Annotated in this window: 44 protein-coding genes, 1 tRNA gene, 2 pseudogenes and 2 riboswitches; of the genes and pseudogenes, 41 read left to right on the top strand and 6 right to left on the bottom strand. The window is 76.4% G+C overall.

From position 1 onward, the window contains the following. Positions 1–77: 77 nt before the first annotated feature. On the bottom strand, positions 78–1,325 hold the full coding sequence (locus tag MN205_RS20005) for a DUF1015 family protein (protein WP_242130227.1): 1,248 nt from the start codon (positions 1,323–1,325) through the stop codon (positions 78–80). A gap of 38 nt (positions 1,326–1,363) precedes the next feature. On the opposite strand from MN205_RS20005, the gene MN205_RS20000 reads away from it, so the two are divergent. From MN205_RS20000 to MN205_RS19810, 39 genes are all read left to right on the top strand, one after another. Beyond that, positions 1,364–1,813: a tetratricopeptide repeat protein gene (locus MN205_RS20000; protein WP_242130226.1), complete on the top strand. Its 450-nt coding sequence runs from the start codon at positions 1,364–1,366 to the stop codon at positions 1,811–1,813. After that, on the top strand, positions 1,810–2,964 hold the full coding sequence (locus tag MN205_RS19995) for an HAD-IIA family hydrolase (protein WP_242130225.1): 1,155 nt from the start codon (positions 1,810–1,812) through the stop codon (positions 2,962–2,964). Before MN205_RS20000 ends, MN205_RS19995 begins: the two co-directional genes overlap by 4 nt. A gap of 10 nt (positions 2,965–2,974) precedes the next feature. Then, complete coding sequence (locus MN205_RS19990; RefSeq protein WP_242130224.1) at positions 2,975–3,190, top strand: hypothetical protein; 216 nt, start codon at positions 2,975–2,977, stop codon at positions 3,188–3,190. A 1-nt stretch (position 3,191) separates the two neighbouring features. Beyond that, the gene (locus MN205_RS19985; RefSeq protein WP_242130223.1) at positions 3,192–4,001 is read left to right on the top strand and encodes a TlyA family RNA methyltransferase; all 810 of its coding nucleotides are present in this window, start codon (positions 3,192–3,194) and stop codon (positions 3,999–4,001) included. Continuing rightward, entirely contained in the window at positions 3,998–4,939 is a 942-nt protein-coding gene (locus MN205_RS19980; RefSeq protein WP_242130222.1) for an NAD kinase, read from the top strand. The genes MN205_RS19985 and MN205_RS19980 overlap by 4 nt, the downstream gene beginning before the upstream one ends. Before the next feature lie 17 nt (positions 4,940–4,956). Continuing rightward, the gene (recN, locus tag MN205_RS19975) at positions 4,957–6,765 is read left to right on the top strand and encodes a DNA repair protein RecN (RefSeq protein WP_255820908.1); all 1,809 of its coding nucleotides are present in this window, start codon (positions 4,957–4,959) and stop codon (positions 6,763–6,765) included. A gap of 67 nt (positions 6,766–6,832) precedes the next feature. Beyond that, positions 6,833–8,056, top strand: a complete 1,224-nt coding sequence (gene steA / locus MN205_RS19970; protein ID WP_242130220.1) for a putative cytokinetic ring protein SteA — start codon at positions 6,833–6,835, stop codon at positions 8,054–8,056. A gap of 52 nt (positions 8,057–8,108) precedes the next feature. Further along, a complete protein-coding gene (locus MN205_RS19965; RefSeq protein ID WP_242130219.1) occupies positions 8,109–9,098 on the top strand; it encodes a copper transporter in 990 nt (329 codons plus the stop codon). Continuing rightward, on the top strand, positions 9,095–9,961 hold the full coding sequence (locus MN205_RS19960) for a hypothetical protein (protein ID WP_242130216.1): 867 nt from the start codon (positions 9,095–9,097) through the stop codon (positions 9,959–9,961). Before MN205_RS19965 ends, MN205_RS19960 begins: the two co-directional genes overlap by 4 nt. Beyond that, positions 9,958–11,589 carry a murein biosynthesis integral membrane protein MurJ gene (gene murJ / locus MN205_RS19955; RefSeq protein ID WP_242130214.1) on the top strand — a complete coding sequence of 544 codons (1,632 nt, stop codon included), beginning with the start codon at positions 9,958–9,960 and terminating at the stop codon, positions 11,587–11,589. Before MN205_RS19960 ends, murJ begins: the two co-directional genes overlap by 4 nt. Positions 11,590–11,609: 20 nt before the next feature. After that, on the top strand, positions 11,610–12,749 hold the full coding sequence (locus MN205_RS19950) for a glycosyltransferase family 4 protein (RefSeq protein WP_242130212.1): 1,140 nt from the start codon (positions 11,610–11,612) through the stop codon (positions 12,747–12,749). Between the two features lie 11 nt (positions 12,750–12,760). Continuing rightward, positions 12,761–14,497, top strand: a complete 1,737-nt coding sequence (locus MN205_RS19945) for a CTP synthase (protein WP_242130210.1) — start codon at positions 12,761–12,763, stop codon at positions 14,495–14,497. Further along, on the top strand, positions 14,494–15,177 hold the full coding sequence (locus tag MN205_RS19940) for an NUDIX hydrolase (protein ID WP_242130209.1): 684 nt from the start codon (positions 14,494–14,496) through the stop codon (positions 15,175–15,177). The genes MN205_RS19945 and MN205_RS19940 overlap by 4 nt, the downstream gene beginning before the upstream one ends. Before the next feature lie 107 nt (positions 15,178–15,284). Further along, positions 15,285–16,286: a site-specific tyrosine recombinase XerD gene (xerD, locus tag MN205_RS19935; RefSeq protein WP_308220320.1), complete on the top strand. Its 1,002-nt coding sequence runs from the start codon at positions 15,285–15,287 to the stop codon at positions 16,284–16,286. A 242-nt stretch (positions 16,287–16,528) separates the two neighbouring features. Continuing rightward, positions 16,529–17,395: a ParA family protein gene (locus tag MN205_RS19930; RefSeq protein ID WP_242130236.1), complete on the top strand. Its 867-nt coding sequence runs from the start codon at positions 16,529–16,531 to the stop codon at positions 17,393–17,395. Positions 17,396–17,590: 195 nt separating this feature from the next. Continuing rightward, the gene (locus MN205_RS19925; protein WP_242130208.1) at positions 17,591–20,161 is read left to right on the top strand and encodes an AMP-binding protein; all 2,571 of its coding nucleotides are present in this window, start codon (positions 17,591–17,593) and stop codon (positions 20,159–20,161) included. Between the two features lie 180 nt (positions 20,162–20,341). Beyond that, positions 20,342–21,055, top strand: a complete 714-nt coding sequence (locus MN205_RS19920; protein ID WP_242130207.1) for an SAF domain-containing protein — start codon at positions 20,342–20,344, stop codon at positions 21,053–21,055. A gap of 3 nt (positions 21,056–21,058) precedes the next feature. Next, positions 21,059–21,856 (top strand): hypothetical protein, encoded by a 798-nt coding sequence (locus MN205_RS19915; RefSeq protein WP_242130206.1) that lies wholly within the window; start codon positions 21,059–21,061, stop codon positions 21,854–21,856. Positions 21,857–21,858: 2 nt separating this feature from the next. Further along, the gene (locus MN205_RS19910) at positions 21,859–23,220 is read left to right on the top strand and encodes a CpaF family protein (RefSeq protein ID WP_374115997.1); all 1,362 of its coding nucleotides are present in this window, start codon (positions 21,859–21,861) and stop codon (positions 23,218–23,220) included. After that, positions 23,217–24,212, top strand: a complete 996-nt coding sequence (locus MN205_RS21320; RefSeq protein WP_308220319.1) for a type II secretion system F family protein — start codon at positions 23,217–23,219, stop codon at positions 24,210–24,212. Before MN205_RS19910 ends, MN205_RS21320 begins: the two co-directional genes overlap by 4 nt. Next, entirely contained in the window at positions 24,209–25,162 is a 954-nt protein-coding gene (locus MN205_RS19900; protein ID WP_242130204.1) for a type II secretion system F family protein, read from the top strand. Before MN205_RS21320 ends, MN205_RS19900 begins: the two co-directional genes overlap by 4 nt. 75 nt (positions 25,163–25,237) lie before the next feature. Continuing rightward, positions 25,238–25,474: a hypothetical protein gene (locus tag MN205_RS19895; RefSeq protein WP_242130203.1), complete on the top strand. Its 237-nt coding sequence runs from the start codon at positions 25,238–25,240 to the stop codon at positions 25,472–25,474. Continuing rightward, positions 25,456–25,887 carry a TadE family protein gene (locus tag MN205_RS19890; RefSeq protein ID WP_242130202.1) on the top strand — a complete coding sequence of 144 codons (432 nt, stop codon included), beginning with the start codon at positions 25,456–25,458 and terminating at the stop codon, positions 25,885–25,887. Before MN205_RS19895 ends, MN205_RS19890 begins: the two co-directional genes overlap by 19 nt. Continuing rightward, positions 25,884–26,297 (top strand): TadE/TadG family type IV pilus assembly protein, encoded by a 414-nt coding sequence (locus tag MN205_RS19885; RefSeq protein ID WP_242130201.1) that lies wholly within the window; start codon positions 25,884–25,886, stop codon positions 26,295–26,297. Before MN205_RS19890 ends, MN205_RS19885 begins: the two co-directional genes overlap by 4 nt. Continuing rightward, a complete protein-coding gene (locus MN205_RS19880; RefSeq protein ID WP_242130200.1) occupies positions 26,294–26,773 on the top strand; it encodes a pilus assembly protein TadG-related protein in 480 nt (159 codons plus the stop codon). Before MN205_RS19885 ends, MN205_RS19880 begins: the two co-directional genes overlap by 4 nt. Further along, positions 26,770–27,357, top strand: a complete 588-nt coding sequence (locus MN205_RS19875) for a hypothetical protein (protein ID WP_242130198.1) — start codon at positions 26,770–26,772, stop codon at positions 27,355–27,357. The genes MN205_RS19880 and MN205_RS19875 overlap by 4 nt, the downstream gene beginning before the upstream one ends. A gap of 44 nt (positions 27,358–27,401) precedes the next feature. Next, complete coding sequence (locus tag MN205_RS19870) at positions 27,402–28,646, top strand: hypothetical protein (protein ID WP_242130196.1); 1,245 nt, start codon at positions 27,402–27,404, stop codon at positions 28,644–28,646. Between the two features lie 32 nt (positions 28,647–28,678). Next, on the top strand, positions 28,679–30,610 hold the full coding sequence (locus MN205_RS19865; protein ID WP_242130194.1) for a LysM domain-containing protein: 1,932 nt from the start codon (positions 28,679–28,681) through the stop codon (positions 30,608–30,610). Between the two features lie 94 nt (positions 30,611–30,704). Further along, complete coding sequence (locus MN205_RS19860) at positions 30,705–31,610, top strand: ScpA family protein (protein ID WP_242130192.1); 906 nt, start codon at positions 30,705–30,707, stop codon at positions 31,608–31,610. Then, on the top strand, positions 31,607–32,524 hold the full coding sequence (gene scpB / locus MN205_RS19855) for an SMC-Scp complex subunit ScpB (protein WP_242130190.1): 918 nt from the start codon (positions 31,607–31,609) through the stop codon (positions 32,522–32,524). The genes MN205_RS19860 and scpB overlap by 4 nt, the downstream gene beginning before the upstream one ends. Further along, positions 32,521–33,504 carry a pseudouridine synthase gene (locus MN205_RS19850; RefSeq protein ID WP_242130188.1) on the top strand — a complete coding sequence of 328 codons (984 nt, stop codon included), beginning with the start codon at positions 32,521–32,523 and terminating at the stop codon, positions 33,502–33,504. The genes scpB and MN205_RS19850 overlap by 4 nt, the downstream gene beginning before the upstream one ends. Before the next feature lie 68 nt (positions 33,505–33,572). Continuing rightward, positions 33,573–33,944 carry a chorismate mutase gene (gene aroH / locus MN205_RS19845; RefSeq protein ID WP_242130187.1) on the top strand — a complete coding sequence of 124 codons (372 nt, stop codon included), beginning with the start codon at positions 33,573–33,575 and terminating at the stop codon, positions 33,942–33,944. Between the two features lie 6 nt (positions 33,945–33,950). Continuing rightward, positions 33,951–35,066, top strand: coding sequence for a prephenate dehydrogenase (locus MN205_RS19840; protein ID WP_242130186.1), 1,116 nt, complete (start codon positions 33,951–33,953; stop codon positions 35,064–35,066). 67 nt (positions 35,067–35,133) lie between these two features. Next, positions 35,134–35,925, top strand: a complete 792-nt coding sequence (gene cmk, locus MN205_RS19835; protein WP_242130185.1) for a (d)CMP kinase — start codon at positions 35,134–35,136, stop codon at positions 35,923–35,925. After that, positions 35,922–36,665 carry a 1-acyl-sn-glycerol-3-phosphate acyltransferase gene (locus MN205_RS22225; RefSeq protein WP_242130184.1) on the top strand — a complete coding sequence of 248 codons (744 nt, stop codon included), beginning with the start codon at positions 35,922–35,924 and terminating at the stop codon, positions 36,663–36,665. Before cmk ends, MN205_RS22225 begins: the two co-directional genes overlap by 4 nt. Next, positions 36,662–38,164: a ribosome biogenesis GTPase Der gene (gene der, locus MN205_RS19825; RefSeq protein ID WP_242130183.1), complete on the top strand. Its 1,503-nt coding sequence runs from the start codon at positions 36,662–36,664 to the stop codon at positions 38,162–38,164. The genes MN205_RS22225 and der overlap by 4 nt, the downstream gene beginning before the upstream one ends. 48 nt (positions 38,165–38,212) lie before the next feature. Continuing rightward, positions 38,213–38,286: transfer RNA gene (locus MN205_RS19820), tRNA-Pro, on the top strand. Between the two features lie 127 nt (positions 38,287–38,413). Beyond that, positions 38,414–39,091 carry an FxLYD domain-containing protein gene (locus MN205_RS19815; RefSeq protein ID WP_242130182.1) on the top strand — a complete coding sequence of 226 codons (678 nt, stop codon included), beginning with the start codon at positions 38,414–38,416 and terminating at the stop codon, positions 39,089–39,091. A 103-nt stretch (positions 39,092–39,194) separates the two neighbouring features. Next, a riboswitch (SAM riboswitch) is annotated at positions 39,195–39,288 on the top strand. 244 nt (positions 39,289–39,532) lie between these two features. Next, entirely contained in the window at positions 39,533–40,441 is a 909-nt protein-coding gene (locus MN205_RS19810) for a sulfurtransferase (RefSeq protein ID WP_242130181.1), read from the top strand. 118 nt (positions 40,442–40,559) lie between these two features. Here MN205_RS19810 and cobA read toward each other — a convergent pair whose 3' ends face one another. From cobA to MN205_RS19785, 5 genes and pseudogenes are all read right to left on the bottom strand, one after another. Beyond that, a complete protein-coding gene (gene cobA, locus MN205_RS19805; protein WP_242130180.1) occupies positions 40,560–41,759 on the bottom strand; it encodes a uroporphyrinogen-III C-methyltransferase in 1,200 nt (399 codons plus the stop codon). Positions 41,760–41,884: 125 nt separating this feature from the next. Then, positions 41,885–43,447, bottom strand: a pseudogene (locus MN205_RS19800) (GTP-binding protein); the annotation flags it as partial. After that, complete coding sequence (cysD, locus tag MN205_RS19795; protein WP_242738781.1) at positions 43,447–44,382, bottom strand: sulfate adenylyltransferase subunit CysD; 936 nt, start codon at positions 44,380–44,382, stop codon at positions 43,447–43,449. The gene cysD and the pseudogene MN205_RS19800, both read right to left, overlap by 1 nt. Positions 44,383–44,402: 20 nt before the next feature. Continuing rightward, positions 44,403–45,134, bottom strand: a complete 732-nt coding sequence (locus tag MN205_RS19790; RefSeq protein ID WP_242130173.1) for a phosphoadenylyl-sulfate reductase — start codon at positions 45,132–45,134, stop codon at positions 44,403–44,405. Further along, a complete protein-coding gene (locus tag MN205_RS19785) occupies positions 45,131–46,864 on the bottom strand; it encodes a nitrite/sulfite reductase (RefSeq protein ID WP_242130171.1) in 1,734 nt (577 codons plus the stop codon). Before MN205_RS19785 ends, MN205_RS19790 begins: the two co-directional genes overlap by 4 nt. A 290-nt stretch (positions 46,865–47,154) precedes the next feature. Then, positions 47,155–47,270, top strand: a riboswitch (SAM riboswitch). Between the two features lie 31 nt (positions 47,271–47,301). Between MN205_RS19785 and MN205_RS19780 the strand changes: the two genes are divergently transcribed. Beyond that, positions 47,302–48,210, top strand: coding sequence for a sulfite exporter TauE/SafE family protein (locus MN205_RS19780; RefSeq protein WP_242130170.1), 909 nt, complete (start codon positions 47,302–47,304; stop codon positions 48,208–48,210). Continuing rightward, a pseudogene (locus MN205_RS22220) lies at positions 48,207–48,275 on the top strand (ferredoxin); the annotation flags it as partial. The gene MN205_RS19780 and the pseudogene MN205_RS22220, both read left to right, overlap by 4 nt.

Below are 48,275 nucleotides of genomic sequence, written 5' to 3'. Positions count from 1 at the left end.
TGCTGTGGTGGGGGGTGCAGGGCCTTTCACGCGTTGGGGCGCACTTGCTGCACGCCCGGTGCATTCAGCTGGCCTCCTCAGCGCAGGCGGAGCACGGTTCCGGCCAAGGGTTTGGGTTGGAAGGACGTCGACTTGCGTCCCATCGAACCACCGGTGGCCACCGCCGTGACGATGTCGCGCACCTGGGGAGTCGGCAGGAGGATCACGGTGGAACCTCGACGTCGTCGTTCGATGGCGGCTCCGGCGCTGGCTACGTACGACACCAGGTGACCGGGAACGCCCGCGGTCGCCAGGGCCTCGTCCACCCAGGCCGCAGCGCCCCACGCCGAGGACGAGCGTCCTGGCGTGTGCAGCACTGCTGCGGTGCCTCCCTCGATCAAGAGGCAGTCGGGTTCGCGCAGGGAAGCCAGTCGCCGTAGCAGCGTCTCCGCATCCGTCGAGAGGAGGGGGCGCACCTGCTCCGCCCCGGCGAGCGACTTGCCGGAACCCGCCGGGGCCACGCGGTGCAAGGCCGCCACCTCCAGGGGGTGCTCGCCGGGGACGGCGAACGCGGCCAGGACGGCCCTGGAGCCCCGGGGGGCGACGTTCAGCTGCCGAGCAGCGGCCCACCGGTGGTGCCCGTCGCCGATCAGCCACCGCCTCGAACCGACCGCCCACCGGAGTTCGTCCACCGTCGCGCTCGGGTCCAGACGCCACACGTCCACCTGGCCGACGTTGTCGCCCCTCGTGGCGGCGACGTGGTGTCCCTCGAGGACAGCCCTGTGCACCAGTGAGCTCAGTCCTGAGGTGGATCCGGAGGCGTCGCCCGGGCCGGCTTCGGCATCCACCAGGAGCAGGGGCTCGGAATCCACGCGCACCGCCAGCAGTCGCTCCGCCCTGGCGCGAACCGCGTGCTCCATCGTGGCTTCGTGCGGGAGCACCCGATCGTCGTCCTCGGCCCCGACCTCGCCCACCACGAAGCGGTGCGTCCGCCCCCCGCGGCGCTGCTGGAGGACGTACAGGGACGGGGGGTCCTGGGTCAGGGCGCCCCGCTTCAGCCAGTCCACGACTGCAGGTGCCTCACCCGGGCCGCCACCGGAGCGCCCGGGCCGTTCCAGGTGGGTGACCAAGTACGGGTGGGACTCCAGTGCCGCTTCGCGCGTGGACCTGGCGATCTCGGTGTGCGGGGGTGCCAGCACCCCGTGCAGGGACCCCACCACGTCCTCCCGGTACCGCAGTCCGGGAAAGGGACGCAGGAGATCGGTGCGCGCAAGTGACGCACCGGCCGACCCGGGAGCCGGGGCGTCAGCGCGCGCCCCCGTGCGTTCCGGCTCCACCCGGCGCATCCTACGGTCGAGCCCTGCATGCCGAAGGAGGTCCCGCCGTGCCCGATCGACCGGACGCCGCAGCCCCTCGAGGAGACGGCCCGCGGGAACCGGGGCGTCCCCGCGGCAGCACCTACGAGTGGCTGCAGCGGGGTCTCGCTCTGCTCGCCGACGGGGAAGCCGCCGCCGCCGCGACGTTGCTGACCCGCGCGCACGCCCAGGAACCGGCCTCCACGGGGATCCTCGAAGCGCTGGCGCGTGCCCAGTACGACGCGGGGGACATAGCGGCCGCCGCCGAGTCGTTCCGGCGCCTCGCACACGCCCGCCCGGCCGACGACTACGCTCACTTCGGCCTGGGGTTGAGCCTGAGCCGTCTCGGGCGCTTCGGGCTGGCCGCGGAGCACTTGGCGATGGCCCACGTCATGCGCCCGGACCGGCCCGAGTACGCCGACCGTCTGCGACAGGTCCGCGCCACGCTGGCGGCGCGGCAGAACCCGGGGAGTCCTTGAGCACCACCGAGAACGCCATCGACCACGATGTGCCCGCCACGCCCACCGCGGTGCTCCGCGGCAGCAGTCGGCCACTGCGGGCCGAGCACGACGTCCTCCTGCTCGACCTCGACGGTGTCGTCTACGTCGGTCCGCACGCGGTCCCGCACGCCGCGGAGGCCCTGACCCGGGCCGAGGACGCGGGAGCGCGCCTGGCGTACATCACCAACAACGCGTCTCGACCACCGTCCACGGTCTCCGAGCACCTGCGTGCCCTCGGTGCCCCGGCACGGGACGAGGACGTGGTCACGTCGGCGCAGGCCGCCGCCCGTCACCTCGCCGAGCGGCTGCCCAGTGGCTCCCGGGTGCTCCTCGTGGGCGGGGAGGGGCTGCGCGAGGCGCTGGAGGCCAGCGGACTCGAGCCGGTGGAGTCCCTCGCGGACGACCCGGCTGCCGTCGTCCAGGGCTTCTCCCCCGACACCTCGTGGGCTCGGCTGGCCGAGGCCACCCACGCCGTGCGGGCCGGCCTGTGGTGGGTCGCCACCAACCTCGACGCCACCGTGCCCACCCCTGGCGGCCCCGCTCCCGGCAACGGCCTGCTGGTGCAGCTGGTGGCGCGAGCTGCCGGCCGGGAACCGGACGTCGTGTGCGGCAAGCCCGAGCGGGCGCTGTTCGACGAGGCCGTCGCGCGCTCGGGCGCGCGGAACGCCCTCGTGGTCGGCGACCGGCTCGACACCGACCTGCAGGGGGCCCGGGCCGCGGGGCTGCCGGGTCTGCTGGTGCTGACCGGCGTCACCGGTGCCCGCGAGCTGCTGGCAGCGGCCCCGCACGAGCGCCCGCACCTGATCGGCCGCGACCTGCGCTCCCTCGACGACGAGCACCCGGTGCCGGTTCTCGAGCACGGCGGTGACGCGATCGTCGCCCGCTGCCGCGGTGCGGAGGTCGGTGTCGGTTCCGAGGGGGCGTTCGTTCGCTCCGCGGCCGCCGGGCCGGACGGGCTCGACGTGCTGCGGGCGGCCGCCGAAGCGGCCTGGGCGGTGCGGGACGCGCAGACGTACGAGAGCTGGGACGTGGATCTCGGTGAGCTGGCCGAGCTCGTCGCCCACAGCCTGACCACCGACATCGACGTCCCTGGGGACGACGTCCCCGGGGCCGTCGGGAGCGGCTTGTAACCTCACCCGGGTGACGGACCACCCCGCCCCGACGCCGCGGCCGGCGCCGCCCGCCCACACCGCGGCCGGCGTGCCCGGCCCCGAGGACATCGCCGCGGACCGCTCGCTGGAGGCCGCGCTCGCCCGCCTGGACGTCTTGGACGGCCTGGGCGTGCACGAGCACGTCGACGTGTACGACGACGTCGACCGCGCCCTGCGCGAGCGCCTGGCCGGCGCGGAGGGCTGACGTGGCCCGCCGCCTGCGCCTGGACGCCGAGCTCGTGCGCCGAGGGCTGGCGCGCTCCCGCGAGCACGCGAGCGAGCTCGTGGTGACCGGCCGCGTGAAGGTGGCCGGGGCCAGGGCGGGCAAGCCCGCCACCCAGGTGGACCCGGCCGCCGCGATCGTCGTCGAGTCCGGCGAGGAGGAGACCGCGTACGTCAGCCGCGGGGCGCACAAGCTCGTGGGAGCGCTGGACGCCTTCGCCGTCGACGTCACGGATCGCCGCTGCCTCGACGCGGGAGCCAGCACCGGCGGGTTCACCGACGTGCTGCTCCGTCGCGGCGCGGCTCACGTCGTCGCGGTCGACGTCGGGTACGGCCAGCTCGCCTGGCCGCTGCGGCAGGACCCGCGGGTGACGGTGCTGGAGCGCACCAACGTCCGCGCCCTGGAACCGGAGCAGGTGGCGCCCGCCCCCTCGCTCGCCGTGGCCGACCTGTCGTTCATCTCCCTGGCACTCGTCCTGCCCGCGCTGGTGCGGTGCGTCACTCCGGAGGCTGAGCTCGTGCTCATGGTCAAACCGCAGTTCGAGGTGGGCCGGGAGGCCCTGGGATCCGGTGGGGTCGTGCGCAGCGCCGAGCTGCGGGCGGACGCGGTCCGCTCGGTCGCGCGGGCCGCCGCCGGGTGCGGTCTCGGCGTGCGCGGCGTGGCGGCCAGCCCGCTCCCGGGGCCCAGCGGCAACGTCGAGTACTTCCTCCACCTGGCCGCGGGTGCCCCCGGGCTGGAGGAGGAGGCGCTCCGGCGCGCCGTCGCCGAGGGGCCCCAGGCGGGGCTGTCGTGAGCGCCCAGGCCGGCGGCCCCGCGACGGAGGTGCGCACGGTCCTGGTCCTCGCCCACACCGGGCGCGCCGAGGCCGTGGCCGCGCTCACGGACGTCGTCCGCACGCTGCACGCAGCCGGCGTGCGCACCCTCATGACCCCCGACGAGGCCGAGGCCCTCAGCGTCGCCGACCGGCGCCTGGTCCACGAGTGCCAGCTGGACGGTGCCGTCGAGGGCGCCGAGGTGGTCGTCGTCCTCGGCGGTGACGGCACCATCCTGCGCGCCGCCGAGCTGGTCCGCGGCAGCAGCACCGTGCTGCTCGGCGTCAACCTCGGGCACGTCGGCTTCCTCGCGGAGGCCGAGCGCGAAGAGGTCGTCGAGTCGGTCTCCCGGGTCGTGGCCGGCGACTACCGCGTCGAGGAGCGGATGACGCTGGACGTGGAGGTGGTGCTCGACGGCCGGGTGGTGACGCGCTCGTGGGCGGTCAACGAGGTCTCGGTGGAGAAGGGCAACCGGGAACGGATGATCGAGATGGTCGTCGACGTCGACGGCCGTCCCCTGAGCACCTTCGGCGGGGACGGCCTCATCGCGGCCACCCCCACCGGTTCCACCGCCTACGCCTTCTCGGCCGGCGGTCCCGTGGTGTGGCCGGAGGTGGAGGCGCTGCTCGTGGTGCCCATCAGCGCGCACGCGCTCTTCGCGCGTCCGCTGGTCATCGCCCCCACCTCGTGCGTCGGGGTGGAGGTCCTGCCCAGCCTCGACGACGGCGGCGTCGTCTGGTGCGACGGGCGGCGGACCTTCGCCGCTCCCGTGGGGGCGCGCGTCGAGGTGCGGCGCTCGCAGCAGCGGGTGCGGCTGGCCCGGCTGAGCACCGGCGTCTTCACCGACCGGCTCGTCGCGAAGTTCGGCCTGCCCGTGCACGGCTGGCGCGGGCCGCGAGCGGCCGCGGACGGGGGGTGAGCGGTGTGATCGAGGAGATGCGCATCAGGGAGCTCGGGGTCATCCGGGACGCCCGACTGCCGCTGGGGCCGGGCCTCACGGTCATCACCGGTGAGACCGGTGCCGGCAAGACGATGGTCGTCACCGGCCTCGGGCTGCTCATGGGGGAGCGCGCCGACGCGGCCGCCGTGCGCACCGGGGCGGAGTCCGCCTCGGTGGAGGGGCGGCTGTCCGTGGACCCCACCGGCCCCGCAGCCCTGCGGGCACTGGACGCCGGGGGTGAGCTGGAGGGGGGCGAACTGCTCATCGCCCGCACCTTGTCCGCCACCGGGCGCAGTCGCGCCCACGTCGGTGGGCGCAGCGCTCCCGTGGGGGTGCTCGCCGAGCTCGCCGAGCACCTGCTGGCCGTGCACGGGCAGACCGACCAGCTGCGGCTGCGCTCGGCGGTCCAGCAGCTGCGCGTCCTGGACGCCTTCGCCGGGGCGGAGCTCGACGCGGACCGGGTCGCCTACGCGGAACGCTGGGTGCGCTGGCGCCGCCTGGCGGCCGAGCACGACGACCTCGCCGCGCACGCCGCCGACCGCGCCCGCGAGGCGGAGCTGCTGCGGCTCGGGCTGGAGGACGTCGAGCGCGCCGACCCGGGCCCCGGTGAGGACGTCGCGCTGAAGGAGGAGGCCGGCAGGCTCGCCCACGTGGAGGTGCTGCGCACGGCCGCCGCCACCGCTCACCAGGCGCTGACCGGGGAGAGCGCCGGTGCGGAGGAGGGGCCCGCCACCGACGCCGGCGCGGACAGCCTCCTGCAGACCGCCCGGCGCGCCCTGGTGCAGGCCGGGGAGCACGACCCGGCGCTCGCCCAGCTCGCCGGGCGGGCGGGGGAGCTGTCCTACCTCCTGGCCGACCTGTCCGCCGAGATCGCCGAGTACGCGGCCGGGTTGGAGGTCGACCCCGCCCGGCTGGCGGCGGTGGAGGAGCGGCGCGCCCAGCTGACCGCCCTCGTGCGTCGCTACGCACCCGCTCCGGACGGCGACGGGCTCGAGGGCGTCGACGCGGTCCTGGCGTGGGCGCAGCGCTCCGCCGCCCGGTTGCTGGAACTGGACGACGACGGCCGGCTGGAGCGGCTGGCCGGCGAGCGCGACGCCGTGGAGCGGGAGCTGCACGAGATCGCCGGGCGCCTCACCACCGCCCGCACCCGCGCCGCGCGCGAGCTCGAGGAGCGGGTCGCCGCGGAACTGAACGCCCTGGCCATGCCCAGTGCCCGCGTCCGCGTCGACGTCCGCTCCGGCGAGGGGCTCGGGCCGCACGGGTGCGACACCGTGGAGCTGCAGCTCGCCGCGCACTCCGGCGCCGGCTTCCGGCCGCTGGCCAAGGGCGCCTCGGGCGGTGAGCTCTCGCGCGTCATGCTCGCCCTGGAGGTGGTGCTGGCGGGCGCCGACCCCGTACCCACGATGGTCTTCGACGAGGTCGACGCGGGGGTCGGTGGCCGGGCCGCCGTCGAGATCGGTCGGCGGCTGTCCGCGCTCGCGCGCAGCACCCAGGTCGTCGTCGTGACCCACCTGGCGCAGGTGGCCGCGTTCGCCGACGCGCACCTGACCGTGGTCAAGACCGACGACGGCAGCGTCACCGAGTCCGGCGTCGTGCGCCTGGACGACTCCGGCCGGGTGGAGGAGCTGGCCCGCATGCTCTCCGGCCGCGGCTCCGGAACCGCCCGGGCCCACGCCGAGGAGCTGCTGCGCTCCTCCCGCGCCGAAGCGGAGGTCGCCGCCGCGCCGCCACGGGCCCCGTCGAGACGAGCGCGCCAGCCGCGCGTGCGACGATCGACGGCGACCGCCGAGCGCCCCGGCGGCTGAGGCGGGGCGGTGGGTGGCGCAGGAGGTGGATCGAGGGCGGGTGGATCGTCGGGTGAGGGGTGAGCACGTGAGCAGGCGCCGGTGGGGACGCGGGCCCACCCGGGCGGAGGCGCCCGGCGGCGCGTCCCAGGCGCAGGCCAGCACCGTGCAGGGCACCGCACGCGTCGACCGGCGGACCAAGACCCTGACCAAGCGGCTGCGGTCCGGTGAGATCGCCGTCATCGACCACCTCGACCTCGACCGCGTCTCCGCCGAGGCGCTCGTGGCGTGCGGGCCGGCGGCCGTGGTGAACGCCTCCGCGAGCACGTCCGGGCGTTACCCGAACCTGGGCCCGGAGATCCTCGTCGAGGCGGGTGTCCCCGTGCTCGACGCGGTGGGGACCGAGGTCATGACGGCCGTCGCCGAGGGGGCTCGCCTGCAGCTCGTCGGTGACGAGCTGCGCAGCGGTGAGGAGGTCGTGGCTCGCGGCCGGCGCCTGACGCCGGAGCTCGTGGCCGCCGACATGGAGGCGGCCCGCGCCGGGCTGTCCCTGCAGCTGGAGGCCTTCGCGGCCAACACCATGGAGTACCTGCGGCGCGAGCGTGAACTGCTGCTCGACGGCGTCGGGGTCCCCGACGTGCGCACGCGGCTGGAGGGGCGGCACGTCCTCATCGTGGTGCGCGGCTACCACTACAAGGAGGACCTCGTCACGCTGCGCTCCTACGTGCGCGAGTACAAGCCGGTCCTCATCGGCGTCGACGGCGGCGCCGACGCCATCCTCGAGGCCGGCTGGAAGCCCGACATGATCGTCGGTGACATGGACTCCGTCTCCGACGCGGCCCTGCGCAGCGGTGCCGAGGTGGTGGTGCACGCCTACCGCGACGGGCGCGCCCCCGGCCTGGAGCGCGTGCGAGGGCTCGGCATCGACGCCGTCGTGTTCCCCGCCACCGGTACCAGCGAGGACGTCGCGATGCTGCTGGCCGACGACAAGGGCGCCACGCTCATCGCGGCGGTGGGCACCCACGTCACCCTCGTGGAGTTCCTGGACAAGGGGCGTGCGGGGATGGCGAGCACGTTCCTGACGCGGCTGCGCGTGGGCGGCAAGCTCGTCGACGCCAAGGGCGTGTCCCGGCTGTACCAGTCGAGGGTCTCCGACCGGCAGGTCCTCCTGCTCGTGCTGGCGGGTGTGCTGGCCTTCGTGGCCGCGCTCGCGGTGACCCCCACGGGCCAGGCGATCCTGGCGGTGACCGGTGCCCGTCTCGGGGACGCCTGGGCCTTCGCCACCGGTCTCCTCACCGGGGACGGGCCGTGAGGCGCGGGACACCGCCCGGCGCACGGCCCCACCCACGACGACAGGACGAGCAGTGATCGACTTCCGGTACCACGTGATCTCCCTGGTGTCGGTGTTCCTGGCGCTGGCCGTCGGCATCGTCCTCGGTGCCGGTCCGCTCAACGAGGGCATCTCCACCGGGATCACCGACCAGGTGCGCCAGCTGACGGAGGAGAGGGAGCAGTTGCGCGCCGAGCGCGACGAGGCCCTGGCCGTCGGCGAGGCGCAGGACGCGTGGGCCGAGGCCGTCGCCCCGGCCGTGGTGGAGCGCCAGCTGGGTGGGCGCGCCGTGGCCGTCGTGCAGCTGCCGGGTGCCGACGCCAGTACCACGGACGCGGCGGTGGAGGTGCTGCGCGAGGCGGGTGCCACCGTGCCCGCGCTCGTGACCGTGCAGGACGACTGGACCGACGAGGCCCAGGAGACCGCGCGGCAGGAGTTCGCGGCCGACTTCGCGCAGCGGCTCGCCGACGGGGGGACCGCGGCCAGCGGCGAGGTCCCCGAGGTGCTCGCCGCGGCCCTGGCGCGCGCACTGGTGACCGGGGACCTCGCGCAGACCGTCGTCGACGACCCCGCCCGCACCGAGTTGCTCACTGCCCTCGCGGACGCCGGGCTGGTGGAGGTCGACGGGGAGGTGACCCAGCGCTCGACCCTGGCGCTCCTCGTCGCCGGTCCTCCCGACGCCGACGCGAGCGACGCGCAGGCCGAGGCGGACACCGCCGCCTGGGCCGCCCTGGCCGAGCAGCTGGACGAGCGGTCCGCCGGTGCGGTCTTGGCCGGCCCCACGGAATCGGTGGAGACCGACGGCGCCGTGGCCGCAGTGCGTGCGGCCGATGAGATCGCCGAGCAGGTCAGCACCGTCGGCGACCTCGACACGGCCATCGGCCGCGTCAACGTGGTGCTGGCCCTGCGCGAGCAGCTGGCCGACCGCTCCGGCCACTACGGCACGGGTCTCGGCGCCACGTCGGTGAGCCCGCCGCTGCCTTCGGCCCTGGTGAACCCCTCGCCCGCGCCGGTGGAGCAGTGAGCGCGGGGACGGTGGCGCGCACCGCCGCGGCTGCCGCGGTCGCCGCCCGTGCCGGGCACGCGCTGACCCGGTGGCTGCCCCGCCACGTCCCGGGCGGGGCGGGGCGGTGGGACCGCCGCAACCACCGCGGGGATGTCGTCACCCTCCTGGAGGGACCCGCGGTCGCGCTCGCCGCCGGGGCGGGGGCCGCCACCGCCGCGGCACCGTGGGGCCGGGCGGGGGCGACAGCGGTTCTGGCGGCGGCGGTGTTCGGGGCGGTGGACGACCTCGGCGAGCGCCGCGGGGAGCGGGAGTCCGGCGCCCGCGGGCTGGCCGGCCACCTCACCGCACTGCGCCGCGGGCGATTGACCACCGGGGCCCTGAAGGTCCTGGGGCTGGGCGCCACGGGGGTCGCCTGCGCGGCGCTGGTGGCGCCCCGCCCGCCCCGGCGGGCGGGTGAGCTCGCCGACGCCGCGGTGGGGGCCGCACTGGTCGCCGGCAGCGCCAACCTGCTGAACCTGCTGGACCTGCGCCCGGGCCGGGCGGCCAAGGTCGCCGTCGTCGTGGCCGCCTCCCTGGGCACCGGGTCCCCGGGCAGCGCCGGGGCGCTGCGGGCCCGCCCGTTGGCCGCGGCCGGCGCGGGTGCCGCGGTCGCCGTCCTGCCCGGCGACCTCGCGGGGCGCAGCATGCTGGGCGACACCGGTGCCAACGCCCTGGGCGCCCTGCTGGGCGTGGCGTGCCTGGCGCGCTGGGACCGCGCCGGGCGCATCGCCGCGCTGGGGGTCGTCACCGGGCTGACCCTCGCCTCGGAACGGGTCAGCTTCAGCCGCGTCATCGAGGCGTCCCCGCTGCTGCGGGAGCTGGACCGGCTCGGGCGTCCGTGAGGGCGGCGCGGTCGGTCGCCGCCGCCGCCGCCTCGGTCGCCGCGCTGACGATCGCCGCGCGCCTGGCGGGTTTCGGGCGCCTGCTGGCGTTCTCGCAGACGGTGGGCGACAGCTGCCTCGGCACGGTGTACGCGACCGCCAACCAGGTGCCCAACGTCCTGTTCGAGGTCGTGGCCGGCGGCGCGCTGGCGGGGGTGCTGGTCCCCCTGCTCTCGGCGCGGCTGGCCTCGCCGGACCCGGCGGACCGGGCGGCGGCGTCGCGGACCGCGTCGGCCGCCCTGACCTGGAGCGTGCTGGTCCTCACCGCGGTCGCGGTGCTCACGGCCGTGCTGGCGCGGCCGCTGGTGGACCTGCTGCTGCAGGGCACGTCCGCGCAGGAGTGCGGTGGGGACCCGGTCGGCACCGGTGCGCTGATGCTCCTGGTGTTCCTGCCGCAGGTCCCGCTGTACGCGGTGGCGGTCGTCCTGGCCGGTGCGCTGCAGGCCCAGCAGCGCTTCACCGCGCCCGCCGCCGCGCCGCTCGTCTCCAGCCTGGTCGTCGGGGCCACCTACCTGCTGGTGGGGGTCCTGGTGCCCGCTCCCGTGGTGCGCGCCGGCCTGGGGGAGGTGCCCTTCGCCGCGGTGGCGGTGCTCGCCGGCGGGACGACCCTGGGGGTCGTGGCGCTGGTAGCCGCCCACGTCCCCGCGCTGCGCTCGGCGGTGCGGTGGCGCCCCGCCCTGCGCCCCGCGCCGGGCGACTGGCCGCGGCTGCGCTCCCTGGCCCTGTCGGGGCTGGTGGTGCTGCTGGCGCAGCAGGCCGTGGCCGTGGCCGTGATCGTGCTCAGCAACGACGCCGTCCCGGGTGCGGTCAACCGCTGGAGCTACGCCTGGGCGCTGTTCCTGCTGCCGTACGCGGTGCTCGCCGTTCCGGTGGCCACCGCGGTCTTCCCCCGACTGGCCACCGCCGCCGAGGAGGGTGCGCTCGAGGCGTTCGGCCGCCTCCTGGCGCGGGCGGTGCGCACGGTCCTTCTCGTCAGCTCGCTGGGTGCGGCCCTGCTGGCGGCCACCGCCGGGCCCGTCGCCACGGTGTTCGTGGTCGGCCGGGTCGGCTCTGGACGCACCGACGAGCTGTCCGCCGCCCTGGTGATCTTCGCCCCCGGCCTGCTCGGCTACGGGTTGGCGGCGCTGCTGACGCGAGCCCTGTACGCGCTGGGAGCCGGGCGGGCCGCGGCGAGCGCGGCCGTCGCCGGGTGGGCGCTCGTCCTGGTGGGCATGGTCGCCGGCGCGGCGCTGGTGCCGCCGGAACAGGTCGTCACCGCTCTCGCCGCGGCGCACGCCGTGGGGCTGAGCGTCGCCGGCGCGCTGCTGGCGCGCGCGGTGGGCCGGGTGGGTGGTGTCGGTGCGCTGGCCGGCGCGGGCCGGGCCCTCGTGGCGTCCGCGGCGGCCGCCCTGGTGGCCGCCGCGGCCGGGGCGGCTTCGGGTGCCGCGCTGCCCGCCCTGCTGGGGGAGCGTGGGCTGCCGGGGGTGCTGGCCGCCGGGCTCCTGGCCGCGGTGGTCGCGGCGGCGGTGTGGGCAGGCGTCGCGAGGCTGCTGGCGCCGGCCGACGCACGGGTGCTGACCGGGTTCGCCCGACGGGTGCTGAGCCGCTGAGGGCGGCAGGAGGAGGGGACGTGGCCGGGAGCGGTGACGGGGCGGTGGGTGCGGGGGGCGAGCCGGTGGTCCTGGTGCTGGGCACCAGCGCAGGGGGGGTGGGCCGGCACGTCGCGCAGTTGTGCGAGGGGCTGCGGGAGCGCGGTGCGGCGGTGCACGTGGCCGCTCCCGCGGCCACCCTGCAGCGGTTCCGCTTCGCCGCCGCCACCGCGCCCGTGGACATCGGTGCCTCGCTGGACCCGGTCCGCGACCTGCGCGCTGCGGCGCGGCTGCGGCGGGCGCTGCGGGCGCCCTCGGTGCGTGGCGCGGTGGTGCACGCGCACGGCGTGCGGGCGGCCCTGGTGGCCGCGCTCGCGGTGCGGTCGCTGCGGCCGCGACCGGCTCTGGTCGTGACGCTGCACAACGCCGTCCTCGGCACCGGGCCCCGGGCCCGGCTGGGGCGTGCGGTGCAGGACGCCGTGGCCCGTGCCGCCGACGTCGTCCTGGCCGTCTCCGGCGACCTCGTGGGTCAGGCGCGCTCGGCGGGGGCCCGGCGGGTGCGCCGCGCACTGGTGCCGGCCCCGCCGCTGCCCGCGGGTGCACCGGTGCTGCCGCCGGGGGACCCGGTGGTGCTCGTGGTGGCCCGGCTGGCCCCGCAGAAGGGGTTGGACGTGCTCCTGGACGCCGCCGGACTGCTGCGGCACCCGGCGCGGGTGCTGGTGGCCGGCGACGGGCCGTTGCGCGAGGCGCTGGCGGCTCGCGTCGCCGCCGAGCGCCTGCCCGTGCGGCTGCTGGGGGAGCGCGGCGACGTGCCGGGACTGCTGGCCTCGGCGGACGTGGCCGTCAGCGCCAGCGCCTGGGAGGGGCAGCCGGTGTTCGTGCAGGAGGCGCTGCGTGCTGGTGTGCCCGTGGTCGCCACGGACGCCGGCGGCACCGCCGAGGTCACCGGTGACGCCGCCGACCTGGTGCCGGTGGGGGACGCGGTGGCGCTGGCGGCGGCCGTGGACGCCCTGCTGGCGGATCCGGCGCTGCGCGAGGAGCGGTCCGCTCGCGCCAGGCGCCGGGCCGCCGGGCTGCCGGGCGCCGAGGACGCCCTGGCGCAGGTGCTGGGCGAGCACGCCGCGGCGCGGTGCGCGGCCGGCGGCAGGCGCCGGGACGGCGGCACCTCCGACGTCGGGTAACCTCGAAGTCCGTGGCGAACCGCAGCAACCCCGAGTCCCCCACCCAGCACGTCTTCGTCACCGGGGGGGTGGCCTCCTCCCTGGGGAAGGGTCTGACGGCCTCCAGCCTCGGTCGCCTGCTCCGTGCGCGCGGCCTGCGCGTGGCGATGCAGAAGCTCGACCCGTACCTCAACGTGGATCCGGGCACCATGAACCCGTTCCAGCACGGTGAGGTCTTCGTCACCGACGACGGTGCCGAGACCGACCTGGACATCGGCCACTACGAGCGCTTCCTCGACGTGCGCTTCGACGCGTCGGCGAACGTGACCACCGGCCAGGTGTACTCCTCGGTGATCGCCAAGGAACGGCGCGGCGAGTACCTGGGCGACACCGTCCAGGTCATCCCGCACATCACCAACGAGATCGTCGACCGGATGCGCGCGCAGGCGCGCGACGACATCGACGTCATCATCACCGAGGTCGGCGGCACGGTCGGCGACATCGAGTCCCTGCCGTTCCTGGAGGCCGCCCGGCAGGTCCGTCAGCGCCTGGGCCGGGACAACGTGTTCTTCGTGCACGTCTCCCTGGTGCCGTACATCGGCCCCAGCGGCGAGCTGAAGACGAAGCCGACGCAGCACTCGGTGGCGGCGCTGCGCAGCATCGGCATCCAGCCCGACGCGGTCGTGTGCCGCTCCGACCGCGAGATCCCCGAGGGCGTCAAGCGGAAGATCGCGTCCATGTGCGACGTGGACGACGAGGCCGTGGTGGCCTGCGTGGACGCCCCGTCGATCTACGACATCCCCAAGGTCCTGCACCGCGAGGGTCTGGACGCGTACCTCGTGCGCAAGCTGAACCTGTCGTTCCGCGACGTGGACTGGACGACGTGGGACGAGCTGCTGCGGCGCGTGCACTCCCCGCGCCGGCGCGTCGAGGTGGCCCTGGTCGGCAAGTACATCGACCTGCCCGACGCGTACCTGTCGGTCACGGAGGCGCTGCGTGCCGGCGGGTTCGCCGAGGACGCCAAGGTCGACATCCGCTGGGTCGCCGCGGACGACTGCGACACGCCCGAGGGGGCCCGCAGGCAGTTGCGCGACGTCGACGCGATCTGCGTGCCGGGCGGTTTCGGCGTGCGCGGCATCGAGGGCAAGCTGGGGGCGCTGCGCTGGGCGCGCGAGAACGGCGTGCCGACGCTGGGCCTGTGCCTGGGCCTGCAGTGCATGGTGATCGAGTACGCCCGCAACGTCGCCGGGATGGCGGGCGCGAGCTCCACCGAGTTCGACCCGGACGCGGAGCAGCCGGTCATCGCCACCATGGCCGAGCAGAAGCACATCGTCGCCGGCGCCGGCGACATGGGCGGCACGATGCGGCTGGGCTCGTACGAGGCGGTGCTGCAGAGCGGGTCCGTGGTGGCCGCCACCTACGGCAGCGAGCGCATCTCCGAGCGGCACCGGCACCGCTACGAGGTGAACAACGCCTACCGCGAGCAGCTCACGGCCGCGGGCCTGGTGTTCTCGGGGCTTTCCCCGGACCGCGAGCTGGTGGAGTTCGTGGAGCTGCCCGAGGACGTGCACCCGTACTACGTGGCGACCCAGGCGCACCCGGAGTTCAAGTCGCGACCGACCCGTTCGCACCCGCTGTTCTCCGGTCTCGTGGCGGCCGCCCTGCGCCGGCAGCGCGAGGAGCAGCTGATCGACGTGGACCCGGAGCCCGCCGAGGAGCACGCCGCGCCGGTGCAGGAGCCGGTGGAGCTGTCGGACGTGACCGCGTGAGCGCCTTCCCCGAGGAACTGGGTGTGCCGCTGGTCGCCGCGGCGGAGGTCGCCGACGCCCCCGTCCAGCGGCCGCTGCGCTCCAGCGAGGTCGTCTTCACCGGTCACGTCTGGGACGTGGTGCGCGAGGTGGTGGAGCTGCCGGGTGACGACGGCGCCGGCAGCACCGTGACCCGCGACGTGCAGCGCCACCCCGGTGCCGTCACCGTGCTGGCCCTGGACGGCGACGACAACGTGCTGCTGATCAAGCAGTACCGCCACCCGGTGCGCCGGGAGCTGTGGGAGCTGCCGGCGGGTCTGCTGGACGTGGCCGGCGAGCCGCCGCTGCGGGCGGCGCAGCGCGAGCTGGCGGAGGAGGCGGACCTCGTGGCGGCCGACTGGGCCGTCGTCGTGGACTGGTTCAACTCCCCGGGTGGTTCCAGCGAGGCGAACCGCATCTACCTCGCGCGCGGGTTGTCCGCGGTGCCGCTCGAGCAGCGGCACACCCGTGAGGACGAGGAGCGCGACCTCGTGCCGGTGCGGGTGCCGCTGGCCGAGGCGGTGCGCGCGGTCCTGGAGGGCCGGCTGCGCAACCCGGGCACGGTGATCGGGGTGCTGGCGGTGCACGCCGCGCAGGCGGCCGGTTTCGCGACGCTGCACCCGGCGGACGAGCCGTGGCCGGAGGGCCTGCTGCGCCGCTAGGACCGGCCGGCCCGACCGGCCGGTGACGCGGCCGGGCGCACTGCGCCCGGCCGCGTCGCTGCTCCTCGGGCGCCGGGCGCTGCCCTAGTGTCACCAGGGTGCTGCCCGTGACCTCCGCGACGCCCGCCGATGCGCGGGAGCAAGCGCGGGAGCCAGGGGAGCGGCTCGTCGGTGCCCTGCGCGACTACCTGGGGCACCTGCGGGTGGAGCGCGGCCTGTCGGAGAACACCCTGGGCGCCTACCGCCGCGACCTGCGGCGCTACCTGCGCTTCCTGGCCGCCCGGGGTGTGGACGATCCCGCCGCCGTCGACGAGGCCGCGGTCAGCGCGTTCGTCGTGGCCCTGCGCAGCGGTGCCGACGGTGGTGCTGCGCTGACGGCCAGTTCGGCGGCGCGCACGGCTTCCGCCGTGCGCGGCTGGCACCGCTTCCTGCACGCGGAGGGCCGCAGCGGCACCGACCCCGCGTCGCTGGTGCGGCCGCCGACACCGCCGCGGCGCCTGCCCACCGCGTTGACGGTGGAGGAGGTCGCACGGCTGCTGGACGTGGCGGGGTCCGGTGGTGACCCCCTCGCGCTGCGCGACCGGGCGCTGCTGGAGCTGCTGTACGGCAGCGGCGCGCGCATCAGCGAGGCGGTCGGGCTGGACGTCGACGACGCCTCCCCGGAGGTGCTCGGGGAGAGCGGTGTGGTGCGCCTGCGGGGGAAGGGCGCCAAGGAGCGCGTCGTCCCGCTGGGGTCGTACGCGCTGAGAGCCCTGGAGCAGTACCTCGTGCGGGCGCGCCCGCACCTGGCGTCGCAGGGCCGCGGCACGGCGGCGCTGTTCCTGAACACCCGTGGCGCGCGCCTGTCGCGGCAGAGCGCGTGGGCGGTGCTGCAGTCGGCGGCGGGGCGTGCGGGCATCGTGCGCGCGGTCTCGCCGCACACCCTGCGCCACTCCTTCGCCACGCACCTGCTGCGCGGCGGCGCGGACGTGCGGGTGGTGCAGGAGCTGCTGGGCCACGCCTCCGTGGCCACGACGCAGGTGTACACGCTGGTCACGGCGGACTCGCTGCGGGAGGTGCACGCGGAGACGCACCCCCGCGCGCACCGGTCACCGGGGGTCGCGGACTAAGGTCGTCGCGCCAGCGCGCCTGCGCGACCGCTTCGCGGGGCGCGGAGCACCGCCCGAGACGAGGAAGTGCCACGCCAGTGACCAGCGAGTTCCCGACGCCCGCCCCCTCGATCCCGCCGGTGCCCGGTGCGGCGGGCGCGCCGTCGGGGACGCCTCGACCCGCCGTGCAGCCGGACACCGCCGATCCGGTGACCGCTGCGCCCGGCGACGGCCGGGTCGTGCCGCCGGGTGACGCCCGCGACGTGCAGGGCGAGATCGAGCTCGGTCCGCAGGAGGGGCCGACGGGTCGGCCGCTGCCCGCCTTCCCCGTGCCCCGGCCGCTGCAGCAGCACGGCCCGGCCCGGGTGATCTCCATGTGCAACCAGAAGGGCGGGGTGGGCAAGACCACCACGACCATCAACCTGGGTGCGGCACTGGCCGAGTACGGCCGCCGGGTGCTGCTGGTGGACTTCGACCCGCAGGGTGCCCTGTCCGCGGGCCTGGGGGTGAACTCCCACGAGCTGGACCGCACCGTCTACCAGTTGCTCATGGAACCGGGCACGGACGTGCGGGAGGTGGTCCGGGAGACGGCCGTGGAGGGGCTGGACCTGCTGCCGGCGAACATCGACCTGTCGGCGGCCGAGGTGCAGCTGGTGGGGGAGGTGGCGCGCGAGAGCGTGCTGGCGCGGGCGCTGCGCCCGGTGCTGGGCGACTACGACGTGGTGCTCATCGACTGCCAGCCCTCCCTGGGGCTGCTGACGGTCAACGCCCTGACGGCCTCCCACGGCGTGCTCATCCCGCTGGAGTGCGAGTTCTTCGCGCTGCGCGGGGTGGCGCTGCTGGTGGAGACGATCGAGAAGGTGCAGGAGCGGCTGAACCCGGTCCTCGAGGTCGACGGGATCCTCGCCACGATGTTCGACGGGCGCACGCTGCACAGCCGTGAGGTCGTCTCCCGCGTGGTCGAGGCGTTCGGGGACGACGTGTTCCACACGGTGATCGGCCGCACGGTGAAGTTCCCGGACGCGACGGTGGCTGCGGAGCCGATCACCGTGTACGCGAGCGGCCACCCGGGTGCGGAGGCCTACCGGCAGCTGGCGCGTGAGCTGGTCGCCCGCGGCGATGCGGCGTGAGGCGCTCCCCGTCCGTGCCCTGCCGTGCCGTGGCGCGGAGCCACTGCGCCGCACGGGGAGTGAGTTCCCTGCGCCCGGGTGGGGGAGCGGAGCGCCGGGCGGTCTGAACGGGGTCCTGCGGCTGCGGTGAGCCGTTAAGGTGCGCCTCGCGGACGCTGGGGGAGCGCCCGCGAGGACGTCACGGGGGGTACTCACATGGTCGCGCCGCTCTCGGAGGACCACGCCACGGGGACGCTCGTCCCCCGGATCGTCGAGGTGGCCCTCGACGCCGCGCGACGGGTGCTCGTCGCCGACGGCGAGGACGGCCTGACGGGCGCCGACCTGCTGGTGCGCGCCGCCCGGGTCCGGGCCGCCGTGCTGGCCGCCGGCGCCGCCGGGGAGCCCGTCGCGGTCCTTCGCGGTCACGACGCGGGTGCCGTCGCCGCCGTCGTGGGGGTCATCGCCAGCGGCAGCCCCCTGGTCGTGCTGGACCACACCACCCCCGCGGCCAGGCTGCGTCACTACGTGCGTTCCGCCGGGGCGTCGATCTGCGTCAGCGACGCCGCGCGCGCCGCCACCGCGGCCGAGGTGGTCACCACGGTGCTCGACCCCGGCGACGCGGCGTGCACCGGGGCGGACCACCTGGCGGCGGCCGCGGAGCTCCTCGCCGCCCCCGCCGCGCCGGGGGACACCGCGGTGCTCGTGTACACCTCCGGATCCACCGGTGCGCCGAAGGGCGTGGCCTGCGACCACCGTTCGATCCTGCACGACGCGTGGGTGAACTCGGTGGGCACCGGCTGCTACGGGGCGTCCGCGGTCGTGGCGCACCTGCTGCCCCTGGGGTTCAGCGCCGGCATCGGTGCGACCCTCGCGTGCCTGCTCGTCGGCGCCCGCCAGGAGCTGTTCGACCCGCGCAGCCGGTCGGTGTCGGAACTGCCCGGGTGGATGCGGCGCCAGGGGGTCGACGTGCTGCACGCCTCCCCGGCGATCCTGCGCGGGGCGCTGACCGCCCTGGCTCCCGGGGAGCGTCTCGACGGCCTCGTCAGCGTCACGATGGCCGGGGAGACCGTCCACGGCGCGGAGCTGAGCCGCGTCCGGGCCGCCGTGGGCCCGCGGTGCGTGCTGCGCAACCGCTACGGCTCCACCGAGACGTGGCTGATGGCCGAGTTCCGGATCGAGCCCGGCGACGCCTCCCCGCAGGGCGCCACCCCGGTCGGGTGGGCGGTGCCGGGGGCGCGCTTCGAGGTGCGGGGCGAGGACGGGGTGCGCCGCCCGCACGGCACCGGCCGGGTGGTGGTCACGTCCCCCTGGTTGACGCAGGGGTACCGGGACGCGCCCGAGCGCACCGCCGAGGTGTTCACCGCGAACCCCGACGGCACCCGTTCCTTCCTCACCAGCGACGTCGGCGTCCTCGGCGAGGACGGCTGCCTGCGGCTGCTGGGACGTTCCGACCACAGCGTGAAGGTCCGCGGCCTGCTGGTGGAACCCGGGGAGGTCGAGGCCCTGCTGTTCGCCCAGCCCGGCGTGCGGGAGGCCGTGGTGGCCGGCCGGCCGGACCCGCGCACCGGCCACGTGGTGCTGGTGGCGTACGTCGTCCCCGAGGGGCCGCGGCCGCAGGCTTCGGCCGTGCGGGCGGTGGTGCGGGAGAACCTGCCCTCGCACATGGTCCCGCGGTACGTCGTCCTCCTGGACGCGCTGCCGCGCACGGAGCGCGGCAAGCTGGACCGTTCCGCGCTGCCGGAACCGGAACCCTCCACCGTTCCGCACGAGGCGCCGCGCACCAGCTGGGAGCAGGTCGTCCGGGAGCAGTTCGCCGCGGTCCTGGAGCTGGAGGACCTCGGTGTCCACGACGACTTCTTCGAGCTCGGCGGCGACTCGCTGGCCGCCGAGGCGCTGGTGGCGCGGATGGCCGAGGTCGTGCAGGACCCGCCCCGGCCGCTGACCACCGCGCTGCTGGCGGCCGAGCCCACCGTTGCCCGCTTCGCGGCCGCGGCGCGCCGCACCGCCCGCGAGGAGAACCCCACGCTGGTCCCGCTGCGCGCCGCGGGCGAGGGGCCGCCGCTGTTCCTCGTCGCCGGCGCCGGCAGCGCGGCCGTCGCCCTGCGCACCCTGGCCCAGCGGGTGGAGCACCCCGGGCCCGTGCTCGGCCTGCAGGCCAACGGCCTGGAGAACCGGGCGCTGCCCGACTGGTCGATCGAGCGGATGGCGCGTCGGCACGTCGGCACGGTGCGCCGGGTGCAGCCGCACGGCCCCTACCGCATCGCCGGTCACTCGATGGGCGGTCTCGTCGCCCACGAGGTGGCGCGCCGGCTGCGCGCGGCCGGTGAGGAGGTCGAGCTCCTGGCGGTCCTGGACTCCTTCCCGCCGAACCCCTCCCTGATGCCGCGCTCGACGTACCCGACGCTGCGCGAGAAGGCCAAGGAGGCGCTGTCCCTGGCGCTGACCGGTGTGGTGCCCCACCCGGGCCTGGGGCACTACGTGCGCTTCTTCCGGCAGGGCATGGTCGTCCAGCGCTGGTACCGCCCGACGGGGACCTACGGCGGCCGCACCCTCGTCCTGGTCGCCGCGGACGACCCGGAGGCCGCCGAGCGGCGGCAGTGGGCGCCGCACCTGTCGGGGGAGTGGACGCTGGTGGAGGTGCCCGGGGAGCACATGTCGATCCTGCGCGAGCCCCACGTGGCGCCCGTGGCGGAGCACCTGTCGGCAGCCCTGGCCGCTGCTGCCGCGCCGCGGCCCCGGCACGGGGACGAGGAGGCCCGGACGGGCGGGCAGGCCGCTCCCGCCTGACGGACGGCGTCTGACGGGCGGCGCACCGGCCCGGGGCCCGGGGGCGGCGCGGTCCCTCACCCGATCCGCTCACTCCCCGTGGCGGCGCGGTGGTCGGGACGGGTGACGTGCCTGGTCCGCTCGGGGCATCCGGCTGCTCACCGTGACCGTCGCCCGGTCCCGCCGTGCGAACTTCGGTGCATGCCCCCCACCGCTGCCCCACCCCGCACCGGCGCGCCCGGACGGGTCCTGGACCCCGGAACCCGGCGGGTGCCCGCTCCCACCCGCGAACGCCGCCCGGCCCTGCTGGCCCTCGGGCTGGTGCTCGTGGTGGGCGGTGCGCTGGGCAGCGCGCTCGTCGTGCACCGCAGCGGCGACCGGGTCGACGTGCTCGTCGCGCGCCACGACATCGCCCCCGGTGAACGCGTCGACGCGGAGGACCTGGGCGTGGCCCGGGTCGCGGCGGACGGTGCCGCGGTCGTGCCCTCCGCCGCGCTGGGCAACTTCGTGGGGACGTACGCCACCGGCCGCATCCCCGCCGACACGCTGCTGAACCGCACGATGTTCCTGGCCGGGGACGCGGTGCCCGTGGACGCGGCCGTCGTGGGTCTCGTGCTCGGCCCCGAGCAGCGGCCCACCGAGCCCCTGCGCTCGGGAGACGTCGTGCGCGCCTTCCTGGTCTCGGCCGACGGTTCCGGCACGGTGACCGGGGAACCCGCCGGGACGGTCCTGCTGACGTCGGCGCGCGTGGTCGCCGCCGGGGCCGACTCGGCCCGCTCCGCCGGCGACACCGTCTCGCTGCTCGTGCCCACGGCTCAGGCCGCGGGCGTGGTGGCCGCCGCGTCCGCCGGGCAGGTGGCGGTGGCGCGGGTCGCCGACGGCACCACCCCGCCCGTCGACCTCGAGGGTCGGTGAACCGTGGCCCTCGTGTCCTTCGTGTCCGCCAAGGGGTCTCCCGGTGCGACGACGACCGCGATGCTCAGCGCGGCGCTGTGGCCGGCGCCCGTGCTGCTGCTGGACGCCGACCCCGCCGGTGGTGACGTGGCCGCCCGCTGGCCCACGGCCGGTGGCGGTGTCCTGGACGCCGAGCGGGGCCTGCTGCCGCTGCTGACGTCGGCGCGGCGCGGCCTGAGCGCCGAGCAGGTGCTCGCGCAGGCGCAGCCCGCATCGGGCGGTACCCCGGTGGTGTGCGGTCTGGGCGCGCCCGAGCAGGCGCGGGCCGCGGAGCGGTCGTGGCCGTCCCTGGCCGCCGCCGTCCTGGACGTGACGCGGGGCGCGGGCGGTACCGGCCCCACCGACGTGCTCGTGGACGGCGGACGCCTGGGAGCGCACCCGGTGCACCTGCCCCTGCTGCGCGAGTCCACCGCCGTCGTCCTGGTGGTGCGCGACGACGTCGCCGGTGTCCTGCACGCCCGGGAGCGGCTGCGCGTCCTCGCCGGGGCCCTGCGCCGCGGTGACGGGCTGCTGCCGCGCGTGGGGGTGGTCGTGGTGGGTGACCTGCAGCGCGGGGACGCCGACGGCAGCGCCCGGGTGCTGCTCGAGGTGGGGGAGTGGGTCGAGGACTTCGGCCGGCTGCCGCTGGACGCCGCGGGCGCCCGGGTCTTCGACGGCGCGCGCACCGCGCGCCCGGAACGGACCGCGCTGGTGCGGGCGGGACGGGCGGTCGTGCGGGCGGTGGCCGCTGCGGCCGCCGGCCGGCCGAGGGACGCCGCGTGAGCGTGTTCCCGGCGGCGCCCTCGGGCCCCGTCCCGGGCACGCGCCGCGTCGGTGCGGTCGACCACGACCTGGTGCGCCGCCTGCGCGTGCAGGTGGCGGACCGGCTGGCGGGCCAGCGCCGGCGCGACGACCTCGCGGGCCGTCCGCCCATGTCCAGCGCCGACGAGCGCCAGTTCGCCCGCTCCCTCGTGGTGCAGGTCCTGGAGGACCACGCCCGCGCGGAGGTGGAGGCGGGCCGTGCACCACTGGCCGCGTCCGACGAGGAGGCGGTGGCGGCGGCGATCGGGGCCGCGCTGTTCGGCGTGGGCCGGCTGCAGCCGCTGCTGGACGACCCCGACGTGGAGAACGTCGACATCAACGGCTTCGACCGCGTCTTCGTCGGGTACGCCGACGGCCGCGAGGAGCTGCACGCACCGGTCGCCGAGTCCGACGACGACCTCGTCGAACTCGTCCAGGTGCTCGCCGCCAACGTCGGGCTCACGAGCCGGCCGTTCGACGCGGCGAACCCGCAGCTGGACCTGCGGCTGCCCGACGGCTCGCGGTTGTCGGCGGTGATGGGCGTGTGCCAGCGCCCCGCCCTGAGCATCCGGCGCGCCCGCCTGGGCACCGCGAGCCTGGCCGACCTGGTGGCCGCCGGGTCGATGACCGACGACCTCGCGCAGTTCCTGCGCGCAGCCGTGCGAGCCCGCAAGAACATCATGATCGCCGGATCCACGAACTCGGGGAAGACGACCCTGCTCCGAGCGCTGGCTGCGGAGATCGGCCCGCACGAGAGGATCATCACGGTCGAGCGGGCGCTGGAACTCGGCCTGGACGCCCACGTCGAGGCCCACCCGAACGCCGTCGCGTTCGAGGAGCGGCTGCAGAACTCCGAGGGGGTCGGCGGCGTGAGCATGGCCGACCTGGTGCGCCGTTCGCTGCGCATGAACCCCAGCCGCGTCATCGTCGGGGAGGTCCTCGGCGACGAGATCGTCACGATGCTCAACGCGATGAGCCAGGGCAACGACGGCTCCCTGTCCACGATCCACGCGAACTCCTCGGCCGAGGTGTTCAACCGGATCGCGACCTACGCCCTGCAGGCCGAGGAACGCCTGCCGGTCGAGGCGAGCCACATGCTGATCGCCGGGTCCGTGGACTTCGTGGTGTTCCTCGACAAGCAGAACACCTACCACGCCGGTGGCGGCCTGCGCCGGGTGGTCGCCAGCGTGCGTGAGGTCACCGGGGTCGACGGGCGGGTGCTGTCCTCGGAGGTGTTCCTCGCCGGGGCCGACGGGGTGGCCCGCGCGCACGCACCGCTGCAGTGCGCCGCCGACCTGGAGCGGCACGGCTACGTGGCCCCGGTGCTGCAGCGGTGGGACGCGTGAACGGGGCGGCGGGGAGCGTGCTGGACCCGGTGACCGGGTTCCTCGCGCCGGAGGTGGTCGTCGCCCTCACCGGTGGCGCCGCCGGCCTGGGCGTGCTGGCCGTGGTGCTCGGCCTGCGGGGCCGCGCACCGGGCGCCGGTTCGAGGCCGCCGTCGTGGCGGGCCCGGCTGGGGGCGCGCGCGGGCGGTCGCCGGGTGCTGGCGGGGTTGGCCGCCGGCGTGGCGACGGTGGTGCTGACGCGCTGGCTGGTGGCCGGCGTCGGCATCGGCCTGCTGGCGGCCTGCTGGGACCGCCTGCTGGGCGGCGGCGCCGAGGAGGGGCGCGGGATCGCCCGCACCGAGGCGCTCGCCACGTGGACGGAGTCGTTGCGTGACACCGTCGCCGGCGCGATCGGGTTGGAGCAGGCGATCCCCGCGACCGCCGCCACCTCGGCACCGGTGCTGCGCCCGTCGCTGAACCTGCTGGTGGACCGGATGCGCATCCGCGAGCCCCTGCCGGAGGCGCTGCTGCGCTTCGCGGAGGACGTCGACGACCCCAGCGCCGACGTGGTGTGCGCGGCGCTCGTGCTGAACGCGCGGTTGCGCGGACCGGGCCTGCGCGACGTCCTCACCGCCCTGGCCGCCTCCACGCGCGAGGAGCTCGACGTGCGCCGCCGCATCGAGGCCAGTCGCCGCAGCATCCGCCGCAGCGTCCAGATCGTCCTGCTCATCGTGCTGGGCGTCATGGGCCTGCTGGCCGTGTTCAACCGCGCCTACGTCGAGCCGTACTCCACGGTGGCCGGGCAGCTGGCGCTGGTCGTGGTGGCCGCGCTGCTCCTCGTCGGGCTGGTGTGGCTGCGCCGCCTGGCCCGCGTGGAGGTCCACGAACGGTTCCTGGCCACGGCCGGTACCGCCGCCGGCGTCACGGCGACCGCCGCCGTGGCGACGGTGGGCACGGGGCTGGGCACGGGGCTGGGCACGGGGCTGGGCACGGGTTCGGCGGTGGCGCGGTGAACCTCGCACTGCTGTTCGGCGCCTCGTCGGGGGCGGGTGCCCTGCTCCTCCTGAGCGCCCTGCTGCGCCCGCGTCCCTCGGTGGCCGTGCAGGTCGCCCGACACGACGCGGTGCGCCGCACGTCGCGGCGAACCCTGCTCAGCGAGGCGGAGGCGGCGGCCTCCGCCGCCCCCCGGCGCGCCCTGGTCGGCCCCGGCTCCGCGACCGGCCGCCTGGTGGCGGCGCTGGCCGACCGGCTGGAGGTGCTCAGCGCCGAGCGCGGCTGGCGGCTGCACCGCACCTGCGCCGACCTGGCGGTGCTGGGCCGCGGCACGGGGGAGTTCCTGGCCACGAAGGTCGTCGCCGGGCTGGTGCTCCTGCTGCTGGCGCCGGTGTGCTGGGCGGTCCTGCGGGTCTGCGGCGTCCCCCTCCCCGGAGGGGTCCCGCTGCCGCTGGCGCTCGTGCTGGGCGCCGCCGGTTTCCTGGTCCCCGACCTGGCGCTGCGGTCCGACGCGGAACGCCGCCGCCGGGACTTCCGGCGCGTCGTCGGCGTGTTCTGCGACCTGGTCGCGATGAACCTCGCCGGCGGACGGGGCCTGCCCGAGGCGCTGCTCAGTTCCGCCTCCGTGAGCGACTACTGGGCGCTGGTGCGCATCCGGCAGGCGCTCGCCAACGCCCGGTTGCTGGGGACGACCCCGTGGGAGGCGCTGGGCGAGCTGGGCACCGAGCTCGCCGTCCCGGAACTCGTCGACCTGTCCGGGGCGTTGGGTCTCGCCTCGGACGACGGCGCGAAGATCCGCGCCTCGCTGTCGGCGCGCGCGGCCACCATGCGCCGGCGCGACATGGCCGACACCGAGGGGCAGGCGGGGGAGAAGTCGCAGTCCATGCTCGTGGCGCAGCTGCTGCTGTGCACCGCGTTCATGGTGTTCCTCGCCTTCCCCGCCGTCTCCAACCTCGTGGGGCAGTCGTGACGGGAACCCCCGCGCGCTCCCAGGACCCGCGTGCGGCCGTCTCGCGCCGCACGCACCCGACCGAAGGGAAAACCGATGTCCCCATCGATCTCGCGCCTGGCGCGGCTGCTGTCCGCACGTGCCCGGCGCGCCGCGGCGCAGGGCCGCGACGCCGGCGCCTCCGCCCTGGAGTGGGCGATCATCGCAGCCGTCGTCGTGGTGGCCGCCTCCGTGATCGGCGGGGTGGTCTACAACATCGTGAGGACCAAGAGCGAGGCGCTGGAGGAGTGCTCCACGGTGGCGGTCGGTACGGCTTGCGCGGGTGTGGGCTGAAGCGCGGCCGCTCCGCCGGGCGCGACGGCGGCAGCGCGGCGCTGGAGACGGCGTTCCTGGCGCCCGTGTTCCTGCTGCTGGTGTTCTTCGGCATCCAGGCGGGCCTGTGGGCCTACGGGCGCTCCGTCGCGCTGCAGTCGGCCCGCGAGGGAGTTTCGCAGTTGCGGCTGCTGGCCGACGAGCAGGCCGTGGCCGCCGGGCAGGGAGGCGTCGAGGAGCACGTCCGGCAGTTCGCCACCACGGTGGGGCGCGAGGCGCTGCTGGACCCCGGGGTGCGCACCACCTGGTCGGCCGACGGCCGGCGCGTGCGGGTGAGCGTCAGCGGCCGCGTCATCAGCCTGGTGCCGGGGCTGGACCTGAGCACCACCCAGAGCGCCGCCGGGCCGCGCGAGCTGTTCGGGAGCGAGGGGTGAACGGGAGGCAGGAGCGCGAGGCCGGCAGCCTCGCGCTGGAGTTCACCCTCGTCGCCCCCGCCGTGCTGCTGCTCGTCGCGCTCCTGCTCGCGTACGGGCGCGCCGGGCTGGTCTCGGCGACCCTGGACTCCGGGGTGCGCGACGCAGCGCGCAGCGCCACCCAGGCGCGCTCGGCGGACGACGCCCGCTCGCGCGCCGAGGAGGTCGTCCGCGCCGCCGTCGGCGAGGGGGAGTGCGCCGAGACCCTCGCCGTGGAGCCGCTGGCCCGGTTCGAGCCGGGAACCCCGGTGACCGTCACCGCCCGGTGCCGGTACGCCCTGGCGGACCTGGGACTGCCGGGCGCCCCCGGCCACGTCACGGTGAGCAGTTCCTTCTCCAGCCCCCTGGACCCCAACCGGGGGGTGCGGTGAAGCGCCCGCGCCTCGCGGTGGGGCACGAGGAGGAGGGTTCCATCGCCCCGGCCGTGCCCGTGCTGGCGCTGGTGCTGCTGCTGCTGGCCGGGCTGGTGCTGGACGCCTCCCGGCAGCTGGCGGCCCGCGCCCGTGCCGTCGCCTACGCCGAGGAGGCCGCCCGCGCCGGCGCCGCGGCCGTCGACGTGGACGCGCAGGACCTGGTCCTGCTGCCGGACGCGCAGGTGCGCGAGCGCGTGGACGCGTACTGCCGGGACGCGGTGGCGGCCGGGGCACCGATCACCGGACCGGGCGCGTGCTTCACCGGGATCACCGGGCAGGGCGACCCGTACGGTCGCCGGATCGTCGTGACGACCCACGTCGAGGTGGTGCTGCCGACGACGCTGCTCGGCATCGTCGGGGTCCGCGAGCTGCACGCCGCGGGCGACGCCCGAGCCCGCCCGTTCGAGGGGACCGACCAGGAGGACGCCACGTGACCAGGACCACCGCCGCGCTCGTCGCGGCCGCCGGGCTGGTGCTCACCACCGGCTGCTCGGACCAGGCCTCCGACGTGGCCCCGCCGGCACCGGCGGGCACGCCCGCCGTCGCCGCGCCGGGCCCCGTCCCCGGTACCGCGTCCTCGCCGGCCGCGGCGGGACCCTGGGACGGCGACCCGGCCGCCGTCGCCGTGCGCGTGTACCTGCGCGAGCAGGCGCTGGCCGTCAACGCGCGCGTCGCCGACCCCGCGCGCCTGCCCGCGCTGAGGGCGACGCTGACCACGGCGGCGCTGGAGTGGGCGGTGCCCCTGCTCGCGCAGAACCTCGGCGACGAGATGCCCGGCCCGTACCCGGTGGGTGTGCTCGGCAGCACCCGGGAGGGGCAGGACCGCGTGGTGCTGCAGCTGTGCCTGCAGGACCGCGGCTGGCAGGTGGACCGCGCCGACGGGGAACCCGTCAACACCGCCCGCTACTCCACGGCCACCGCCGTGGTGCTGCGCGTGGACGGTCGCTGGCTGGTCGACGACGTCGCCTCCACCAGCGGGGCGTGCACCGCCGGCGACGTCGTCGTGGAGCGGTTCTGATGCGGGCGGGCGGGTCCGCGCCCGGTGCTCGTGGGCGTCGTGCGGTGCTGGTGCGGGCCGCCCTGCTGCCCGTGCTGGCGCCGCTGCTCCTCGCGCCCACCGCGGCCGTGGCGGCCGAGGCGGGGGCCGCGCGACCGATGGCGTCGCCGACGCCGGTGGGCGTGAGCGCGCACGGCAACTGCCTGACGTACGCCAGCGCGGGCAGCGGTTTCAACGGTGGCGGCAGCTACGGGCTCAGGTGCGCCGGGTCGCGACGTTCCGCCAGCTTCGGCGACCTGCTGCGCGGTGCGGAACCCCCGACCTGCTGGTTGAGGTCCCCCGACGACGCCGGTCCCACGACCACCTCGGCGAGGGTCCCGGGCACCGTCGTCGCGCCGGCGTCCCTGCTCCTCGCGGCGCCCGGGGCCGCGGTGGAACCGCCGCGGACGGGTGCGGGCCCGGCGCCCACCCCGACGACGTCGGCGGTGCCTGGACCCACCGCGGACCCCACCCCGGAACCGGCGCCCACCCCCACGGGGGAACCCGCTCCCACGGGGGGACCCACCGCCACCGCGGGACCCGCCGCGACCCCGGAACCCGGGTCCACCCCGGTGCCGACCACGCCCCCACCACCCCCGCCACCACCACCGGTGGAACTGGTGCAGCACTGCATCGAGCCCCCTGCGGACCCCCGTACCGGGATCCCGTCCTGGGGCATGCGGATCGTGCCGAGAACCGTCCTGGTCCACCTGGACTCCACCGACCGGTACCCGTTGTGGACGGAACTCACCCCCGGGCAGCAGGCGTACGCGGACCTGGTGCACGAGCGCAGCGGGCGCATCAAGACGTCCGGGGTCCGCACGTCGCCGTCCACCAGGCCACGGGTCGGGCAGACCGTCGCGTTCTCGCGCGGGTCGACCGAGAACCCGGCCGTCGTGGGCACCGGTGACACCCGCATGCGTGCCGTCGTGGTGCGTCTGCGGGTGTGGCCGCTGCCGGGTGCGGAACCGGTGACCTGCGAGGGCGGGGGAGCGGAACTGGCGCCGGGCGCCACCAGGCGCACCGGTGCCGAGGTGTGCTCGTACACCTACCGCCGCACCTCCAGCGGCCGGGACTTCCACGGCGGTGGGGACACCTTCCGCGTCACGGCCCTGGAGACCTGGCGCATCGAGATCAGCGAGGACGCCGGAGCCACCTGGCAGACCTACCGGGAGGTCGACCTGCCCACCGAGACGGGGATCCAGGTGACCGAGGTGCAGACCCTCGTCGTGCCGCTGCCCCCGTCCGGAGGCGCAGGACGAACCTCGTGACGAACCCCTACCGCACCACCGTGAGGTGACCGATGCCCACCCCCACCCTCGACCGCCCGGACCGCACCGGGCAGCGGGTGCCCGCCCGCCTGCCCCGACGCGGCCCCACCCCGGCAGCCCGGCGCCTGGAGGTGCTGCGCGGCGCCGCCGCGGCGGTCGTCCTGCTCGCCGTGGTCGTCGGCGTCCCGTGGGCGCTGGTCGCGCTCGTGGGCAACCCGCTGCCCTCGACCCTCCCCGCGCGCAGCTGGCTGGACGCCCAGTTGAGCGGCACGGTCGTGCTCGACGTCCTCGCGGTGGTGCTGTGGCTGACGTGGGCGCACTTCACCGCCTGCGTGCTCGCGGAGGTCCGCGCCTGGGTGCGCGGCGGGGTGAGCGCCCGCGCCCGCTTCGGCAGCGGTCAGCAGGTCCTCGCCCAGCGGCTCGTGGGGGCGGTGCTGCTCCTGGCGGCGGGTGCGGTGTGGGTGCCCGGGACCGTGCCGTCGCCGTCCACCGGGGCGCTCGGCGCGGTGGCGCTCACCGGCGCGCAGGAGGTGCCGCGCACCCCGCCGGTGTCCGGTGAGGGCGAGGCCGGCGCCGCGCGAGCAGCCGCCCCGGCCGCTGCCGCTGCGCCCGACGCTGCCTGGGCGGGGCGGTCCGCGGCGGCCGCAGCGGGCCCGGTCACCTACGTGGTCCAGCCGCCCGCGGGTCGCCACCACGACTGCCTGTGGGACATCGCCGAGCGCACGCTCGGCGACCCGCTGCGCTACCGCGAGATCTTCGACCTCAACGTGGACAGGGCTCAGCCGGACGGTTCACGGCTGGTGGACGCCGACCTCATCCGCCCGGGGTGGGTGCTGCTGCTTCCCGGCGACGCCGCGCAGCACGTCCCGGTGCGACCGGTCCTGACCGCACCCGCCGGGGGCCCCGACGCGGAGCGGCCCGCTGCCCGGGCCGAGGTGTCCGAGGTGCCCGGGGTGTTCGAGGTGCCTGGGGTGCCGCCCGCCGCCGGCGACGACCTCCTGCAGCGCGGTGCCCTGAGCGCGGGCCTGGTCGCGGTCGGCCTGCTGACCGCCACGCGCCGCACCCGGCCCGTCGGGCCCCTCGCGCCGCCCGAACGCGGTCTGGACGACCCCGGGCGGGGAGCGTTCCTCGACCGCGCGCTGCGCCGGCTCGCCGCTGCCGCCGGCGAGCAGGGGACACCGCTGCCGGAGGTGCTCGCCGTCGGTCTCGGCGCCGACCGTCTCGTCCTGCACCTGGCGGACGTCCCCGGGGGCCCGAGGCCACCCGCCCCCTTCACGGGCACGGGGACACGGCTCGAGGTCCGCCGCGAGGACCTGGGGCGCGCTGCCACCCTGCCCGCTCCCCACGAGTCCGGCCGCGCACCGTACCCGGCGCTGGCGGACGTGGCACGGGTGGGTGAGGAGGACCTCCTCGTGGACCTGGAGTCGGCTCCCGGCCTCGTGGCCCTCGGCGGGGACGAGGGGGTCGCGCGCGCGCTGGCCCTGTCGATGGCGGCCGAGCTCGTCCTCAACCCCTGGTCCGACGGGGTGCACCTGCACCTGGTGGGTTTCGCGTCCCGGCACGCCGGCCTGCACCCGGGACTCGTCGAGGACGTGGGATCGCTGGCCGGTCTGCTGGGTCGGCTGGAGGCCGAGGCGGCCGAGCGGCGGCGTGCCGCCCGGGCCCTGGGCGTCGACGGCGTGCTGGCCGCTCGCCGCAGCCGCCGGGTCGGCCGCCCGCGGCCGCACGTCGTCGTCCTGTCCGGGCCGCCCGACGCCGGTGAGACCGCCCGGCTGGAACGCCTGGTGGGTTCCGGGGACACCGAGCTGGCCGCCGTCGTCGTCGGGGACGTGCCCACGGCGTCCTGGCGGTTCCGCTGCGGGGCGGACGGTTCGGTCGACCTCGGTGTTCTCGGGGTCCGGGGCCGGGCCTTCACGGCCACCGTCGAGGACCTGGAGCGCATCGCCCGCCTGAGCCTCCTGTGAGGCGGTCACGTCCTGGGCGGCGTGTCGGTGCCGACGGCGACGGCGACGGCCGCGCCGATCCCGTGACGCCGGCCGGCTCGGTACGGTGGGGCACGTGGCTGCCCCTCCCCGTGAGCCCGTGCCCGCGGGCACGGGCGGCACCGACCCCGCCGGCGGCCGCACCGGTTTCGAGGTGCGGCTGGAGAACTTCGCCGGCCCCTTCGACCTCCTGCTCGGCCTGATCACCAAGCACCAGCTCGACGTCACCGAGGTGGCGCTGGCCCGGGTGACCGACGACTTCATCGCGCACCTGCGCGCCGCCTCGGCGGGTGAGGGTGACTGGGACCTGGACGAGGCCAGCGAGTTCCTCGTCGTGGCCGCCACGCTGCTGGACCTGAAGGCCGCCCGCCTGCTGCCGGCCGCGGAGGTGGAGGACCCCGAGGACCTGGCGCTGCTGGAGGCGCGCGACCTGCTGTTCGCCCGCCTGCTGCAGTACCGCGCCTACAAGCAGGTGGCCGCCGTGCTCGCCGAGCGGTTCGCGCGCGAGTCGCGGCGGGTGCCGCGCGCGGTCGCCGTCGAGCCCCGCTTCGAGAGGCTGCTGCCGGACCTGGTCCTGACCGTCAGCCCCGAGCAGTTCGCGGCGGTCGCCGCGCGCGCCCTGACGCCCAGGCCCGTCCCCGCCGTGGGGCTGGACCACCTGCACGCCAGCGCCGTCAGCGTGCGCGAGCAGGCCGCGCTCGTCGTGGAGCGGCTGCGCCGCAGCGGCAGCATGACCTTCACCGAGATCGCCGCCGACGCCGGCGAGGGGGAGCTGGGCACCCTGGTGGTCGTCGCCCGGTTCCTGGCGGTGCTGGAGCTGTTCCGCGAGCGGCGGGTGCGCCTGGAGCAGCCGGAGGCGCTGGGGCCGCTGACCGTCCGCTGGGACGCCGCGGCCGCGGACGGCGCGGCGGGGGCCGCCGCCGTGCTGGCGGGTGTCGACGAGTTCGAGGGCGCGGACGCCGCGCCGGGGGGAGAGCGGTGAGCGAGCACGTGCAGGAAGCGGTCGAGGACCTCGCGGGGGACCTCGCGGAGGACCCGGCGAGCGGGACCGGGGACGACCCCGGCCGGCGGGTGCGCGCGGCGATCGAGGCGGTGCTCATGGTCGCCGACGAGCCGGTGGGCGCCGAGGCGCTGGCCCGGGCCACCGGCGAGTCGCCCGACGAGGTGGACCTGCTGCTGCGCGAGCTGGCCGGGGAGTACGCCGAGGCCGGGCGCGGCTTCGAGCTGCGCGAGTCCGGGGGCGGCTGGCGGGTGTACTCCCGCCCCGAGCACGCCGACGTGGTGGAGGCGTTCCTGCTGGACGGGCAGACCGCCAAGCTGACCCAGGCCGCCCTGGAGACCCTGGCGATCGTCGCCTACCGCCAGCCCGTCAGCCGGGCGCGCGTGTCCGCCGTGCGCGGGGTGTCCGTCGACGGCGTCATGCGCACCCTGCTCACCCGCGGCCTGGTCGCCGAGGCCGGGGTGGAGGCCACCAGCGGAGCGACCCTCTACCGCACCACCGGGGAGTTCCTGCAGCGCATGGGCCTCGAGCGGCTCGAGGACCTGCCGCCGCTGGCGCCGTTCCTGCCCGAGGACGTCGACCCCGAGGACCTGGAGCCGCGCGAGGTGCTGGCCGCCGAACCGGGTGCGGCGCTCGCGGGGGCGGTGGCGGACGCGGTGGCCGTGCCCGTGGGCGGTCCCGCGGGTGAGCCCACCGGGGATCCCGCCGGTGGGTCCACCCGGGACTCCGCCGGCGGGTCCACCGACGAGCCCGTGGCCGGCGCGGTCGGCGAGCCGCCCGCGGTGGGGGATGATGGGCCCGAGCGCGCGAGCGCCGCGGACGACGCGGTGCCGGCGGCCCCGGCCGAGCCGGAGGCCCCCGCGGCGCCCGACGACCAGCAGGAGGAACCACGATGAGCCCCACCGCGCCCCGAGGGGGCGGCAGTCGCCGCCAGGGCGGCACCGGCGGCCGGCCCGCCCAGGGCCGCGGCAGGCCGGCCGCCGGCGGCAAGGGCGGCGGCAAGCCGTTCGGCAAGCGCGCCGGGGACCAGCCCGGCAAGCGCTCCGCCGGCCGCGGCTCCGCGCGCCGCATGACGGACGACATCACGCCCGCTCCCGCACCGCCTCGCCGCGGCCCCGCGCCGCCGCGCCGCGGCGGCGACGTGCACGACCCCGAGGGCGTGCGCCTGCAGAAGTTCCTCGCCCAGGCGGGCGCCGGGTCGCGCCGCACCTGCGAGGACATGATCACCGCCGGGCGCGTCACGGTCGACGACCAGGTCGTCACCGAGCTCGGGGTGCGCATCGACCCGTCCCGCCAGGTCGTCCACGTCGACGGCCTGCGCTTCTCCGTCGACGACCAGATGGTCTACATCGTGGTGAACAAGCCCAAGGGCGTGGTCTCCACGATGTTCGACGAGCAGGACCGCCTGAACCTGGCCGACATGGTCGGCCCGCGCGAGGAGCGCCTCTTCCACGTCGGCCGCCTCGACCTGGACACCGAGGGCCTGATCCTGCTCACCAACGACGGCGCCCTCGCGCACCGCCTGCAGCACCCCTCCTTCGGCGTGCAGAAGACGTACCTCGCGGAGGTCCGCGGGCCCGTCAAGCGCGACCTGGGCAAGAACCTGCGCGCCGGCGTGGAGCTGGACGACGGGCCCGTCACCGTGGACTCCTTCCGCCTGGTGGACTCGAAGCCCGGATACGCGCTCGTCGAGGTCGTCCTGCACGAGGGCCGCAAGCACGTCGTGCGCCGCCTGCTGGACGCCGAGGGCTACCCCGTCCTGAAGCTCGTGCGCACCCAGATGGGCCCGCTCGTCCTCGGCGACCTCAAGCCCGGCAAGAACCGCCGCCTCACGCGCGGCGAGGTGCAGCAGCTCATGGCGGCCGTGGGCCTGTGAACGACGGGGGCCCCGTGAACGGCGGGGGCACGGCCGCGGCCGCCGGCCGCGTCGGTACGGTGGGGCCCGTGGCGGTTCGGGCGGTTCGGGCGGTGCGCGGTGCGGTGCAGGTCGACGTGGACGAGCGGGACGTCGTGCTCGACGCGACGCGCGAGCTCGTCTCGGAGGTGATCCGGGTCAACGAGCTGAGCCTCGACGACTTCATCAGCGTCCTGTTCACCTGCACCGCGGACCTGACGAGCGAGTTCCCCGCCGTGGCGGCGCGCGAGCTCGGCATGGGCGACGTGCCCCTCATGTGCGCGCGGGAGCTGGAGATCGCCGGGTCCATGCCGCGGGTGATCCGCCTCATGGCGCACGTCGAGACGACCCTGCCGCGCTCCGACGTCCGCCACGTCTACCTGCGCGGCGCGCAGGCCCTGCGCCGCGACATCGCCCAGTAGGCCGCGGTGACCCTCGACGCGGCCGCACCGGCGCGCACCGGCGGCACGGTGCGCGTCGTGGGGACCGGGTTGCTCGGTGCCTCCGCCGGCCTGGCGCTGTCCCTGCGCGGCGTCGACGTCGTCCTCAGCGACGTCTCGCCCACCGCGGTGGCGCTCGCCCGGGACCTGGGCGCCGGCCGGCTGCCCGCCGAGGGCGACGACCCGCGCCTGGTGCTCGTGGCCGCCCCGCCGGACGTGGTCGCCGACGTCGTGGCCGCCGAGCTGGCCGCCCACCCCGGCGCCGTCGTCACCGACGTCGCCAGCGTCAAGGGCGGTCCGCTGGCGGCGCTGCGCGCGGCGGGTGCGGACCTGTCCCGCTACGTCGGCGGGCACCCGATGGCCGGGCGCGAGCGCGGTGGCGCCGTCTCGGCGCGCGCGGACCTCTTCGCCGGCCGGCCCTGGGTGATCGCCGCCACGCGGGCGGCGGACCGGCGCGCCGTCTCCCTCGTGCACGACCTCGCCCTGGACTGCGGCGGCGTGCCGGTGACCATGCCCGCGGCCGAGCACGACGAGGCCGTCGCCCTCGTCTCGCACGCCCCGCAGGTCGCCGCCAGCCTGGTGGCCGCACGCCTGCGCGAGGCCCCCGAGCCGGCGGTGGCCCTGGCGGGGCAGGGCCTGCGCGACGTCACCCGCATCGCCGGCAGCGACCCCGCGCTGTGGGCGCAGATCCTCGCCGCCAACGCCGGCCCCGTCGCCGACGTCCTGGAGGCGCTGGCGCGCGACCTGGGCGACGTGGTGGGCGCCCTGCGGGCCCTGCAGCGCGATCCGCAGGCCCCGGGTGCGCGCGGCACCCTCGCCGGGCTCATCGCCGCCGGCGGCGCGGGCCGCGACCGCATCCCGGGCAAGCACGGCGGCGCGCCCGCCCTCTACGCCACCGTGGTCGTGGTCGTGCCGGACCTCCCCGGCGAGCTGGCCCGGCTGCTGGCCGACGTCGGTGCGGCCGGCGTGAACCTGGAGGACCTGCGCCTGGAGCACTCCCCGGGGCAGGCGGTCGCGCTGGCGTCGGTGGACGTGCTGCCGGCCGCCGCGCGCCCGCTGGCCGAGGCGCTGCGGGCGCGCGGCTGGACCGTCCCGGCGTCCTGAGCGGGTGGCGCCCGGCCGCACGGCCGCCGGGTCGGTGGGTGCCCGCCCGGTCGACTAGCCTCGTGCGGTGCCCACCTCCTCCAGCGGTCCCGTCGCGCCCGCCGAAGCCGCCTCCGCCGGGGACGGCCCGGCCCTGCCCGCGGGGATCGTCGTCGCGGTCGACGGTCCCTCCGGTTCCGGCAAGTCCAGCGTCAGCCGCGCCGCGGCGCGCGCGCTCGGCGTGGCGTTCCTCGACACCGGCGCCATGTACCGCGCCGTCACCCTCTCCGCGCTGCGGGCCGGTGTCGACCTCGCCGACGCCGCCGCCGTCGCGGCGCACGTGCGGGCCGTGGCGCTGTCGGTGGGCACCGACCCGCAGGCCCCGACGATCGCGGTCGTGGGAGCCGACGGCACCGAGAGCGACGTGAGCGAGCAGGTGCGCGGCGCGGACGTGACCGCCGCCGTCAGCGCGGTCGCCGCCGTGCCCGCCGTCCGCTCGGACCTGGTGCTGCGCCAGCGCGCCCTCATCGAGTCCGCCTGCGCCGCACCGGCTCCCGGTGCGCGCCCCGGCGTGGTCGCCGAGGGGCGCGACATCACGACCGTGGTCGCCCCCGAGGCCCACGTGCGGGTGCTGCTGACCGCGGACGAGCGGGTGCGCCTGGCGCGCCGCGCGCAGCAGGACCTGGGGGCCGCCGACGCCGCCGCGGTGGAGGCGGTGCGCCGCTCCGTCTCCGAGCGCGACCGCGTCGACGCGCGCACCACGGCCTTCACCACCGCGGCCGACGGCGTCGTCACCCTGGACTCCACCCACCTGGACTTCGACGGCACCGTGGCGGCCCTGCTCGAGCTGGTGCGCAGCACCGCCGGGGAGGGTGCGTGAGCGGCACCGCGCAGGATGTCGCCGTCCCGCGCGCGGGGCGCCCGCAGGCGTGGACCAGGGGCCTGGGCAGGTTCCTGGCGAACGTGGTGTGGGACTCCACCGTGCACGGCGCCGAGAACGTGCCCGCCACCGGGCCGGTGCTGCTGGCCTCCAACCACGCCTCCCTCACCGACGGCCCCCTGCTGTACGGGGTGGCGCCGCGCGACGTGGCCTTCCTGGTGAAGAAGGAGATGTTCGGCGGCGTCCTCGGCTGGGCGCTGCTGCGCGCCGGGCAGATCCCCATCGACCGCAGCCACGGCGACCGCGACGCCCTGCAGACGGTGCTGCGCGTGCTCGCCGAGGGCGGCGCGGCCGGGGTGTTCCCCGAGGGGACCCGCGGCCGCGGGGACGCGGCGTCGGTGCGTTCGGGCATCGCTTGGATCGCGCTGCAGTCCGGTGCGCCGGTCGTGCCGGTGGCGTGCCTGGGCGCGCACCGCCCGGGCGAGCGCAACCGCACCGCCCCGCCGCCGCGCCGGAGGCTGCACTACTGCTTCGGGGAACCCTTCACCGTCGTGAAGGAACCCGGCGTGCCGGGCCGCGTCGCGCTGGCCGCGGCCGTGGAGCAGGTCCGCGACAGGCTCTCGGCGCACGTGCTGGACAGCATGCGCCGCACCAGGATCCCCCTGCCCGACCACCTGGACGCCGACGAGCTGGGGCTCGGCGAGATGGCGTCCGACGACGTACCCGGAGGCCAGCGGTGAGCACCCCCGACACCCCGAACGAGCACGAGACCCGGCAGGGCGCCCAGGAGCACGACGCCCAGCACGACGCCGGCGTGGAGAACGCCCTGCGCGTCGGCCTGGAGGACTACGACCTCTCCCCGGAGGACGTGGCGCTGCTGGAGTCCGAGGGCCCCGCCGGGCCCGAGGGCGCCCCGGACGGGCCGCTGCCGGTGCTGGCGGTCGTGGGCCGCCCGAACGTGGGCAAGTCCACCCTGGTCAACCGCATCATCGGCCGTCGCGAGGCGGTCGTGGAGGACGTGCCGGGCGTCACGCGCGACCGCGTCTCCTACCCGGCGAACTGGGCCGGGCGCGACTTCACCCTGGTGGACACCGGCGGCTGGGAGCGCAAGGTCGAGGGCCTGAACCTGGCCGTGGCCGAGCAGGCGGAGATCGCGATCGACCTGGCCGACGCGGTGGTGTTCGTCGTGGACGCGACGGTCGGTGCGACGTCCTCCGACGAGCAGGTGGTGCGGTTGCTGCGCCGCTCCGGCAAGCCGGTGGTCCTCGTGGCGAACAAGGTGGACGGCCCGCGCCAGGAGGCCGACGCCACCGAGCTGTGGGCCCTGGGCCTGGGCGAGCCGTACCCGGTCTCCGCGCTGCACGGGCGCGGCACGGGCGACGCGCTGGACGCCGCGGTGCGGCTGCTGCCGCAGGTCTCCGCCGTCGGCGGGGCGCTGCCGGTGGGCGGGCCGCGCCGGGTGGCGCTGCTGGGCCGCCCGAACGTCGGCAAGTCCAGCACGCTGAACAAGCTGGCCGGTTCCGAGCGGGTCGTGGTGCACCCCACCGCCGGCACCACCCGCGACCCGGTGGACGAGCTGATCGAGCTGGGCGGGCGCACGTGGCGGTTCGTGGACACCGCGGGCATCCGCCGCCGGGTCCACCTGACGCGCGGGGCGGACTTCTACGCCTCGCTGCGCACGCAGGCGGCGCTGGAGAAGGCCGAGGTGGCCGTGGTGCTCCTGGACGCCAGCGAGCCGATCACGGAGCAGGACATCCGGATCATCTCGACGGTCGTCGAGTCCGGTCGCGCGCTCGTGGTGGCCTACAACAAGTGGGACCTGACCGACGAGGAGCGCCGGCACTACCTCGAGCGCGAGATCGAGAAGGAGCTGGTCCAGATCCCGTGGGCGCCGCGGGTGAACGTCTCGGCGACGACCGGCCGGCACCTGGAGCGGCTCGTGCCCGCCCTGGACACCGCCCTGGAGTCCTGGGACACGCGCGTGCCCACCGGGCGGCTCAACAGCTTCCTGGGGCAGGTCGTGGCGGCCCACCCGCACCCGGTGCGCGGCGGCAAGCAGCCCCGCATCCTGTTCGGCACGCAGGCCTCCACGCGTCCGCCGCGCTTCGTCGTCTTCGCGAGCGGCTTCCTGGAGGCCGGTTACCGCCGCTTCCTGGAGCGGCGCCTGCGCGAGGAGTTCGGCTTCACGGGGACCCCCATCGAGCTGAGCGTCCGGGTGCGGGAGAAGCGCCGGAAGTGATGTAAGGTTTACCCCGGTTCGCCGCCCGGCAACGGGGGAGCGGGCCATCGGGCTGTGGCGCAGCTTGGTAGCGCACTTGACTGGGGGTCAAGGGGTCGCAGGTTCAAATCCTGTCAGCCCGACAGCGGCTCGCCGCGCAGCGGTGAGGAGAGGGCCGGTTCCGTTCGGAACCGGCCCTCTCGCCGTCTCCAGGGCCCCGCGCCTACCCTGGTGGGGCCAGGAGCACGACGACGAGCCCCGGGGTCCGCCATGACGACTCACACGCCCACCCCACCGGCACCACCGCGCGGCCGGCGCAGGCGCAGCGGGATCGCGATCGCCTCGGTGGTCCTCGGCGTCGCGGGTGCGCTGACCGGGCTGGTGCCGAGCCTGCACGTGCTGGCCCTCTGCCTGGCGGTGCTCGGTGCCGCGGCCGGCCTGGTGGTCCTCCTGCGCGGGCGTGGCCCGGTGCGGCGCACCGCCGCGGCCGGGCTGGTGCTGTCGCTGGCGGCGGCCGCCGTGGTCGTCGTGGTCACGGCGGCCGCCCGCGACGACGTCGTCACGGACGCGACCGGTGACGCGCCGGGGCAGGTGCCGGGTGGTGTCGCGGGGGAGGAGTCGCCGCCCGCCGAGCCCGCCGGGGTCGCCGGCGGTACCCGGCCCTCCGGGGCGCCCGAGGGCGTCGCGGTGACCGGTTGCGGCGAGCTCGGTGCCTCCGCCACCGCCACCGCCACCGCCACCGCCACCGTGGAGGTCACCAACACCGCGCAGGAGACGCGCAGCCTGGCGGTCGCCGTGGAGTGGATGGACGCCGCCGACGCGCAGCTGGGCGTCGGGCGCGCCGTCGCGCGCGACCTCGCGCCGGGGCAGAGCGCGACCGTGCGGGTCGAGGGGACCGGTGTGGGCGGGGCCGTGGCGTGCCGCGCCCTGGAGCTCGCCCCCACCTGAGCGGCGGTGACGTGCCGTGCCGCGGGCCCGCACCGGTGGGCCGGACCCGCCCGCGCCGGGGGCGGGTTGACAGCGCTGCCCCGCAACGGGCACGGTTGCCCCACGACCATCCAGAGCGGCCGAGAGACCTGGCTCGACGACGCCGCAGCAACCCCCCTCCCGCAGGGCGTGGGTGCTTCCGCCGGGACCGATGGAGGGCACGGCATGACGCAGGACCGCACCACCGAACTGCACTCCCGGCGGCACATCGACCTGTGCCGCCGCGGTTCCGCCGCCTGTCGCTGACGGCGCGCGACCCCCGACCGCGGGGTGCGCCCCGCGGACCCGAGGCGCACCCCGCCGGCCCCGTCCGCCCGATCCCGGGCGTGCGGGAACCCACCGCTGAAACGCCACCCGGTCGTCGCTCGACGTCCGGGGCAGACCCGTACCGGAGAGGAACCCATGCCCACCCCCACGTCCGCCGCGGCGCCCGTCGACACCACCGAGGCGAAGTTCGCCGCCTACGCCCACCCCGAGAAGCTCGTGAGCACCGCCTGGCTCGCGGAGAACCTGGGCCGCGAGGGCCTGGTCGTGGTGGAGAGCGACGAGGACGTCCTGCTGTACGAGACCGGCCACGTCCCCGGCGCGGTCAAGGTCGACTGGCACACCGAGCTGAACGACCCGGTCACGCGCGACTACGTCGACGGCGCGGGATTCGCGGAACTGCTCTCGCGCAAGGGGATCCGTCGCGAGGACACGGTCGTGCTGTACGGCGACAAGAGCAACTGGTGGGCCGCGTACGCGCTGTGGGTGTTCACCCTGTTCGGCCACGAGGACGTGCGCCTGCTGGACGGCGGGCGCGCCAAGTGGGCCGCCGAGGGGCGCGAGCTGACCACTGAGGCTCCGCAGCGCGAGCGCACCGAGTACCCCGTCGTCGAGCGCGACGACAGCCGCGTGCGGGCGTTCGCGCCCGACGTGCGAGAGCACCGCGGCGGCCTCGTCGACGTGCGTTCCGCGCCGGAGTACACCGGTGAGCGCACCCACATGCCGGACTACCCGCAGGAGGGCACCCTGCGCGGTGGGCACATCGCCGGTGCGGCGAGCGTGCCGTGGGCGAAGGCGGCCAACGAGGACGGCACGTTCAAGGACCGTGCGGCGCTGGAGGAGATCTACTTCGACGGTGCGGGACTGACCCCGCAGACGGAGACGATCACCTACTGCCGCATCGGGGAGCGCTCCAGCCACACCTGGTTCGTGCTGACGCACCTGCTCGGCCTGGAGGACGTCAGGAACTACGACGGTTCCTGGACGGAGTGGGGCAACGCGGTGCGCGCGCCCATCGTGGTGGGCCCGGAGCCCGGCACCCGCTGACGGCGCGGGGAACTCCCGGGGCGGGGCGCGGCACGACCGCGTCCCGCCCTCGCGCGTTCCCCGGCGGCCCCGGGTTCCCGGCGGCTGGAGGGGTCGCCGGGAAACCCCTGCGAACCCGTCAGGGGGCCCCCGGGCCGGGGCCCAGCACGTCGACGACCTCTCCGACGACGACGACCGCGGGGGCCTGGACACCGGCCCGCCGCGCCACCCGCGCGATGTCCGCCAGCGGTGCGGTGGTGGTGCGCTGCCGGGGGGTCCAGCCGTCCTGCACGACCGCCACGGGGGTGGCCGGGTCGCGGCCGGCCGCGAGCAGACCCGCGGCGAGCCGGTCGAGGGCGGCCACGCCCATGAGGACCACGAGCGTCCCCGCGAGCCGGGCCAGCGCCCCCAGGTCGTCGCCGTCGAGGTCCTCGTGCCCGGACAGGACCGTGACGCAGCGGGCGGCGCCCCGGTGGGTGACGGGGATCCCGGCGGCCGCCGGCACCGCGAAGGCGCTGGTGACGCCGGGGACCACCTCCACCTCGACACCCGCCTGGCGGCACGCCAGCACCTCCTCGCCGCCGCGGCCGAGGACGTACGGGTCACCGCCCTTCAACCGGACCACGGTGCGCCCGGCGAGGGCGGCGTCGACGAGGACGCGGTTGATCTCCTCCTGCGGCACGGGGTGCTTCCCGGACGTCTTGCCGACGTCGACGACCTCCACGTCGGGGTCCAGTTCGGCGAGGACCCCCGTGGGCGCCAGGCGGTCCACCACCACCACGTCGGCCTCGGCCAGCCGGCGGCGCCCGCGCAGGGTGAGCAGTTCCGGTTCACCGGGCCCGCCGCCGACGAGGACCACGCGGCCCGCGCGGGGCCGGTGCCGCCGCAGCGGTGCCGCGCCCGAGTCCAGCAGGTGCCCCAGCCGCACCGCCACCGCACGGGCGCGCTCGGTGTCGGCGCCGGCGTCCACCGACAGCACGACGTCGTCGCGGCGCACGACGGCCGGTTCCACGGCCGTGCCGGCCGCCGGGGCGTCCGGGCGCACGCACCACAGTCGCCGCTGCTCGGCCAGCGCCGCCACGGCGTCGTCCTCGCGGGCGTCACCGGTGGCGGCGTGCACCAGCCAGGCGCCGTCCAGGTCGGTGCCGGTGAGGCCGCCCTCGCGCCAGCGCACCGCTCCGGCGTCGTGCTGCTCGGCCAGTTCCTCGCACAGGTGCACCGCGACGACGAGCACGTCCGCGCCGAGGGCCGCCAGGTCGCGGGCGCAGCCGGCGGCGAGGGGGCCACCGCCGGCCACGACGACCCGGCGTCCGCGCACGTCCAGGTGCAGCGGCTGCATCAGCCGCGCTCCGCCTCCCCGCCGACGACGGCCAGCGCGCGCTGCACGGCCGCCTCCACGGCCTCACCGGGCTGCAGCGCCAGCACCCGCGCGGCGGGGCCGCCGTCGGCGACCACGCCGGCCGCCGAGCGCGCGCTCACCGCGTCCGCGGCGGTGCCGAGCACCACCAGACCGGCGTCGGCGAGCAGCCGGGCCGCGTGCGCCGTGCGGCGCAGCGACTCCGCACGCTCCGGCGCCGAGTCGCCGAGGTCGGCCGCCAGGCCGGCGCGCACGTTCCCCGCCCGGAGGGCGTAGGCGGCGCGGCCCGCCGCCAGCAGCGCGGCCTCCGCCGCGAGGGCGACCTCCTCGCCGTCCGGCGCGCCCGGCGCCGCCACCAGCCACAGCGCAGAACCGGTGTGCGGGCGCGCGGCCGTGGACGGCCGCCAGGTGGGCTCCTCGCCGCGGGACGCCGCGGTGCGCCGGTCGGTGGCCTCGCGCACGACCCCGGCGGCCACCGTGTCGTGGGTGTGCTCGTCGATGAGGACGAACGCGCCCATGTCGCGGTTGCGGGCGTACGGCTCCACGACGAGGTCGACAGCGGTGCGCAGCGTCACCGCACCGATGTCGTTGAGCTGCAGGGCGTCGGGTGCGGGCAGCTCCGCCAGGGTGCGCGGGTCCATCCGGTCGTGCAGGGCGCCGACCTCGGCGCGCACCGTGCGCGTGGTGTGCTTCAGCAGCAGCCGGCGACCCGCCACGAGGGGCTCGGGGTGCATCCAGCACACCTGCGCGCGCAGCTCGCGCGTCACCGTGGGCTCGGCGTCGGGGGCGACGAGCACGTCGCCGCGGCCCACGTCGACCTCGTCGGCCAGCTCCACCGCCACCGACAGCGGCGGCACGGCCACCTCGCGCCCGTCGTCGAGGGTGTCCACGGCGCTGACGCGGGTGCGCGCGCCCGAGGGCAGCACGACGACCTCGTCGCCGGCGCGCAGGGACCCTGCCGCCATCCGGCCGGTGTAGCTGCGCCGGCGCCCGGCGACCGGGCGCGAGACCCACTGCACGGGCAGCCGCAGGCGCCCCACGCCGAAGTCCGGCGGCAGCACCTCCACGGAGTCCAGGTGCTCCAGCAGCGTCGGGCCGTCGTACCAGGGCGTCTCGGCGGAGCGGCGCGCCACGTTGTCGCCGTGCTTGGCGGCGACGGGCACCACGAGCATGCGCACCCCCAGCCGGTCGGCGACCTCGCGCAGCTCCTCGCGCACCGCCGAGAAGCGGGACCGGTCGAAGTCGACGAGGTCCATCTTGTTCACGGCCGCCACCAGGTGCGGCACCCCCAGCAGCGTCGCGATGCGCGCGTGCCGGCGCGTCTGGTCCAGCACGCCGGCGCGCGCGTCGACGAGCAGCATCGACAGGTGCGCGTTCGAGGTCCCGGTCACCATGTTGCGGGTGTAGCGCTCGTGCCCGGGGGTGTCGGCCAGGACGTAGTTGCGCTTGTCGGTGGAGAAGAACCGGTACGCCACGTCGATGGTGATGCCCTGCTCGCGCTCGGCGCGCAGCCCGTCCGAGAGGGCCGCCAGGTCCGGCCCGTCGGGGCCGTCGACCGCCTCGAGGTGGTCGGTGGGCAGGCTGCCGGTGTCGAGCAGCAGCCGGCCGATGAGGGTCGACTTGCCGTCGTCCACCGAACCGGCGGTGGACATCCGCAGGAGTTCGCGCATCAGAAGTACCCCTCGCGCTTGCGGTCCTCCATCGCGGCGGCGGAGGTCCGGTCGTCCGCCCGGGTGGCCCCGCGCTCGGACACGGTCGCGGTGCCGATCTCCGCGATGACGGCGTCGACGTCGGTGGCGTCGGAACGCACCGCTCCGGTGATGGTGAGGTCCCCGACGGTGCGGTACCGCACCCGCAGGCGCTGCACCCGCTCACCGGGCCGGGCGGGCGTGAGGTCGGAGACGGCCAGCAGCATCCCGTCGCGCTCGACGACGTCGCGCTCGTGCGCGTAGTAGATGCTCGGCAGTTCCAGGCCCTCGGCGGCGATGTACCGCCACACGTCCAGCTCGGTCCAGTTGCTCAGCGGGAACACCCGGACCTGCTCACCGCGGTGGACGCGGCCGTTGTACAGCGACCACGGTTCGGGGCGCTGGTGGCGCGGGTCCCACTGCCCGGCCGCGTCGCGGACGCTGAAGACCCGCTCCTTGGCGCGGGCGCGCTCCTCGTCGCGGCGTGCCCCGCCGAACGCGGCGTCGAAGCCGCCCTCGGCGAGCGCGTCGAGCAGGGTGCGCGTCTGCAGCCGGTTGCGCGAGGCGCCGGGCGCGTCCTCACGCACGCGGCCGGCGTCGATGCTCGCCTGCACGGAGGCGACGACGAGGCGGTGCCCGCCCTGCGCCAGGCGCCGGTCGCGGAACTCGATCACCTCGTCGAAGTTGTGGCCCGTGTCGACGTGCATCACGGGGAACGGCACGGGGGAGGGGCGGAACGCCTTCTCCGCCAGGCGCAGCAGCACGATGGAGTCCTTGCCCGCGGAGAACAGCAGGACCGGCCGCTCGAACTCCGCGGCCACCTCGCGGATGATGTGGACGGCCTCGGCCTCCAGGGCACGCAGGTCGTCGACGAGCGCGGGAGCCGGGTGCGCGGCACCGGTGCGCGCGGCCGGCACGGCGGCCGTCGTCGCCGCGCTCACAGGTGGATCCCGCACTCGGTCTTGCCGGTGCCGGCCCAGCGCCCGGAGCGCGGGTCCTCACCGGGGGCCACCCGCCTCGTGCACGGCGCACAGCCGATCGAGGGGTACCCGGCCGTCAGCAACGGGTTCACCGGCACGGCGTGCTCGGTGGCGTAGCCGACGAGCTCGTCGAACGTCCACGCCGCCAGCGGGTTCAGCTTCACCAGGCCGTGCCGCTCGTCGAACTGCACCAGCGGGGTGCCGGCGCGGGTGGGGGCCTCCTCACGGCGCACGCCCGTCACCCACGCCTCGTACCCGCCCAGCGCGGCGGCGAGGGGCTCGACCTTGCGCAGCCGGCAGCACGTGCCGGGGTCGCGCTCGTGCAGGCGGGGACCGAACTCGGCGTCCTGCTCGGTGACCGTCTGCCGGGGCAGGACGTCCACGACGCGCACCGGCAGCGTGAGCTCCACCTCGTCACGGGTGCCGCGCGTCTCGGCGAAGTGGTAGCCGGTGTCCAGGAACAGGACGTCCACGCCGGGCGCGTGCCGCGAGACGAGGTGGGGCAGCACGGCGTCGGCCATGCTGCACGCCACCGCGAGGGTCCCGGGGAAGGTGGCCGCCGCCCAGGCGGCGACCTCCTCCGCGCCCGCGCCGGCCAGTTCGGCGGCGCCGCGCCCGGCCAGCTCCCGCAGCTCGTCGCGGTCGCGGCGAGCCCGGGGCGCGGGGACGGTGGTCGTCGTCTCGCTCATCGCAGAGCCTCCTCGTCGCTGCGGTGGGCCCAGGCCGCGAACGTCTCGCGCGGTTCCCGGGTGTCGAGGTAGCGCCGCACGACACGCTCGACGTAGTCGGGCAGTCCGGTGGCGGTCACCTTCAGGCCGCGCACGGTGCGTCCCACGCCGGGTTCGGCGCGGTCGGCGGAGGCCAGCCCGCCGCCCAGGTGCACCTGGAAACCCGCCACCTGCTCGCCGTGCTCGTCGCGCACCAGCTGGCCCTTGAGCCCGATGTCCGCGGTCTGGACGCGGGCGCAGGAGTTCGGGCACCCGTTGACGTGCAGGGTGATGGGGGTGTCGATCTCCACCCCCGCCAGGCGCCGCTCCAGCTCCTCGATCGCCCGCGTCGCGGTGTCCTTGGTCTCGACGATCGCGAGCTTGCAGAACTCGATGCCGGTGCAGGCGATGGTGGTGCGCCGGAACGGTGAGGGGCTGGCCGTCAGGCCCAGCTCCTCCACGCGGGCGGTGAAGGCCTCGACCCGGTCCGGCTCGACGTCCAGCACGACGACCTTCTGGTGCGGTGTCAGCCGCACCCGGTGGGAACCGGCGGCCTCGGCCGCGTCGGCCAGCTCGCCCAGCAGGGTGCCGCTGACCCGACCGACGGTGGGGGACAGGCCCACGTAGGACCGGCCGTCCTTCTGCTCGTGGACGCCGACGTGGTCCCCGCGCCCGGCGGGCGCCGGCGGCGGCGGCCCGTCCGGCAGGGCGCGGTGCAGGTACTCCTCCTCCAGCACGCGGCGGAAGCGCTCCGGCCCCCAGTCGGCCACGAGGTACTTCAGGCGCGCCCTGTTGCGCAGCCGCCGGTAGCCGTAGTCGCGGAAGATCTCCACCACTGCGCGCCACACCTCCGCGGCCTCGTCCGGAGCGACGAAGGCGCCCAGGCGCTGGGCGAGGTGGGCGCTGGTGGACAGCCCGCCACCGACCCACAGGTCGTAGCCCGCGCCGAGCTCGGGGTGGACGACGCCCACCAGGGAGATGTCGTTGATCTCGTGCACGACGTCCTGGCTGGGGTGGCCGGTCACCGCGGTCTTGAACTTGCGCGGCAGGTTCGCCAGCTCCGGGTCGCCGATGAAGCGGTCCACGATCTCGGTGATGACCGGGGTGGGGTCGATGAGCTCGTCCCGGGCGATGCCGGCCACCGGGCTGCCCAGCACCACCCGCGGGGTGTCGCCGCACGCCTCGGTGGTCTGCAGGCCCACCGCCTCCAGCCGGCGCCAGATCTCCGGGACGTCCTCGATGCGCACCCAGTGCAGCTGCACGTTCTGGCGGTCGGTGATGTCGGCCGTGTCGCGGGCGAACTCCGTGGAGAGCGCGCCGACGACCCGGAGCTGCTCGGTCGTCAGGGAACCGCCGTCGATCCGGACCCGCAGCATGAAGAACTCGTCGGAGAGCTCCTGCGCGGACAGCTGGGCGGTGCGCCCGCCGTCGATCCCGGGACGCCGCTGCGTGTACAGCCCCCACCAGCGGAACCGGCCGTTGAGGTCGTCCGGCGCGATGGAGGAGAAACCCCCCGGCGCGTACACGCGCTCGATCCTCTCGCGGACGTTCAGGCCACCGTCGGCCGCCTTGACCTCCTCGTTGTGGTTCAAGGGCTTCGTGCCGTCGATGCGCCACTGGCCGTCGCCGCCGGGGCGGGGGGCACGCGCCGCGCGCCGCGGTGCCTGCGGGGCGGTCTGCTCGAGGGGGGTGGTGCTGGCGTCGGGTGTCATGGAACCTCACGGGGGAGACGGGCCTCCTCGTGAGGAGGCCCTCAGCTGGTGGGGTGCAGCGAGCGACCGGAGCGGCAGGCGTAGGCGCTCTGCAGCCGCATGAGGTCGACGTACCGGCGCGAGATCAGACGCACGGCAGAGGGCTGGACCACGTGACCACGTTAGGGCACGAGCGCGGGAACTCCAACACGCTCGACCGATCCGCGCGCCGCGCCCGTCGTCGCACGTTCCACGACGCGTGCTGACCGAACGTGTTGACCGGTGCCCGAGGCTCCTCTAACGTCAGGAGCGGTCACGAGTACCAGCGCCAAGCCCCGGCTCGCTGGTCGGCAACCCTCCTCCTGCGGCGGGGTGCTCCGGGTGAAGACCTGGCCGTTCGCCGTTCGGCGTCCGGCAAGCGCGGACCCCCGGGTCCACGGACGACGGATGGACCGCACGTGCACAAGTTCGCCCTGCTCGCCCTGGTCGGCCTGCTGGCCCAGCTCGTCGACGGCTCCCTCGGCATGGCCTACGGCGTCACCTCCACGACGCTGCTGCTGGTCGTCGGGGCGAGTCCCGCCGCCGCGTCCGCCACCGTCCACCTCGCGGAGATCGGCACGACGCTGGCCTCCGGGGCCGCGCACTGGCGCTTCGGCAACGTCGACTGGCGCGTCGTGGTGCGCGTGGGCGTGCCCGGCGCGGTCGGGGCCTTCCTGGGGGCGACGGTCCTGTCGTCGCTGCCCACGGCCGTCGCCGCACCGGTGATCAGCGCCGTGCTGCTGCTGCTCGGGGTGTACGTGCTGCTGCGCTCCGCTGTGGCCCGTTTCGACGAGCGGTCCCTGCACCGGCCGCTGCGGCGGCGATTCCTGGCCCCGCTGGGGTTGTTCGCCGGGTTCGTCGACGCGACCGGCGGTGGTGGCTGGGGCCCCGTGGGCACTCCCGCCCTGCTGGCCTCCGGCCGGCTGGAGGCGCGCAAGGTCATCGGGTCGGTGGACACCAGCGAGTTCCTCGTCGCGGTGGCGGCCAGCGCGGGTTTCCTCGTGGGGCTCGGCTCGCAGGGCATCGCCTGGACGTGGGTGCTGGCGCTGCTCCTCGGCGGCCTGATCGCCGCGCCCATCGCCGCCTGGCTGGTGCGTTTCGCCCCGCCGCACGTCCTGGGTTCGGCCGTCGGCGCCGTCATCGTCCTGACGAACTCGCGAACCCTGCTGCGCAGCGAGTCCATCGGCGCCCCCGACGCGGTCCGCTGGGCCGTCTACGCGCTCGTCCTGGCCGCCGGCGCCCTCGCCGTGGCCCACTCGGTGCGCCGGCACCGCCGCACCACCCGCACGCTCACCACCACCGACAGCGAGAGGAGCAGCGCCCAGTGACGTACGTCATCGCCCAGCCCTGCGTGGACCTCAAGGACAAGGCCTGCATCGAGGAGTGCCCGGTC

Origin of the sequence: Kineococcus sp. TRM81007, assembly GCF_022669155.1 — a bacterium.
In the GTDB taxonomy this organism is placed as follows: Bacteria; Actinomycetota; Actinomycetes; order Actinomycetales; family Kineococcaceae; genus Kineococcus.
The sequence above is the reverse complement of the archived record's forward strand: the minus strand, read 5'-3'. Positions and strand labels throughout refer to the sequence as shown.

Excerpts from the sequence above, each read along its gene's own strand:
- MN205_RS20005 (WP_242130227.1), bottom strand. The coding sequence starts at position 1,325 with ATGCGCCGGGTGGAGCCGGAACGCACGGGGGCGCGCGCTGACGCCCCG.
- recN (WP_255820908.1), top strand. The coding sequence starts at position 4,957 with ATGCGCATCAGGGAGCTCGGGGTCATCCGGGACGCCCGACTGCCGCTG.
- MN205_RS19925 (WP_242130208.1), top strand. The coding sequence starts at position 17,591 with ATGGTCGCGCCGCTCTCGGAGGACCACGCCACGGGGACGCTCGTCCCC.
- MN205_RS19920 (WP_242130207.1), top strand. The coding sequence starts at position 20,342 with ATGCCCCCCACCGCTGCCCCACCCCGCACCGGCGCGCCCGGACGGGTC.
- MN205_RS19895 (WP_242130203.1), top strand. The coding sequence starts at position 25,238 with ATGTCCCCATCGATCTCGCGCCTGGCGCGGCTGCTGTCCGCACGTGCC.
- MN205_RS19865 (WP_242130194.1), top strand. The coding sequence starts at position 28,679 with ATGCCCACCCCCACCCTCGACCGCCCGGACCGCACCGGGCAGCGGGTG.
- MN205_RS19850 (WP_242130188.1), top strand. The coding sequence starts at position 32,521 with ATGAGCCCCACCGCGCCCCGAGGGGGCGGCAGTCGCCGCCAGGGCGGC.
- MN205_RS19815 (WP_242130182.1), top strand. The coding sequence starts at position 38,414 with ATGACGACTCACACGCCCACCCCACCGGCACCACCGCGCGGCCGGCGC.
- MN205_RS19810 (WP_242130181.1), top strand. The coding sequence starts at position 39,533 with ATGCCCACCCCCACGTCCGCCGCGGCGCCCGTCGACACCACCGAGGCG.
- cobA (WP_242130180.1), bottom strand. The coding sequence starts at position 41,759 with ATGCAGCCGCTGCACCTGGACGTGCGCGGACGCCGGGTCGTCGTGGCC.
- MN205_RS19790 (WP_242130173.1), bottom strand. The coding sequence starts at position 45,134 with ATGAGCGAGACGACGACCACCGTCCCCGCGCCCCGGGCTCGCCGCGAC.
- MN205_RS19785 (WP_242130171.1), bottom strand. The coding sequence starts at position 46,864 with ATGACACCCGACGCCAGCACCACCCCCCTCGAGCAGACCGCCCCGCAG.